The organism is Blastococcus sp. SYSU DS0617 (genome assembly GCF_054051075.1).
The window spans coordinates 1-57671 of sequence record NZ_JBJHAO010000015.1 but is presented as its reverse complement, the minus strand read 5'-3'; the positions used below and the strand labels follow the sequence as shown (position 1 = coordinate 57671).

At 73.4% G+C, this 57671-nt stretch carries 52 protein-coding genes (1 of these 52 running past the window's edge); 32 read left to right on the top strand and 20 right to left on the bottom strand.

Translation table 11 applies throughout. The features are described from left to right. Together ACI793_RS15760 and ACI793_RS15755 are read right to left on the bottom strand one after the other, a co-directional pair. A protein-coding gene (locus ACI793_RS15760) for an acyltransferase family protein (protein WP_456607324.1) crosses the window boundary here: on the bottom strand, window positions 1–1577 show its 5' portion. The gene continues 583 nt to the left of window position 1, outside the view; 1577 of the gene's 2160 nt are visible here — the first part of the coding sequence; it begins with the start codon at window positions 1575–1577; the stop codon falls past the left edge of the window. Between the two features lie 158 nt (window positions 1578–1735). Next, window positions 1736–2149, bottom strand: coding sequence for a GtrA family protein (locus ACI793_RS15755; protein WP_456607323.1), 414 nt, complete (start codon window positions 2147–2149; stop codon window positions 1736–1738). A gap of 125 nt (window positions 2150–2274) precedes the next feature. On the opposite strand from ACI793_RS15755, the gene ACI793_RS15750 reads away from it, so the two are divergent. From ACI793_RS15750 to tsaD, 4 genes are all read left to right on the top strand, one after another. Continuing rightward, window positions 2275–2799 (top strand): GNAT family N-acetyltransferase, encoded by a 525-nt coding sequence (locus tag ACI793_RS15750; RefSeq protein WP_456607322.1) that lies wholly within the window; start codon window positions 2275–2277, stop codon window positions 2797–2799. Window positions 2800–2851: 52 nt separating this feature from the next. Next, the gene (tsaB, locus tag ACI793_RS15745; protein WP_456607321.1) at window positions 2852–3502 is read left to right on the top strand and encodes a tRNA (adenosine(37)-N6)-threonylcarbamoyltransferase complex dimerization subunit type 1 TsaB; all 651 of its coding nucleotides are present in this window, start codon (window positions 2852–2854) and stop codon (window positions 3500–3502) included. Further along, the gene (gene rimI / locus ACI793_RS15740) at window positions 3499–3948 is read left to right on the top strand and encodes a ribosomal protein S18-alanine N-acetyltransferase (RefSeq protein ID WP_456607320.1); all 450 of its coding nucleotides are present in this window, start codon (window positions 3499–3501) and stop codon (window positions 3946–3948) included. The genes tsaB and rimI overlap by 4 nt, the downstream gene beginning before the upstream one ends. A 67-nt stretch (window positions 3949–4015) precedes the next feature. Next, the gene (tsaD, locus tag ACI793_RS15735) at window positions 4016–5050 is read left to right on the top strand and encodes a tRNA (adenosine(37)-N6)-threonylcarbamoyltransferase complex transferase subunit TsaD (protein WP_456607319.1); all 1035 of its coding nucleotides are present in this window, start codon (window positions 4016–4018) and stop codon (window positions 5048–5050) included. A 3-nt stretch (window positions 5051–5053) separates the two neighbouring features. Here tsaD and ACI793_RS15730 read toward each other — a convergent pair whose 3' ends face one another. Further along, on the bottom strand, window positions 5054–6289 hold the full coding sequence (locus ACI793_RS15730) for a THUMP-like domain-containing protein (protein ID WP_456607318.1): 1236 nt from the start codon (window positions 6287–6289) through the stop codon (window positions 5054–5056). 142 nt (window positions 6290–6431) lie between these two features. Here ACI793_RS15730 and groES point away from each other — a divergent pair, with 142 nt between their 5' ends. Continuing rightward, complete coding sequence (gene groES, locus ACI793_RS15725) at window positions 6432–6809, top strand: co-chaperone GroES (RefSeq protein ID WP_449495072.1); 378 nt, start codon at window positions 6432–6434, stop codon at window positions 6807–6809. A gap of 134 nt (window positions 6810–6943) precedes the next feature. Then, entirely contained in the window at window positions 6944–8587 is a 1644-nt protein-coding gene (groL, locus tag ACI793_RS15720) for a chaperonin GroEL (protein ID WP_456607317.1), read from the top strand. Window positions 8588–8763: 176 nt separating this feature from the next. Here the strand turns inward: groL and ACI793_RS15715 are convergent, their stop codons facing one another. Next, window positions 8764–9063, bottom strand: coding sequence for a WhiB family transcriptional regulator (locus ACI793_RS15715; protein WP_091770065.1), 300 nt, complete (start codon window positions 9061–9063; stop codon window positions 8764–8766). Between the two features lie 346 nt (window positions 9064–9409). Here ACI793_RS15715 and ACI793_RS15710 point away from each other — a divergent pair, with 346 nt between their 5' ends. Beyond that, the gene (locus ACI793_RS15710; RefSeq protein ID WP_456607316.1) at window positions 9410–10138 is read left to right on the top strand and encodes a response regulator transcription factor; all 729 of its coding nucleotides are present in this window, start codon (window positions 9410–9412) and stop codon (window positions 10136–10138) included. A gap of 72 nt (window positions 10139–10210) precedes the next feature. Here the strand turns inward: ACI793_RS15710 and ACI793_RS15705 are convergent, their stop codons facing one another. From ACI793_RS15705 to ACI793_RS15695, 3 genes are all read right to left on the bottom strand, one after another. Continuing rightward, window positions 10211–11968, bottom strand: coding sequence for an FAD-dependent oxidoreductase (locus ACI793_RS15705; protein ID WP_456607315.1), 1758 nt, complete (start codon window positions 11966–11968; stop codon window positions 10211–10213). Then, the gene (locus ACI793_RS15700; RefSeq protein WP_456607314.1) at window positions 11959–13305 is read right to left on the bottom strand and encodes an S-layer homology domain-containing protein; all 1347 of its coding nucleotides are present in this window, start codon (window positions 13303–13305) and stop codon (window positions 11959–11961) included. The genes ACI793_RS15705 and ACI793_RS15700 overlap by 10 nt, the downstream gene beginning before the upstream one ends. 210 nt (window positions 13306–13515) lie before the next feature. Next, complete coding sequence (locus tag ACI793_RS15695) at window positions 13516–13935, bottom strand: DUF5319 family protein (protein WP_456607313.1); 420 nt, start codon at window positions 13933–13935, stop codon at window positions 13516–13518. Between the two features lie 135 nt (window positions 13936–14070). On the opposite strand from ACI793_RS15695, the gene guaB reads away from it, so the two are divergent. The 4 genes from guaB to ACI793_RS15675 all read left to right on the top strand — a co-directional run bounded on the left by guaB (window position 14071) and on the right by ACI793_RS15675 (window position 19439). Continuing rightward, the gene (gene guaB, locus ACI793_RS15690; RefSeq protein ID WP_456607312.1) at window positions 14071–15585 is read left to right on the top strand and encodes an IMP dehydrogenase; all 1515 of its coding nucleotides are present in this window, start codon (window positions 14071–14073) and stop codon (window positions 15583–15585) included. 1 nt (window position 15586) lies between these two features. Next, window positions 15587–16714 carry a GuaB3 family IMP dehydrogenase-related protein gene (locus tag ACI793_RS15685; RefSeq protein ID WP_456607311.1) on the top strand — a complete coding sequence of 376 codons (1128 nt, stop codon included), beginning with the start codon at window positions 15587–15589 and terminating at the stop codon, window positions 16712–16714. 2 nt (window positions 16715–16716) lie between these two features. Further along, window positions 16717–18279 (top strand): glutamine-hydrolyzing GMP synthase, encoded by a 1563-nt coding sequence (guaA, locus tag ACI793_RS15680; RefSeq protein ID WP_456607310.1) that lies wholly within the window; start codon window positions 16717–16719, stop codon window positions 18277–18279. Between the two features lie 83 nt (window positions 18280–18362). After that, the gene (locus ACI793_RS15675) at window positions 18363–19439 is read left to right on the top strand and encodes a sodium:calcium antiporter (protein ID WP_456607309.1); all 1077 of its coding nucleotides are present in this window, start codon (window positions 18363–18365) and stop codon (window positions 19437–19439) included. Between the two features lie 19 nt (window positions 19440–19458). Here ACI793_RS15675 and ACI793_RS15670 read toward each other — a convergent pair whose 3' ends face one another. The 3 genes from ACI793_RS15670 to ACI793_RS15660 form a co-directional block, all read right to left on the bottom strand. Next, on the bottom strand, window positions 19459–20223 hold the full coding sequence (locus ACI793_RS15670; RefSeq protein ID WP_456607308.1) for an META domain-containing protein: 765 nt from the start codon (window positions 20221–20223) through the stop codon (window positions 19459–19461). Between the two features lie 95 nt (window positions 20224–20318). After that, on the bottom strand, window positions 20319–20612 hold the full coding sequence (locus tag ACI793_RS15665) for a hypothetical protein (protein WP_456607307.1): 294 nt from the start codon (window positions 20610–20612) through the stop codon (window positions 20319–20321). Then, a complete protein-coding gene (locus tag ACI793_RS15660; RefSeq protein ID WP_456607306.1) occupies window positions 20605–21555 on the bottom strand; it encodes a PspC domain-containing protein in 951 nt (316 codons plus the stop codon). The genes ACI793_RS15665 and ACI793_RS15660 overlap by 8 nt, the downstream gene beginning before the upstream one ends. 136 nt (window positions 21556–21691) lie before the next feature. Here ACI793_RS15660 and ACI793_RS15655 point away from each other — a divergent pair, with 136 nt between their 5' ends. Further along, window positions 21692–22900 carry an ATP-binding protein gene (locus ACI793_RS15655; RefSeq protein ID WP_456607305.1) on the top strand — a complete coding sequence of 403 codons (1209 nt, stop codon included), beginning with the start codon at window positions 21692–21694 and terminating at the stop codon, window positions 22898–22900. Then, a complete protein-coding gene (locus ACI793_RS15650; protein WP_456607304.1) occupies window positions 22897–23553 on the top strand; it encodes a response regulator in 657 nt (218 codons plus the stop codon). The genes ACI793_RS15655 and ACI793_RS15650 overlap by 4 nt, the downstream gene beginning before the upstream one ends. A gap of 111 nt (window positions 23554–23664) precedes the next feature. Here ACI793_RS15650 and ACI793_RS15645 read toward each other — a convergent pair whose 3' ends face one another. Together ACI793_RS15645 and ACI793_RS15640 are read right to left on the bottom strand one after the other, a co-directional pair. Beyond that, window positions 23665–23967 (bottom strand): hypothetical protein, encoded by a 303-nt coding sequence (locus ACI793_RS15645; protein WP_456607303.1) that lies wholly within the window; start codon window positions 23965–23967, stop codon window positions 23665–23667. A gap of 13 nt (window positions 23968–23980) precedes the next feature. After that, window positions 23981–24721 (bottom strand): PIG-L deacetylase family protein, encoded by a 741-nt coding sequence (locus ACI793_RS15640; protein ID WP_456607302.1) that lies wholly within the window; start codon window positions 24719–24721, stop codon window positions 23981–23983. Between the two features lie 50 nt (window positions 24722–24771). Between ACI793_RS15640 and gmd the strand changes: the two genes are divergently transcribed. The 14 genes from gmd to ACI793_RS15570 all read left to right on the top strand — a co-directional run bounded on the left by gmd (window position 24772) and on the right by ACI793_RS15570 (window position 42824). Next, window positions 24772–25758 carry a GDP-mannose 4,6-dehydratase gene (gene gmd / locus ACI793_RS15635; RefSeq protein WP_456607301.1) on the top strand — a complete coding sequence of 329 codons (987 nt, stop codon included), beginning with the start codon at window positions 24772–24774 and terminating at the stop codon, window positions 25756–25758. Continuing rightward, entirely contained in the window at window positions 25755–26735 is a 981-nt protein-coding gene (locus ACI793_RS15630; protein WP_456607300.1) for a GDP-mannose 4,6-dehydratase, read from the top strand. The genes gmd and ACI793_RS15630 overlap by 4 nt, the downstream gene beginning before the upstream one ends. A gap of 163 nt (window positions 26736–26898) precedes the next feature. Continuing rightward, on the top strand, window positions 26899–28002 hold the full coding sequence (locus ACI793_RS15625; RefSeq protein WP_456607299.1) for a glycosyltransferase family 2 protein: 1104 nt from the start codon (window positions 26899–26901) through the stop codon (window positions 28000–28002). 473 nt (window positions 28003–28475) lie between these two features. Further along, a complete protein-coding gene (locus ACI793_RS15620) occupies window positions 28476–30857 on the top strand; it encodes a hypothetical protein (protein ID WP_456607298.1) in 2382 nt (793 codons plus the stop codon). Then, window positions 30857–33235: a hypothetical protein gene (locus ACI793_RS15615; protein ID WP_456607297.1), complete on the top strand. Its 2379-nt coding sequence runs from the start codon at window positions 30857–30859 to the stop codon at window positions 33233–33235. The genes ACI793_RS15620 and ACI793_RS15615 overlap by 1 nt, the downstream gene beginning before the upstream one ends. Window positions 33236–33443: 208 nt before the next feature. Continuing rightward, on the top strand, window positions 33444–34793 hold the full coding sequence (locus ACI793_RS15610) for a hypothetical protein (protein WP_456607296.1): 1350 nt from the start codon (window positions 33444–33446) through the stop codon (window positions 34791–34793). Beyond that, window positions 34790–36109, top strand: coding sequence for an acyltransferase family protein (locus ACI793_RS15605; RefSeq protein WP_456607295.1), 1320 nt, complete (start codon window positions 34790–34792; stop codon window positions 36107–36109). Before ACI793_RS15610 ends, ACI793_RS15605 begins: the two co-directional genes overlap by 4 nt. Window positions 36110–36330: 221 nt before the next feature. Then, window positions 36331–37740 carry a hypothetical protein gene (locus ACI793_RS15600; protein WP_456607294.1) on the top strand — a complete coding sequence of 470 codons (1410 nt, stop codon included), beginning with the start codon at window positions 36331–36333 and terminating at the stop codon, window positions 37738–37740. Then, the gene (locus ACI793_RS15595) at window positions 37737–38831 is read left to right on the top strand and encodes an FAD-dependent oxidoreductase (protein WP_456607293.1); all 1095 of its coding nucleotides are present in this window, start codon (window positions 37737–37739) and stop codon (window positions 38829–38831) included. Before ACI793_RS15600 ends, ACI793_RS15595 begins: the two co-directional genes overlap by 4 nt. Before the next feature lie 73 nt (window positions 38832–38904). Continuing rightward, window positions 38905–40017 carry a hypothetical protein gene (locus tag ACI793_RS15590; RefSeq protein ID WP_456607292.1) on the top strand — a complete coding sequence of 371 codons (1113 nt, stop codon included), beginning with the start codon at window positions 38905–38907 and terminating at the stop codon, window positions 40015–40017. Continuing rightward, entirely contained in the window at window positions 40014–40802 is a 789-nt protein-coding gene (locus ACI793_RS15585; RefSeq protein WP_456607291.1) for a hypothetical protein, read from the top strand. Before ACI793_RS15590 ends, ACI793_RS15585 begins: the two co-directional genes overlap by 4 nt. Beyond that, window positions 40799–41611 carry a sugar phosphate isomerase/epimerase family protein gene (locus ACI793_RS15580; RefSeq protein ID WP_456607290.1) on the top strand — a complete coding sequence of 271 codons (813 nt, stop codon included), beginning with the start codon at window positions 40799–40801 and terminating at the stop codon, window positions 41609–41611. The genes ACI793_RS15585 and ACI793_RS15580 overlap by 4 nt, the downstream gene beginning before the upstream one ends. Continuing rightward, window positions 41608–42411, top strand: coding sequence for a glycosyltransferase family 2 protein (locus ACI793_RS15575; RefSeq protein WP_456607289.1), 804 nt, complete (start codon window positions 41608–41610; stop codon window positions 42409–42411). Before ACI793_RS15580 ends, ACI793_RS15575 begins: the two co-directional genes overlap by 4 nt. Then, window positions 42408–42824, top strand: a complete 417-nt coding sequence (locus ACI793_RS15570) for a GtrA family protein (RefSeq protein WP_456607288.1) — start codon at window positions 42408–42410, stop codon at window positions 42822–42824. The genes ACI793_RS15575 and ACI793_RS15570 overlap by 4 nt, the downstream gene beginning before the upstream one ends. 22 nt (window positions 42825–42846) lie before the next feature. On the opposite strand, the gene ACI793_RS15565 is transcribed toward ACI793_RS15570, so the two are convergent. The 3 genes from ACI793_RS15565 to ACI793_RS15555 are packed head-to-tail and all read right to left on the bottom strand — an operon-like array spanning window position 42847 to window position 46176. Then, window positions 42847–43614, bottom strand: coding sequence for a glycosyltransferase family 2 protein (locus tag ACI793_RS15565; RefSeq protein WP_456607287.1), 768 nt, complete (start codon window positions 43612–43614; stop codon window positions 42847–42849). After that, window positions 43607–44377, bottom strand: coding sequence for a hypothetical protein (locus ACI793_RS15560; protein ID WP_456607286.1), 771 nt, complete (start codon window positions 44375–44377; stop codon window positions 43607–43609). The genes ACI793_RS15565 and ACI793_RS15560 overlap by 8 nt, the downstream gene beginning before the upstream one ends. A 5-nt stretch (window positions 44378–44382) precedes the next feature. Beyond that, on the bottom strand, window positions 44383–46176 hold the full coding sequence (locus ACI793_RS15555; protein WP_456607285.1) for a hypothetical protein: 1794 nt from the start codon (window positions 46174–46176) through the stop codon (window positions 44383–44385). Between the two features lie 352 nt (window positions 46177–46528). On the opposite strand from ACI793_RS15555, the gene ACI793_RS15550 reads away from it, so the two are divergent. Further along, on the top strand, window positions 46529–49297 hold the full coding sequence (locus tag ACI793_RS15550; protein ID WP_456607284.1) for a glycosyltransferase: 2769 nt from the start codon (window positions 46529–46531) through the stop codon (window positions 49295–49297). Between the two features lie 6 nt (window positions 49298–49303). Here ACI793_RS15550 and sigJ read toward each other — a convergent pair whose 3' ends face one another. Both sigJ and ACI793_RS15540 read right to left on the bottom strand, forming a co-directional pair. After that, the gene (sigJ, locus tag ACI793_RS15545; protein ID WP_456607283.1) at window positions 49304–50212 is read right to left on the bottom strand and encodes an RNA polymerase sigma factor SigJ; all 909 of its coding nucleotides are present in this window, start codon (window positions 50210–50212) and stop codon (window positions 49304–49306) included. After that, a complete protein-coding gene (locus tag ACI793_RS15540; RefSeq protein ID WP_456607282.1) occupies window positions 50209–50760 on the bottom strand; it encodes a carboxymuconolactone decarboxylase family protein in 552 nt (183 codons plus the stop codon). Before ACI793_RS15540 ends, sigJ begins: the two co-directional genes overlap by 4 nt. 92 nt (window positions 50761–50852) lie before the next feature. Between ACI793_RS15540 and ACI793_RS15535 the strand changes: the two genes are divergently transcribed. Beyond that, the gene (locus tag ACI793_RS15535; protein WP_456607281.1) at window positions 50853–51146 is read left to right on the top strand and encodes a hypothetical protein; all 294 of its coding nucleotides are present in this window, start codon (window positions 50853–50855) and stop codon (window positions 51144–51146) included. Between the two features lie 9 nt (window positions 51147–51155). Here ACI793_RS15535 and ACI793_RS15530 read toward each other — a convergent pair whose 3' ends face one another. Further along, window positions 51156–51428 (bottom strand): chorismate mutase, encoded by a 273-nt coding sequence (locus tag ACI793_RS15530; protein WP_456607280.1) that lies wholly within the window; start codon window positions 51426–51428, stop codon window positions 51156–51158. A gap of 220 nt (window positions 51429–51648) precedes the next feature. Here ACI793_RS15530 and pcrA point away from each other — a divergent pair, with 220 nt between their 5' ends. Next, a complete protein-coding gene (gene pcrA, locus ACI793_RS15525; RefSeq protein WP_456607279.1) occupies window positions 51649–53946 on the top strand; it encodes a DNA helicase PcrA in 2298 nt (765 codons plus the stop codon). 158 nt (window positions 53947–54104) lie between these two features. Here pcrA and ACI793_RS15520 read toward each other — a convergent pair whose 3' ends face one another. Together ACI793_RS15520 and ACI793_RS15515 are read right to left on the bottom strand one after the other, a co-directional pair. After that, on the bottom strand, window positions 54105–55037 hold the full coding sequence (locus tag ACI793_RS15520) for a M23 family metallopeptidase (protein WP_456607278.1): 933 nt from the start codon (window positions 55035–55037) through the stop codon (window positions 54105–54107). Between the two features lie 187 nt (window positions 55038–55224). Further along, window positions 55225–56115, bottom strand: coding sequence for an esterase/lipase family protein (locus tag ACI793_RS15515; protein WP_456607277.1), 891 nt, complete (start codon window positions 56113–56115; stop codon window positions 55225–55227). Between the two features lie 289 nt (window positions 56116–56404). Between ACI793_RS15515 and ACI793_RS15510 the strand changes: the two genes are divergently transcribed. After that, complete coding sequence (locus ACI793_RS15510; protein ID WP_456607276.1) at window positions 56405–57325, top strand: hypothetical protein; 921 nt, start codon at window positions 56405–56407, stop codon at window positions 57323–57325. 10 nt (window positions 57326–57335) lie between these two features. After that, a partial coding sequence (locus ACI793_RS15505) for a cobalamin-dependent protein (protein ID WP_456607275.1) occupies window positions 57336–57671 on the top strand: 336 nt, incomplete at its 3' end.

Genomic DNA, 57671 nt, shown 5'->3' with positions numbered 1-57671 from the left:
TGCCGCAGTCCCGGCACCCAGCTCGCCGCGATCGAGTCACCGAGCAGCACGGCCCGCTGTGGCGCGAGCGGGTCGCCGTACACGCAGCGGCCCACGTTGTGCTGGTCGATGTCGAGGCACTCGTCGACCTGCCACTCCGGGGCCTTCGCCAGCGGCAGGTCGCCGAGTGCCGGGACCAGCGGCCCCCACTCGGCGGTGTCGAGCGAGGCCCGGATCTCCTCCCGCAGCGCTGCGTCGGTGGCTCCGGCGTCCGCGGCGTCCAGTGCGGCCGCGGCCGGGGCCGCGGTGACCGCGGGTACCGGCTGGGACCGGTGGTCGGGCAGCAGCGCGATGCACGCCCAGCCGGTCAGGCCGGCGAGCACGGTCAGCCCGGCGGCGCTCCGCACCCGGCGGAGGGCGACCGCGCGGCGTGGCACCCTGCGGGCCGGTCCGGTGCGCGGCGACCGGACGGGGGTGAGCAGCGGCTTCTCCACCACGACGTAGGAGACGGTGGCCAGCAGCACCGAGAGCGCGACGGCGGACCCGTAGAAGGTCCACGTGCCCGGGCCCACCACCACGCCCAGGAGCACGACGACGGGCCAGTGCCACAGGTACAGCGAGTAGGAGATGTCGCCGAGGAACCGCGCGACGGAGCCGGTCAGCAGCCACGTGCTGCCGGGGCCGCCGGAGGCGTTGCCGAACGCCACGAGCGCGGCCGCACCCAGGACGGGGAGCGCGGCGGCGGACCCGGGGAAGTCCGTCTCCGCGGAGTAGGTGAACGCCGCGACGAGGATCGCGGCCAGGCCGGCCCACGCCGCTCCGGCGCGCACGACCGCCGGCAGCCGCTGCAGGGACGCGGCCGACACCGCGACGAGGGCGCCGACGCCCAGTTCCCAGGTGCGGGTGAAGGTGGAGAAGTAGGCGGTCGCCGGGGAGTCGGCGGTGGCGTGCACCGACCAGGCGAACGACGCGGCGCACACGGCGACCGTCGCGCAGCCCAGCGCGACCCGCCGGTGCCGGCCGGCCACGAGCGCGGACACGGCCAGGACGAGCACCGGCCAGCCCAGGTAGAACTGCTCCTCGACCGCGAGCGACCAGAAGTGCTGCACGGGGGAGTGCGGGGTGCCGGCGGCGAAGTAGTCGGTGCCCCGCTGCGCGAAGTGGACGTTGGCGGCGAAGCCGAGCGACCACAGGCTGTCGACGACGATCTGCTGTGCCCGCTGGCCGAGGAAGAGCGTCTGCGCGACGACGCTGGTCACGGCGAGGACCACGACCGCGGCGGGCAGGATGCGGCGGGCCCGGCGGCGGTAGAAGTCGCGGAAGGAAATCCGGCCCGACCGTTCCCGCTCGCGGAGGAGCAGGCCGGTGATGAGGAACCCGGAGATGACGAAGAAGACGTCGACGCCGACGTAGCCGCCCGCGGGCCGGCCGGTGACGTGGTTCAGGACGACCAGGGCGACGGCCAGCGCCCGCAGGCCCTGGATGTCGGGGCGGAAGTGGCTCGTCGTGCCGGCTGCCCGGCGGACGGGGATCCGGGCGGTGGCCGGGGCGGTGACCGGGGCCGGTGGGCGCGGTCGCTCGGGGGCGAGGACGCTCACCGGCGGTCAGGAGAGACGTGGCGGTGTCGCGCGCCGCTGACGGCGTCCGGCATCGGTGGCTCTCATTCGCGCGGGGAGGACGGGTCCGTTCCACCCCGCACCCTATGCGACCCCGAGTGACCATAGGGGCACCGAGCGTGGTGCGTCGTCTCAGTGGCTCAGTGGCGGAAGACGACCAGCCGCAGCATCACGAAGTTCCACGCCGTGCCGAGGCCCTGGGAGATCGCCCAGGCCAGCGTGATGCGCCACGACGACTCCGGCAGCACCAGCAGCGCGAGCGCGTTCACCCCCAGGATCAGGAAGAACGTCGTCCCGTAGAGCAGCGCGAAGCTCCCCGCCCGCCGCGCGCCGCCGGTGACCTGGAAGGCCCAGCGCCGGTTGAGGGCGTACGCGGTGGTGGTGCCGGCGACGAAGCTCAGCGCACGCGCGGCGTGCGTGGGCAGCCCGAGGTGCAGGCCGAGGAAGTACACCGACAGGTCGACGATCGCCGAGAAGCCACCGACGATCGCGAAGCGGACCAGCTGGCCCACCAGCCCCGGGCGGACCGGTGCCGCCGCGTCGTCCTGGACCACGACCACGTCCTCCCGAGGAGCCGTACCGGAACTCCCGTCCCGGCTCCGGCTCGTCGCCGGGTTGCGGGCATTCTCCCCCGAGCGGCCAGGCGATCCGCGGCAGGTGCGTCGGTACCGTCCGCGTCGTGAGCGACCGACACGGTGTCCGGGTGGAGCTGGTCCGTCTGCCGCCGGACGTGCTCCAGGCGCTCGCCGACGGCGACCGGGCCGCGGCCGAGGCGAGGGCGCCCGTGCCGTTGAGCGGATACCTCGCCGGGCCCGAGTGCCACTGGGTGTGGACGATGCGGGCCGAGCAGGTCCGCACGGATCCGCCGAGCGCGGCATGGATCACCGCGGTCGTGTGGGATCCGGAGCGCCGGCTCGCCGTCGGACGGGCCGGCTTCCACGGCCCGCCGGACGACCGGGGCATGGTCGAGATCGGCTACTCGATCGACCCGGAGCACCGCCGGCGGGGATATGCGCGGGCCGCGGTGCGCTCGTTGCTGGACCGGGCCGCCCGCGAGCCCGGCGTCCGGGTCGTGCGGGCCTCGGTCGGCCCGGCCAACGAACCCTCGCTGCAGCTGGTCCGGTCGCTCGGCTTCGTGGTGGTGGGGGAGCAGGTCGACGAGCAGGACGGGCCGGAGATCGTGCACGAGCGCGCGGCCGGCTGACCCGGCGCCGCCCGGCAGGGCCGGCTGCCCGTGCGCACTACCCTGGGCTCTCGTGCTCGTCCTCGCGCTCGACACCGCCACCCCGACCCTGGTCGCCGGCGTGGCCCGGTGGTCGCCGGAGGCCACCGAGGTGCTCGCCGAGCGCGCGGTGCCCTCGGGCACGAAGCACGCCGAGCTGCTCACCCCCGCGATCCGGGTGGCGCTGGATGACGCCGGGGTGACGCTCGCCGATCTCGACGCGGTGGTCACCGGACTCGGGCCCGGGCCGTTCACCGGGCTGCGGGTCGGGATCGTGACCGCCGCGGCGCTGGCCGACGCCCGCGGGCTGCCCGTGGTGGGGGTCTGCTCGCTGGACGCCGTCGGCTCCGGAGCGCGCACGGTGGTCACCGACGCGCGGCGCAAGGAGGTCTACTGGGCCGCCTACGACGCGGCGGGTTCCCGCGTCGAGGGCCCCGGGGTGGTGCGTCCGGAGGAGCTGGGCCGGTCCGGCCCGTTCGCCGGGGACCCGGCGTTCGCCGAGCGGCTCGGCGCGCCCGTCGACCCCGCCGGGGTGACGACGACGGGGCTGCTGCGCGCGGCGGCGCCCCAGCTCGCCGATCCGGCTCTGCTCGACGGCTCGGCCCCGCCCGCGCCGCTGGTGCCGCTGTACCTGCGCCGGCCCGACGCCGTGCCGCCGACCGCGATCAAGGCGGTCACGCAGTGACCGCGCTGCGGTCGATGCGCCTGGCCGACCTGCCCGCGGTCATGGAGCTCGAGGAGGAGCTCTTCGCGCCCGACACGTGGACGGCGGCCATGTACCGCGAGGAGCTGGCCCGGACCGACACCCGCCACTACCTCGTGGCCGACGACGACGGGGCCGTCATCGGCTACGCCGGCCTGATCGCCTACGACGACGAGGCGCACGTGGCGACGATCGGCGTGACCGGAGCCCGGCAGGGCGAGGGCGTCGGCGCGCAGCTGCTGGACGCGCTGCTGGCCGAGGCCGACCGCCGCAGCCCGGTCGTGCTGCTGGAGGTGCGGGCGGACAACGAGCACGCCCAGGAGCTCTACCGGCGCCGCGGCTTCACCGAGATCGGCCGCCGGCGCGGCTACTACCAGCCCAGCGGCACCGACGCCGTCGTAATGAAGAGGGAGCGGGCAAGGGCGTGAGCATCGCAGCGAGGAACGAGCGAGGAGCGGAGCGCCCCGCGGGAGCGACGAGCGCAGGGACCACGCCATGAGCGAGCCCCTGGTGCTCGGGTTCGAGACCTCGTGCGACGAGACCGGCGTCGGCATCGTGCGCGGGCACACCCTGCTGGCCGACGCCCTGGCCACCTCCATGGCCGAGCACGAGCGCTTCGGGGGTGTGGTGCCGGAGATCGCCTCGCGCGCCCACCTGGAGGCGATGGTGCCCACGGTCCACCGCGCCCTGGCCGACGCCGGCATCCGCGCCTCCGACATCGACGCCGTGGCGGTCACCAGCGGGCCCGGGCTGACCGGCGCGCTGCTGGTCGGCGTCGCGGCGGCCAAGGCCTACGCGCTGGCGCTGGACAAGCCGCTGTACGGCGTCAACCACCTCGCCGCCCACGTCGCCGTCGACGAGCTGCAGCACGGCCCGCTGGCCGAGCCGTCGATCGCGATGCTGGTCTCCGGCGGGCACAGCTCCCTGCTGCTCGTCCCCGACCTCGCCCAGGACGTCCAGCCGCTCGGGCGGACCATCGACGACGCCGCGGGGGAGGCGTTCGACAAGGTCGCCCGCGTCCTCGGCCTGCCCTTCCCCGGCGGTCCGCCGATCGACAAGGCGGCCCGCGACGGCGACCCGTCGGCGATCGCGTTCCCGCGCGGGCTCACCGGCCAGCGGGACGCGCCCTACGACTTCTCGTTCTCCGGCCTGAAGACCGCCGTCGCCCGCTGGGTCGAGGCGCGGCAGCGGGCCGGGGAGCCGGTGCCACTGGCCGACGTCGCGGCGTCCTTCCAGGAGGCGGTCGCCGACGTGCTCACCGCCAAGGCGGTGCGCGCCTGCCGCGACCACGGCGTGGACCAGCTGGTGCTGGGCGGGGGAGTGGCGGCCAACTCGCGGCTGCGGGCTCTCGCGGAGGAGCGGTGCGCCGCGGCCGGCATCGTGCTGCGGGTGCCCAGCCCGAAGCTGTGCACCGACAACGGCGCGATGGTGGCCGCGCTCGGCTCCCGCCTGGTCGCGGCGGGCGTCGCGCCGTCGGCTCCGGACCTGGGCGCCGACAGCGCCCTGCCGATCGACGTCGTCAGCCGCTAGCGCTCAGGTGGTGACGTCGCAGACGAGCACGGTGGGTGCCCCGGCGACCCGGGTGACGACGACGGTCGCCGTCCCGCGGGCGTCGGTGCGCAGCTGCCGCGCGAGCGACTCCGGCTCGACGGGGGAGCCGCGCTTCTTGACCACCACCCGGCCGACCCCGCGCGTGCGCAGCAGCGCCCTGAGCTTCTTGAGGTTGAAGGGCAGCACCTCGTCGACCCGGTAGGAGCTGACCCACGGGGAGTCCGTGGGGCCGTCGGAGGACAGGTAGGCGATCGTCGGGTCGACGAGCGTGGCCCCGAGGTCGGCGGCCACCAGCGCGACCAGGCCTGAGCGGATGACCGCCGGGTCCGGCTCGTGCAGCCACCCGCGCACCGGGCCGGGCTCCGCGAGCCCGGGGTCGGCGTCCGCGGTCAGCTCGTGCACGACGCCGTCGCGCACCAGCGCCGCCCGCCGCCAGGTCGCCGAGACCGCCGGACCCCAGAGCAGGGCCTCGACGATCGAGCCGCCGACCGAGACCCACTCCGCCTCCACGCCGGCCGGCACCCGGTCGTGGTCCAGGCCGGGCGCGACCTTCACCACCGACGTCGGCACCTTCTCCAGGAGCAGCGCGACGGTCGACCACGGGGGCGACCAGCGGTCGGGGTCCAGCAGCCGCCGGCCGCCGGCCCGCCGGGCGGGGTCGAGTACGGCGGCTCCGCACCCGGCCACCTCGCCGCCGCGGGCCGCCGCGACCAGCTCCACGGCGTCGCCGGCGACCACCCAGACGTCGTCGGCCAGACCGAGCGCCTCGACGTTGGCGGCGGTCAGCTCGCGGGCGACCGGGTCGACGTCGACGGCCAGCACGCGGGCGCCGGCCCGGGCCAGGGCGATCGTGTCCGTGCCGGCCGCGCACCCGAGGTCGGCGACGGAGTCGGCACCCCCGGCCAGCAGCCGGCCCGCGCGACGGGCGGCGAGCTCCGGGCGACCGGCCTGCTCGAGGGTGTCGGCGGTGAAGAGCAGCCGCTCGGCGTCGGGGCCGAACGCCGGCCGGGCCTTCAGCCGCTGGCGGGCGATGCCCCACGCGGGTCCGGCCAGGTCCGTGCCGACCTCGGCGCGCAGCCGGGTCAGCCCGGCGACCGGATCGGCGCCGGCGTCGAGGAGCGCTCCTGCCCGCGTCAGGGCCGCGGCGCCCTCCGGCGTGGCCAGCGCGCGCAGCTGGCGCACCGTCTCGGCGGCCTGCGCGTCGGTGTCCGGGTCCACCGGGACAGCCTGGCCTACGGGGGTTCGCGTCCCGCCGTCACCCACTGCGGGGACCGGGTTGAGTGGCTGGCACTCTCGTAGGTAGAGTGCCAACCGACACGGGCTGGCGCCCGACCCCCGCGACGGCGGGTGCCCGGACCCCGTGCCACAGCATCAGCACCACCAGCAGTACCTCCATCTGCCGTCCTATCCCGAAGGGGGCGTCACCGACGTGACGACCGCTACCAAGGTCAGCATCAAGCCGCTGGAGGACCGTGTGGTGGTCCAGGCCAACGAGGCCGAGACCACCACCGCCTCCGGTCTGGTCATCCCGGACACCGCCAAGGAGAAGCCCCAGGAGGGCACCGTCGTCGCCGTGGGCCCCGGCCGCATCGACGACAACGGCAACCGCGTCCCGCTCGACGTGAACGTGGGCGACGTGGTCATCTACTCCAAGTACGGCGGCACCGAGGTCAAGTACGCCGGCGAGGAGTACCTCGTGCTCTCCGCCCGCGACCTGCTCGCCGTCGTGGAGAAGTGACCTCTCCTCAGCAGCACTGAGCTCTCGCGCTCACCCGACCGCCCCGGCGACCCGAACACCGGGTCCCGGGGCGGTCTCTGTTGGGCCTCACCCGCCCAGCCCACCCCCTGCTCCACTGATCGAGAGGTCCTTTCATGGCCAAGATCATCAAGTTCAACGAGGACGCCCGCCGCGCGCTCGAGAGCGGTGTCGACAAGCTCGCCGACGCCGTCCGGGTGACCATCGGCCCGCGCGGCCGCAACGTCGTGATCGACAAGAAGTTCGGCGCGCCCACCATCACCAACGACGGTGTGACGATCGCCCGCGAGATCGAGCTCGAGGACCCCTACGAGAACCTCGGCGCCCAGCTGGCGAAGAACGTCGCCACCAAGACCAACGACGTCGCCGGTGACGGCACCACCACCGCCACCGTGCTGGCGCAGGCCCTGGTCCACGAGGGCATGCGCAACGTCGCCGCCGGGGCCAACCCGATGGCGCTGGGCCGCGGCATGCGCGCCGCGCTCGACGCGGTGCACGCCGCGCTGGACGCCGCCGCCATCCCGGTCGAGGACCGCGCCGCCATCTCCGGCGTCGCCACCATCTCCGCCCAGGACGCCACCGTCGGCGAGCTCATCGGCGAGGCCATGGAGCGGGTCGGCAAGGACGGCGTCATCACCGTCGAGGAGAGCAACACCCTCGAGACCGACCTCGACGTCACCGAGGGCGTGCAGTTCGACAAGGGCTACCTCTCGCCGTACTTCGTCACCGACCAGGAGGCCATGGAGGCCGTCCTGGACGACGCCCTCGTGCTGCTGGTCAGCGGCAAGATCGGCGCCCTGGCCACCCTGCTCCCGCTGCTGGAGAAGGTCCTGGGTTCCGGCGCCCGGCCGCTGCTCATCGTGGCCGAGGACGTCGAGGGCGAGGCGCTGTCCACCCTCGTCGTGAACTCCATCCGCAAGACCATCAAGGTCGTCGCGGTGAAGTCGCCCTACTTCGGCGACCGCCGCACGGCGTTCATGACCGACCTCGCCATCGTCACCGGCGGTCAGGTCGTCAGCGAGGACGTCGGCCTCTCGCTGGAGTCGGTCGGCCTCGAGGTGCTCGGCACCGCGCGCCGGGTGACCGTCACCAAGGACACCACCACGATCGTCGACGGCGGCGGCACGTCCGACACCATCGCCGACCGGGTCGCGCAGATCCGCCGCGACATCGAGAACACCGATTCCGACTGGGACCGCGAGAAGCTCCAGGAGCGCCTCGCGAAGCTCGCCGGTGGCATCGGCGTCATCCGCGTCGGCGCGGCCACCGAGGTCGAGCTCAAGGAGCGCAAGCACCGCATCGAGGACGCCATCGCGGCCACCCGCGCGGCGGTCGAGGAGGGGGTCATCCCCGGCGGTGGCTCGGCCCTGGTGCACGCGGCCGAGGCGGTCGACGCCCTCGACCTGCAGGGTGACGAGCTGACCGGCGCCCGCGCCGTCCGCACCGCCCTGGACGCCCCCGCGGTGCAGATCGCCGAGAACGCGGGCTTCGAGGGTCGCGTCGTGGTCAGCAAGACCCGCGAGGCCGGCAAGGGTCAGGGCTTCAACGCCGCGACTGGGGAGTACGGCGACCTCGCCGCCCAGGGCGTCATCGACCCGGTCAAGGTCACCAAGGCCGCGCTGGAGAACGCCGTCTCCATCGCGGCGATGATCCTGACCACCGACTCCGCGGTCGTCGAGGCCCCGGAGGAGGAGGACGAGCACGCCGGCGGGCACCACACCCACGGCCACTCGCACGGCGGCCACGGCCACAGCCACTGAGCGTCGCCGCCGGGATCAGGTGACCTGATCCCGGCGCGTCCTCCCTCACCGCACACCGTGAGGGAGGACGCGCTCCGGTGAGGGTGACGCCCGACGGCGCACCTCGCGCCGGGCACACGAGAGGGCCCGGTCCAGGAATTCTGGACCGGGCCCTCTCGACGTCTCGCGGGGTCCGGTCAGACCCCGGCAGCGACGGCGGCCGGCTCGGCGGCGATCAGCCGGGCCCGCTCCTCCTCGCTCATCCCACCCCAGACGCCGTAGGGCTCGCGCACCGAGAGCGCGTGCTTCAGGCAGGCGTCGACGACCGGGCACCGCCCGCAGACCGCCTTGGCCGCGGCCTGACGCCGCGCCCGTGCGGGCCCGCGCTCGCCGTCGGGGTGGAAGAAGAGTGACGTGTTCTCGCCACGGCAGGAACCGTGGAGCTGCCAGTCCCAGACCTCGGCCACGGGCGTCGGGAGTCTGCGGATGTCGGCCATGTCGCCTCCAGGCTTCGAACGAGCCGGAGGACGTCCGGCCTTCAAAGGCGGCGGTGCCCGAGGCCCTGCATGGTCAAACACGTCGTGATCGCAACTTTTCGCCGCTGCCACCCGTCCGTGGCGCTCACCCCCGAGGGTGAGGGCCGCTGTTGCCCGCCTTCGGACTCGATCAAGGTGAGTTCGCGCCGTACCGGATCCGGGAGGGGGAGAGACCCGGATCCGCGTGCGACGAGCGCGAGGGTGCGGGGCTGCCAGGTGGGGCCCCCGCCCGAGCGGCAACCCGGCCGGGGTCAGCCCCGGCCGGTACGGACCCGGCACCGACCGCCGGGCTGAGCGAGGAGCAGGCGTGATCGAGGACAGGATGCGCGCGACCGGTGGTCCCGGTGCGACCGTGTGGGTGTACGACGAGCGCCGGCGGGTCCGGGACGACGTCGCCTCGCGCCTGGTCGCGCTGTCCTTCGTCGGCCGGGTCGAGGTCGTGGGTGACCCCGGATCCCTGATGTCGCGGCTGGAGACGCGCGTGCCCGACGTCCTCATCGTCGGCACCCAGCGCGCGGTCGACACCGGTCTCACCGCCGCCACCCAGGCGCTGCGCGCCCACCCCGGCCTGCCGGTGCTGGTGCTCGGTGCGCCCGACGACGCCGAGAGCGTCCGGGCGGCCGTGGCCTTCGGTGCCCGCGGCTACCTGCGCTGGGACGCCAGCCCGATCGAGATGGGCCTGGGCCTGTCGCGGGTCGGCCTGCGCCCCGAGGGCGCCCGCATCCCGCAGCAGCTCTCCGGCCCGCAGATGGCCGGCGCCTCGTCCTGGAGCGGGGCCACCCCGCTGGCCGGCTCGGCCCCGACCACGGTGCGCTCGACGGTCCGGGAGGCCACACCCGTCGCCGCCCTGTCGATGCGCGAGATGCAGGTGCTCACCGGCATGAGCCAGGGGAAGAGCAACGCCCAGATCGGCCGCGAGCTCTACCTGTCCGAGGACACCATCAAGACCCACGCCCGGCGGCTGTTCCGCAAGCTCGGTGCCAAGGACCGCGCGGAGGCCGTCGCCATCGGCTTCCGCCGGGGCGTCATGAGCTGACCGCCCGACCGCCCTCGCACGACCTCGCCCGGGTGCCCGCTGCTGCGGGCCCCGGGCGAGCTGCGTTCCTGCTCAGGCCAGCACCCGTGGCGCGACCGGCAGGACCTGGCGGCAATCGGGGGTGTAGCCGCCCCCCGCGCGGTGGACGCTCGCGGTTGCCCTGCAGACGTCGGCTGCCTTGTGCAGCACCCGCTTCGCCCGGAGCTCCTTCTGCACCCAGGCCACCGGCAGCGTCGCGGTCGTCCGGTTCGTGCGGGCGCCCAGCGCCGCGGCGATCCCGGCCGCCTGCCCGATCGCCATGTACTGGGGCTCCATGCGCAGCGAGCCGTACGCCGTCGGGGACGACGACACGGCGACCGGGGCGAGCACGTTGAGCACGCTCCCGACCCTCGGCACCATGGCGTTGTAGGGGATCTCGTACACCGGGGCGGTGGAGTGCACCGAGCGGTCCCGGTACAGCGTCCCGTCCACGCTCACCCAGTGGCTCATCTTGATGTCGACGTTGTAGGACGCCAGTGCGATGGCGCTGGACTTGGTCCGGGCCGTGAAGAGGTCCCGCTCGGTCATCGTGTATCGGCCGTGGATCCGGAGCGCCTCGCGCACGTACGGCTCGCGCGGCCAGTTCCCGTTGTCGACGAACTCGTCCGCGCACAGTCCGAAACGGGCGAACTCGGTGCGCAACCCCTCCGGCACGGAGGGGTCGGTGCCGACGAAGTGGAAGAAGGACTCGACGTAGCCCCGGAGCACCTTGTTGTAGTACGTCCGGCTGGCCCGGCTGGTGAAGTACCCGGCCGGCGCGGGGATGTTGGTGAAGGCCTTCCAGCCGGCGTTCAGGTCGTACTTCCCGTTGGGCAGGCGGGCGAGCTGGAAGATGTCGCTGTTCAGCGTCCCGTTGCTCTCGGTCCGGACGGTCGGGTTCAGGCTCCCCGCCATAAGCCGGAAGGAGGGCAGCAGCTGGGCGTAGTTCGCGGCCGGCCGGAACGGCACCGCCCGCGCGGCGTCCGGCGTGACGCACAGCCGGTACGCCAGCGACGTCCCACCCTGCGCGTAGACGTCCCGGTAGGGCGGCAGCGTCGACGGCTCGATCCGGATGAAGGGGTTCTGCAGGTACGCCGCGGTGGCGTCCGCCCGGTCGGCCGGCGCGGGGATCACCCGTTCCCAGTCGCGCGCGAGCGGGAGCGTCTCCCCGTGGTCCAGGAGGTCGGCGAGACCGAGGCGGGCCGGGACGCCGGCCTTGGCCAGCAGGTCCCCGGTGTAGCTGGCGTCGACGAAGTTCTCGGCGCAGTAGGAGCGGTTGCCCGCCAGCACCAGGCAGGCGATCTTCCGGTTCTTGACCACGGCCCGGTACACGGGCGCTCTCACGCGCACCGCCACTCCCCGGCGGGCCAGCATGTCGCGGAAGATCCGCTCGGCGACGTGCGGCTCGAACCGCCAGGTCTTCGGGTCGCCGTAGTGCTTCCGGACCTGCGCGAAGAACTCCTTCGCGATGCCCTGCACGGCGCCCGGCGAGCCGATGTCCGAGGCGCTGATGCCGTTCGACATCATCCCGCCGACCGTGGGGCCTTCGGCCAGCAGCGTCACCTTCGCCCCGGCGTCGGCGGCGGCCGCCGCGGCCGCCACCCCGGCGGGCGTGCCGCCGTAGACGACCACGTCGCGGTCGATGCGCACGCCCTTGGCGGCGACGGCGACACCGGGGATCAGCACCAGGAGGACGGTGACGACGGCGGCCGCCCCGCGCAGCAGGGCCCTGGCCCCCGTGCGCTGCGACGCAGGGGCGGGGAGTGGCGGACGGGACCTCGTCGGCCCGGGGGTGGCGGGGTTCAGCTGCATGCGTGGTTCCAATCGAAGCCGTCGGTCCACTGGGTGAGGACCACCCGACCGCCGGGTGTCAGCGGTGCCGAGGAGCACAGCCGCTGGGCCTGCGTCACCGACGAGGGGCCGGCCAGCCAGTTGGGCAGACCCCGCAGCGGGCTGCCGGCCGGCACCGTCGTGCCGGTGATGACCTTCCACTGCCGGGGGGTCGAGTAGATGCCGACCCGGGTGATGCCCACGGAGTCGAAGTAGTCGGTCATGCCCTCCAGCACGGCGGTGTTGCGTACCGTGCCACCCGCCGTGCGGTCCCAGGTGTTGCCCGTCCTGCCCGACTCGTCGATCTCCGCGTCCAGCCACCAGACCAGTGCCTCCGGCGGGGTCACCGCCCGGACCCAGGCCACGTCCTCGGCGGCCCGGTTCCAGCCGTACTGGTAGGCGCAGGCCGTCGAGTTCGTGCCGTCGCACCCGTGGCCGCGCTGGGTGGTCCCGGACGTCGGCCAGTACGTGGTGAGGTGCCTGACCGCCCCGGGGTTGGCCGTGTTCACGTAGACCTGCTGCCGCGGCTGGCTCGTGCCACCGGAGGACCCGGCGGCCCAGGCGAGCTGGGTGGCCAGGCACGGGTTCTCGGTCGTCGGCTTGCCCCCGTTGACTCCGACGATGCCGAAGTCCTGACCGGTGGGCAGCGCCGTGCCGCACTGCGGGAAGGAGACGTCGGCGCCGCGGTGCTGCACGTCGTACCAGCGGTGCAGGAAGGTCGCCGTCGCCCCCCGGGTGGCGGGCTTGGCGGGCCGGAAGGTGCCGTCGGTGTAGACCGGGGCGATCCCGTCGCGCGCCAGCGCGGCGATCGACCCGCAGTAGGGAGAGGCGGCGACGACGTCCGGTGCAGGCTTCCCGGTGCACGCGGGTGCCGCCGTCCGGCCGGCGCCGAGCTTGTGCACGAAGACGGCCATGGACTGGCGGGTCACCGGCGACCGCGGGGAGAACGTGGTCCCGCCGGCGGTGATGCCCGCGCTCTTCAGCCAGGCGATCGAGCCGCAGTACGGCGAGCTCTTCGGCACGTCGCGGTACGGCGCGGCGGTGCACGCGGGGGGCCTGGCCCCGCCGTGGGCAGCCTTGTAGAGGAACACCGCCATCTGCTGCCGCGTCACCGGGGCGGTGGGGGAGAACCTCCCGGGTGCGGTGCCCTGGGTGATGCCCCGGTCGACCAGCCACTGGACGTCCGCGGCGTAGGAGGCGCCGGCCGGCACGTCGGTGAACCGGGGAGCCGCCGCCGCGCCGGGTGCGGTCGCCAGCACGGCGGCCGCCACGGCGACCACCAGCACGACGGTCGTGGCGGCTCTGCGGCGCAGTCCCACGCGGGGCCCCGTTCTCCGGTGGAGCGACCCGCGGGATCCGGACGCGCTGCGCCCGGCGCCCGGCAGGACGCGGCCCGCCGGTGCGGGCCGGCCCCGTTCCTAGCATCCGGAACGCCGTCGTCCCGGCTCCTCGGCCGGGGCGCGAACGCCTCCGTCACACCGCTCCCACGTGCCCCGGAGGGCGCACGGCGAGGAGGGGTGACCGGCCGGTCAGTCCTCGCGCGCGTGCCGGCCGGTGCCGTGGCGGCCGGTGGGCTCGTCGCGATCGGCGGCCGCGGCCACCCCGTCGGCGTAGCCGCTGGCGTAGTCCCAGCTGACGTAGTCGTCCGGGTCGGGGTCGAAGGGCGGCTCGTGCCGGCCCGTCTGCCCCTCGTCCAGGAGCTGGCGCAGATTGGCGGACATCAGCGCCCAGTCGACGTGGTGCTCCTCGTCGCAGTCGGGGCAGTCGACCACGATGCCCTTCACGCCCGTCGGCTCCAGCAGCGTGCGGAACACCTCGAGCTCGGCGAGGTCGTCGAGGATGCCGGCGCGCTCCTCGAGGGTCAGCGGCGGCGGGCCCTGGTCGCCCGGACCGAAGTCCGGGTCCGGGGCCCCGAAGTCGGGGCCGGAGCCGTCGTCGAACGCAGACACGGGGTCCACGGTAACGGCCCGGCGGGCGGCGCACCCCCCACCCGGTGGTGCCGCCTACGATCGACGTGGACTTCCTGCGCCCGGTCGGGGTGCCGGCCGGAGTCCGAACCCGAAAGTGGAGGGGTGGCGGCCCACATGCAGCCCGAATTCGTGCCCGAGCTGCCGGCGAAGTTCGCCCCGCTCGGTCTGACCTACGACGACGTGCTGCTGGTGCCCGGCGCCTCGGACGTCGTCCCGGCGGAGGTGGACACCAGCAGCCGGGTGACCCGTCGCATCCGGCTCGCCGTCCCGCTGCTGTCCAGTGCCATGGACACCGTCACCGAGTCCCGGATGGCGATCGCCATGGCCCGGGTCGGCGGCATGGGCGTGCTGCACCGCAACCTCTCCGCGGAGGACCAGGCCGGCCAGGCCGACCTCGTGAAGCGGTCCGAGGCCGGCATGGTGACCAACCCCGTCACCTGCTCGCCCGACAACACCCTCGCCGAGGTCGACGCGCTGTCGGCGCGCTACCGGATCAGCGGCGCACCGGTCGTCGACGCCGACGGCGTGCTGGTCGGCATCGTCACCAACCGCGACATGCGGTTCGAGACCGACTACAACCGCCTGGTCCGCGACGTCATGACGCCGATGCCGCTGATCACCGCGCCGGTCGGGGTGGACGCCGACACCTCCCTGCGCCTGCTGTCCAAGCACAAGGTCGAGAAGCTGCCGCTGGTCGACGACGCCGGCCGGCTGCGCGGGCTGATCACGGTCAAGGACTTCGTCAAGCGCGACCAGTTCCCCCTGTCGACCAAGGACGCCAACGGCCGACTGGTCGTCGGTGCGGCCCTCGGCGTGGGCGAGGACGCCTACAAGCGCGCCGGCCTGCTGGTCGACGCGGGCGTGGACGTGCTCGTCGTCGACACCGCCCACGGTCACCAGCGCGCCGTGCTGGAGATGGTCGCCCGGGTCAAGAAGGACTTCGGCGGCGACGACGGCGTCGAGGTCGTCGGCGGCAACATCGCCACCCGCGCCGGCGCCCAGGCGCTGATCGACGCCGGTGCCGACGCGGTCAAGGTGGGGGTCGGACCCGGCTCGATCTGCACCACCCGCGTGGTCGCCGGCGTCGGCGTCCCGCAGGTCAGCGCCGTCTACGAGGCCTGGCTCGCGGCCGGGCCGGCGGGCGTGCCGGTCATCGCCGACGGCGGCCTGCAGTACTCCGGCGACATCGCCAAGGCCCTGGTCGCCGGCGCGGACACCGTGATGATCGGTGGGCTGTTCGCCGGCGTCGAGGAGGCGCCGGGCGAGCTCGTCTTCATGAACGGCAAGCAGTACAAGACCTACCGCGGCATGGGCTCCCTGGGGGCGATGCAGAAGCGCGGCAACCAGTCCTTCAGCCGCGACCGGTACTTCGCCGACGACGTCCTCTCCGACGACAAGCTCGTCCCCGAGGGCATCGAGGGCCAGGTGCCCTACCGCGGCGCCCTGGCCGGCGTCGCCCACCAGCTCGTCGGAGGCCTGCAGGCCTCCATGGGCTACGCGGGTGCCGCCACCATCGACGACCTCAAGGAGCGCGGGCAGCTGACCCGCATCACGTCGGCGGGTCTGGTGGAGAGCCACCCCCATGACATCCAGATGACCGTCGAAGCACCGAACTACCGGGGCCGCTGACATGAGCGCACGCGACACCGTCGAGATCGGGCTCAACCGCTTCGCCCGCCGCGGCTACGACCTCGACGAGGTCTCGATCGTCCCGTCCCGGCGCACCCGTGACGTCGACGACGTCTCCACCGCCTGGCAGATCGACGCCTTCCGGTTCGGGATGCCGCTGGTGACCAGCCCGTCCGACGCCGTGGTCAGCCCGGCGACCGCGATCGCCGTCGGGCAGGCCGGCGGCCTGGGCGTGCTCAACGCCGAGGGGCTGTGGGCCCGGTACGAGGACCCGCTGCCGGTCTACCGGAAGCTGCGCGAGGCCGCCGGCAGCCAGGCGCCCCCGGTGTCCCTGCTGCAGGAGGTCTACGGAGAGTCGGTCAAGCCCGAGCTGATCGGGGAGCGCATCCGGGAGATGCGCGACGCCGGGGTCACCACGGCGGTCCGCGTCTCGCCGCAGCACACCGAGTGGCTCGCGCCCGCTGCCCTCGGCGCCGGCGTCGACCTGCTGGTCATCCAGGGCACGATCGTCTCCGCCGAGCACGTGACCACCCAGGGCGACGCGCTGAACCTCAAGGAGTTCATCGCCGACCTCGACGTCCCGGTGATCGTCGGTGGCGCGGCGAACTACACGACCGCCCTGCACCTGATGCGCACCGGCGCGGCCGGGGTCATCGTCGGCGTCGGTGCCGACAGCTACTCCACGACCGACGACATCATGGGCATCCGCGTGCCGCTGGCCAGCGCGATCGCCGACGCCGCCGCTGCCCGCCGGGACTACCTGGACGAGACCGGCGGGCGGTACGTGCACGTCATCGCCAACGGCCGGATCGAGACCAGCGGCGCCATCGCCCGGGCCCTGGCCTGCGGTGCCGACGCCGTCCAGCTCGGCGAGCCGCTGCGCGGGGCGGCAGAGGCACCGGGCGGTGGCGTCTGGTGGGACTCGGTGGCGGCGCATCCGCGGCTGCCGCGCGGCGTGACCTCGGCGCCGATCGAGCCGGCCGGCTCGCTGGAGCAGGTGCTGCTCGGACCGGCGGAGTCCGCCGACGGCCGGACCAACCTGTTCGGCGCCCTGGCCCGCACGATGGCCAAGACCGGCTACTCGGACCTCAAGGAGTTCCAGCGCGTCGATCTCGTGATCGGCGGCTGAGCGTGGACTTCCCGACCGTCCTGGTCGTCGACTTCGGTGCCCAGTACGCCCAGCTGATCGCCCGGCGGATCCGGGAGGCCGGCGTCTACTCCGAGCTCGTCTCCTCCGAGGTGCCGGCCGAGGAGATCATCGCCCGCAAGCCGGCGGCGATCGTCCTCTCCGGTGGGCCGTCGAGCGTCTACGCGCCCGAGGCCCCGCAGGTCGACCCGGCGCTGTTCGAGTCCGGGGTCCCCGCCTTCGGCATCTGCTACGGCTTCCAGGCCATGGCCGCCTCGCTCGGCGGCACCGTCGCGCGGACCGGCGACCGCGAGTACGGCGGCACCCCGCTGACCGTGACGACCGAGGGCCGGCTGTTCGGTGACCTGCCGCTGGAGCAGAACGTCTGGATGAGCCACGGGGACGCGGTCAGCGCCGCACCTCCCGGCTTCACCGTGACCGCCACCTCCACCGGGGCGCCCGTGGCCGCCTTCGAGGACGTCGACCGCAGGCTCGCCGGTGTCCAGTTCCACCCCGAGGTGCGGCACACCGCGCACGGGCAGACCGTGCTCGAGCACTTCCTCTTCGACATCGCCGGGCTGGAGCCCACCTGGACGATGGCCAACGTCGTCGACGAGCAGGTGGAGCGCATCCGGGCCCAGGTCGGCCAGGGGCGCGCGCTGTGCGCGCTGTCCGGTGGCGTGGACTCCGCCGTCGCCGCCGCGCTGGTGCAGCGGGCCATCGGTGACCGGCTCACCTGCGTCTACGTCGACCACGGGCTGATGCGCGAGGGCGAGACGGAGCAGATCGAGCGCGACTTCGTCGCCGTCACCGGGGTGGACCTGCGGGTCGTCGACGCCCGCGACCAGTTCCTCGGTGCGCTCGCCGGGGTCTCCGACCCCGAGCAGAAGCGGAAGATCATCGGCCGCGAGTTCATCCGGGTCTTCGAGCAGGCCGCCCTCGACGTCGTCGGCGACGCCAAGGAGCACGGCGAGCAGGTCGACTTCCTCGTGCAGGGCACGCTCTACCCCGACGTCGTCGAGTCCGGCGGCGGCAGCGGGACGGCGAACATCAAGAGCCACCACAACGTCGGCGGGCTGCCCGAGGACCTGCAGTTCAGCCTCGTCGAGCCGCTTCGGACGCTGTTCAAGGACGAGGTCCGCGAGGTCGGGCTGCAGCTGGGCCTGCCCGAGGCCATGGTGTGGCGCCAGCCCTTCCCGGGCCCGGGTCTGGGCATCCGGATCGTCGGCGAGGTGACCCGGGAGCGGCTGGAGATCCTGCGCCAGGCCGACGCGATCGTCCGCGCCGAGCTGACGGCCGCGAAGCTCGACCGCGAGATCTGGCAGTGCCCGGTCGTGCTGCTGGCCGACGTCCGGTCGGTCGGGGTGCAGGGCGACGGGCGGACCTACGGGCACCCCATCGTGCTGCGCCCGGTGTCCAGCGAGGACGCGATGACGGCGGACTGGACGCGGCTGCCCTACGACGTGCTGGCGAGGATCTCGACGCGGATCACCAACGAGGTGGCCGAGGTCAACCGGGTCACCCTCGACGTCACGAGCAAGCCCCCGGGGACCATCGAGTGGGAGTAGCCATCTGACGGTCCCGGTGGCCGACACCCGGGACCTCTGCTGGGGTGGACGACGGCAGGGGCGTCGGGTGAGTGGAGGAACGGGTGACCGCGACGCCGTGGCCGCTCGTCCCCAGCGTGCTCGCACTGGTGGGCATGGCGGTCGTCATCGTCGTGGTCGGCGTCAAGCTCACCCGGATCGCGGACACCCTCTCGGAGCGGACCGGGCTCGGTGACGCGGTGGGCGGGGCGCTGCTCCTGGGTGCGCTGACCTCGCTGCCGGGCAACGTCACCGTGCTCACCGGGGCGCTGGAGGGCGATCCCGGCTTCGCGCTGAGCAACCCGGTCGGCGGTATCGCCCTGCAGACGGTGTGGCTCGCGATCGCCGACCTGGCCTACCGCCGGGCCAACCTGGAGCACGCCGCCGCGTCGCTGGAGAACGTGCTGCAGTCGGTGCTGCTCTCGGCGATGCTGGCGATCCCGGTGATCGGGTACGCCACCCCGGCGCTGCAGCTCGGCTGGTTCCACCCGCTGTCCCTGCTGATCCCCGTGCTGTACGCCTACGGGCTGCGGCTGCTGCGCAAGATGCGCGAGGAGCCGATGTGGCAGCCGACGTGGACCGACCAGACCGCCGACGACGACACCGGCGAGGCCAACGGCAACGGCAACGGCAATGGCGACGGCGGGGACGGCCAGGACGAGGACCCCTACGGCGGGACGTCGACCCGTGGGCTGTGGACGCGGCTGGGATCGCTCGGGCTCGTCGTGGGCGTGGCCGGCTGGATCGTCGGGCAGGCCGGGCTCGGGATCGTGGCGGCGACCGGCCTGGACAGCGGCCTGATCGGCTTCACCCTGACGACCGGCGTCAGCTCGCTGCCCGAACTGGTCGTCCTGGTCACCGCCGTCCGGCTGGGCCAGCTCACCCTCGGCATCGGCAACATCGTCGGCGGCAACGTCTACGACGTCCTCATGATCACCATCGCCGACCTCGCCTACCTCGAGGGTCCCCTGTACCGGGACGCCGGCCCCACGAGCCTGGTGCTGCTGGGCGGAACCCTGCTGATGACCTCCGTCCTGGCCGGTGGGCTGATCCTCCGCGACCGGAAGGGGATCGGCTTCGAGGGCATCTGCATCCCGTTCATCTACCTGGGCACGGTGGCCCTGGTCTTCGCCAGCGGCTGACGGCGCCGCAGCCGCGCGGTCAGGGCCGTGCGCGGTAGACCAGCCCCCGGCCGTCGTCGGCGGTGAGGATCAGCCGGTCGCCGTCGACAGCGACGCCCGGCCCGGCCTCCAGCACCGCGGTCACGTGCCCGTCCTGCGCGGCCAGGGGCGCGTCGGCGTCGCAGCCGATGCCGGGCAGCGGGTCCAGGGCGAGGACGTCACCGCTCCGCCGCCACGTGGAGGCCCAGGCGGTGCAGCCGGTCGTGCCGGTCGCCGTCCCGTCGGGTGCCAGCTCCAGCAGCGGCTCGCCCAGCACCGACGACGCCGTCTCTCCGTCGACCAGCGACTCGAGCACCCAGCTGGTGCCCACGAGCGGGCTGTCGGGCACGGCGGGTACCGGGCGGAACCGGAGCTCGACGTCGTCGCCGGTCAGCACCAGCTCGTCGCCGTCCACGGTCCGGGTGTCGACGGCGGCGAGCGCGGCCACATAGGCGCTCTCGGCGGCCATCACCTCCGGCTCGCAGCCCATCTCGGTCCGCCCGATCCCCTCGAGGGAGAGCGCGTCCCCCTCCAGCCGGACCGTGGCGAACCACCGGTTGCAGAAGGCGGTCCCGCGCGCCTCGTCCCCGGCGAGCTCGAGCGTGGCGCGCGGCCCGGGCGGTGCCGGCAGCTCGGTGCCGCCCGCCGTGCCGCCGGTGAGCTGCCACTCGCCCTCGACGTCGGCAGCCGCGCCGCCCGCCACGGCGTCCGGGCCGCAGGCGGCCAGCGCCAGCACGCCGGGCAGGAGCAGCACGAGGCGGCGCATGCCCTTCACGACGCCCGGCCGCCGCACCTGGTTCCCCGCACGAGGGCCCGGGGAGCGGTGTGCTCCCCGGGCCCTCGCCGCCCCTCCTGCCGCGGTCAGCGCCGGCGGCGTGCCCGGCGCAGTTCGCGCACCAGCAGCGCGATGCCGCCGACCACCAGGACCACCCAGACCGGGCCGCCGTTGTCGACCCACGGATCGGGCAGGTCCAGCTCGGCCATCCCGGCGACGGCGAGGAGGACGAACACCAGGCCCGCCACCAGCGAGGTGGCGTCCACCCCGGTCCGCCCGGCGGGGCGGTCGGCCCCGTGCGGTGTCCCGGTCTCCGGGTCCGCCGTCGGCACCTCCTGCCAGCCCGTGGACGTCGTGGGGAACTCGTCGTGGTCAGCCACGGGACACCTCCAGGTCTCCGACGCCCAGGTCGATCTCGATGACGAACTCCGGGCGCTCGTCGTCGGTCCACTCGGCCGTTCCGCTGCCGGGCATCAGCTGCCCGTCCAGGGTCTCGTCGGCGCCGGAGCCGCGGATGTCACCGATCGCCACGTCGGCCGTCACGCGCACGTCGGCCGAGCGCGGGACGAGCACCTGGATCTCGCCCACGCCACCCTCGATCCGCGTCCGGACGGGGCCGTCCAGGTCGGACAGGTCGACCGCGGTGAGGTCGAGGGTCAGCTCGCCCATGCCCAGGTCGTAGAGCGGCCGGACGTCGGCGGCGGTGGCCGGCCGGTAGGTGCGCTCGCCCACGGAGCCGCCGTCGGGCAGCGCCGAGACGCTGAACAGCGCGGCGGACAGGACGGCGCCCAGGGCGATGAGCCCGCCCCGCGCGGACCGGCCGGGGACGAAGGCGGCGGCCACCAGGCCGAGCCCGACGACCAGCAGCGCGGAGCCGAGGAAGGCCCGGGGTCCGACGTCCCAGCCGCTGGTGCTCGTCGCGAGCGCGAGCAGGCCGAGGACGATGAGCAGCCCGGCGATGGTGACTCCGGGGACCGGTGAGCGCGGCCCGGGCGGGGGCTTCGGTGCCCGCACCGCGGCCGGTCCGGCCGCGGCTCCGGCGCCGGCGACCGGGTCGGCGGGCATCAGCAGCCAGAGCAGCGCGTACGCGAGGACGCCGAAGCCGCCGGCGAAGGCCAGCGCCACGAACCCGACCCGCCAGAGCAGGGGGTCGATGCCGCTGTACTGCGCGAGGCCGCCGCTGACGCCGCCGAGCATCTTGTCGGTGCGGCTGCGGCGCAGCTGCGTCCGGCCCGCCGCGCCGTCCTGAGGCGGCGGGGGTGGGGGCGGGGGCGGCCAGGCGGGCGGCTCCAGGGGAGGGGCGGGAGGCGGTGCGGAGGTCATGGCGTCGATCGTGCGCGCCGGGCCGGCGCCCAGACCATCAGGGAACGCCCGGATCCGACCCTGGTTCGCACCCCGGCTCCCTTCGCAGGGTGATCACCGGTGTTCCGCCGGGGGTGGGCGGTGCGACGATCGGTGCGTGACGATCCCCGCGACCGGTGCCCCGGCGCCGATGGCCGCGGCGCGACCGCCACTGGTCCGCCCCCGGTCGGGTCGCGTGCTGGCCGGCGTCGCCGCGGGGACCGCGGCGCACCTGCGGCAGGACGCACTCGTGGTCCGCGTCGGATTCTTCGTGCTGGCCACCACCGGCATCGGTGTCATCGCCTACGTCCTGCTGTGGCTGACCATGCCGGTCGCGGAGCCGGGCACCGCGGAGGCGACGGCGCGCACGGGCGTCGGCTGGCGCCCGTCGCGACCGCGCGAGTGGGCGGGCCTGGTCGTCGTCACCGCGCTGGGGGTGGCGCTGGTCGGCCAGCTCGTCCAGTGGGGGAGCAGCGACCTGGTCCTGCCGCTGGTGCTGGTGGCCATCGGCCTGGGCGTGATCTGGCGCCAGCTGGACACCGACCGCCCGCTCGAGGTGCCCGGCGGGCGCTGGGCCCTGGCCGGCGGCGTGCTGCTGGCAGGAGCGGGGCTGGTCGTCCTGCTCGCGACCACCGGCCAGCTGGCCGCCGCACGCAACGGGTTCGCGGCGACCCTCGTGATCCTGACCGGCGTCGCGCTGGCGACCGCCCCGATCTGGCGCCGGCTGCTGGACTCGCGGGACGAGGAGCGCGCCGCGCGCATCCGGTCGGAGGAGCGCGCCACGGTCGCGGCGCACCTGCACGACTCGGTGCTGCAGACGCTGGCGCTCATCCAGCGGCATGCCGACGACCACCAGTCGGTGAGCCGGCTGGCCCGCAGCCAGGAGCGCGAGCTGCGCGCCTGGCTGTACGACCCGAAGGTCGTCCGGGAGGGCGGCACGTGGGCGGGTCTGGTGGCCGGCATGGTCGCCGAGGTCGAGAGCGACCACGCCCTGCTGGTCGACCACGTCGTCGTCGGCGACGCCCCGGTCGACGAGGCCCTGGCCGCCCTCGGCGCGGCCACCCGCGAGGCGCTGGTGAACGTGGCCAAGCACTCCGGCGTCCCCGCCGCGGACCTGTACACCGAGGTCACGCCCGAACGGGTGTCGGTCTACGTCCGCGACCGGGGCAAGGGGTTCGACCCGGCGGAGGTCCCCGACGACCGCCGGGGACTGCGCGACTCCGTGAGCGGCCGGCTGGCCCGGCTGGGCGGTACGGCGGTCGTCCGGTCCGCGCACGGCGAGGGAACCGAGGTGGAGCTCGTGCTCCCCAGAGGAGGAACCGCATGACCGCCCCCCGCGTCTTCGTGGTCGACGACCACGCGATGGTCCGGTCCGGTGTGCGCGCCGAACTGGGCGACGACGTCACGTTCGTCGGCGAGGGCGCCGACGTCGCTTCCGCCGTCGAGGGCATCCGTGCCACCCGTCCCGACGTCGTGCTGCTGGACGTGCACATGCCCGGCGGGGGCGGTCGGACGGTGCTGGAGACGTTGCGCGCCGAGCTGCCCGACGTGAAGTGGCTGGCGCTGTCGGTGTCCGACGCGGCCGAGGACGTCATCGCCGTCATCCGGGCCGGGGCGCGGGGGTACGTCACCAAGACGATCTCCGGTGCCGACCTGCTCGACGCCGTCCGCCGGGTCGCCGACGGGGACGTCGTCTTCAGCCCCCGGCTGGCCGGCTTCGTGCTGGACGCCTTCTCGGCAGGCGGGGTTCCCGCGGCCCCCGCCGAGGAGGCCACGGACCCGGGGCTGGACCTGCTGAGCGCCCGCGAGCGGGAGGTCATGCAGCTGCTGGCCCGCGGCTACACCTACCGGGAGATCGGCTCCCGGCTGTTCATCTCGGTGAAGACGGTCGAGTCGCACGCCTCGAACGTGCTGCGCAAGCTCCAGCTGTCCAACCGCAACGAGCTCACGAGGTGGGCGGCCACCAACCGGCTGCTGTGACACGGTCGTCCTCCGGACGACACCGCGGCCACGAACCGTCCCCGGCTGCGACGAGCGCATCCGTCGCGCCTGCACGGAACCCTCCGGGCCCCACTCGGCGCGACACGGGCGTCAGGTGAGCCCGGCGACGTACGCGCGTGCCTCCTCGACCGGGCCCGCCCGGTCGTGCGTGCCGCCCAGGACGATCCAGCCGTTCATGGGTCGCCCTTCCATCGGCTCGAACGGCCGCCCGTCCCCGTCCTCGACCAACCGGCCGAGGCGGGCGGGCGGCAGCTTGACCACCAGGTGCCCGTCCCACCTGATCGCGAAGAACCGCCTGCCCGTCCGCAGGCCGGTGCAGCCGAACATGTGCCCGGGCGTGACGTCCCCGTCGACGAACCGGTCCACCAGGTCCGCCCAGCTCTCGTCGGTCACGGGGGCCGGCAGATCACGCCGTGCGGACCACGTGGAAGGCCTCCGCGAGCCGGCCGCCGGGCAGGCCGAACCGCTGGGCGGTCTGCCGCATCCAGGCGGTGACGAACTCCTCGAGCTGGCCCTCCGGCTGGTGGCTCACCTGCGTGACGTGCGACCGCAGGGCGGCGAACTTGCGGTCGACGACGTCGGTCACGTCCACCGCGTGGTCGGCGCGGGGGCTGGCGCCCAGCCACACCTCCGGCACGGTCCAGGCCTCCAGGCCCTCGTCGGCGAGCAGCTCCGGGAAGGCGAACGGGTTGCGGGCGTCGGGGTAGACCGCCCGCAGCGTCGACTCGCCGACGGTCATGTGGTCGGGGTGGCTGGCGCCGATGCGCTCCCAGAAGCGTTCCGGCGAACTGGTGAGCACCCGCTGCGGCCGCACCTGCCGGATCACCCGGCTGATGTCGCGGCGCAGGTCCAGGGTGAGCTCCAGCCGGCCGTCGGGGTAGCCGAGGAAGCGCACGTCGGTGACGCCGACCTCCGCGGCGGCGGCGCGCTGCTCGGCCCGGCGGAGCGGGCCCATCTGATCGCGCGGCGTCTCGTCGAAGCCTCCGGCGTCGCCGTCGGTGACGATGCAGTAGGTGACCTCGGTGCCGGCGGCCGTCCACGTCGCGACCGTCCCGGCGGAGCCGAAGTCGACGTCGTCGGGGTGGGCCAGGACGCAGAGGACGCGGTCGACGTGGTCGGCCGGGCCCGGGGGGAGCGGTGCGGTCACCTGCGGCAGCCTAGGGTGACCGGGGATCCGACTCAGCGATTGAAGGACACATGAAGCGCGCACTCGTCACCGGGATCACCGGTCAGGACGGGCTCTACCTGTCCGAGCTGCTGCTGTCGAAGGGCTACGAGGTCTACGGCCTCATCCGCGGCCAGAACAACCCCAAGGCCGACCTGGTCCGCGACGTGGTCCCCGACGTGCGCCTGCTCAACGGGGACATCACCGACCTGGCCAGCCTGATCCGCGCGCTGTCGGAGGCCCAGCCCGACGAGGTCTACAACCTCGGCGCGGTCTCCTTCGTGGCGTACTCCTGGGAGAACGCGCGGCTGACCTCGGACGTGACCGGCCTGGGTGTGCTCAACGTCCTCGAGGCCACCCGGCTGCACGCGGGCCCGGACCTGTCGAAGATCCGCTTCTACCAGGCCTCGAGCTCGGAGATGTTCGGCAAGGTGCAGGACGTGCCCCAGCGCGAGACCACGCTGCTGTGGCCGCGCTCGCCCTACGGCGTGGCCAAGGTCTACGGCCACTACATGACCATCAACTACCGCGAGTCCTACGGGATGCACGCCTCGTCGGGGATCCTCTTCAACCACGAGTCCCCGCGCCGCGGCCCGGAGTTCGTGACCAGGAAGATCACCCGCGCCGTGGCCCGCATGACGCTCGGTCTGCAGGACACCCTCGCGCTGGGGAACCTCGACGCCAAGCGGGACTGGGGCTTCGCCGGCGACTACGTCGAGGCGATGTGGCTGATGCTCCAGCAGGAGCAGGCCGACGACTACGTCGTCGCCACGGGCGAGACGCACTCCATCCGGGAGTTCCTCGAGATCGCCTTCGCGCACGTGGGCATCGACGACTGGCGGGACCGGGTGACGCAGGACCCGCGTTTCCTGCGGCCGGCGGAGGTCGACCTCCTGATCGGTGATCCCTCCAAGGCGCGGGAGCGGCTCGGGTGGCAGCCCAAGGTCGGCTTCGAGGACCTGGTCCGCATGATGGTCGACTCCGATCTGGCCGAACAGCGCACCCTCTCGGGCCGGTGAGCGCCGTGCGCGTCCTCGTGACCGGGGCCACCGGGCAGGACGGCAGCTACCTCGTCGAGCAGCTGCTGGCCGAGGGGGCCGAGATCCACGCCCTCGTCCGGCCGGACGAGGAGCCCGGGCCCGGTGCCCACCCGCTGCCCGGCGCGGTGCACCAGCACGCGGGGGATCTCCGCGACGGGCCGGCCCTGGAGGCGCTGGTCGCCGCCGTCGAGCCCACCGAGATCTACAACCTCGGGGGCTTGAGCTCGGTGGCGCTGTCGTGGCAGGAGCCGGCCCTGACCGCGCAGATCAGCGGCCTGGCGGTGGGGCACCTGCTCGCGGCCGCGCACGACCTGCAGGAGCGCAGCGGTCGGCCGGTGACGTTCGTGCAGGCCTCCAGCGCCGAGATCTTCGCCCGCACCTCGCGCATCCCGCAGGACGAGACGACGCCGCTGCGCCCGCTGTCCCCGTACGGCGCGGCCAAGGCCTACGCGCACCACCTCGTCGGCGTCTACCGCGCCCAGGGGCTGCGGGCGTGCAGCTGCGTGCTCTACAACCACGAGTCTCCGCGCCGTCCCGAGACGTTCGTGACGCGGAAGATCACCGCAGGGGTGGCGCGGATCGCCCGCGGCCTGCAGGACGAGCTGGCGATGGGCAACCTGGATGCGCGGCGCGACTGGGGCTGGGCCCCGGACTACGTGCAGGCGATGGTCCTGGCGGCCCGCGCCGACCGGGGCCGCGACTACGTCATCGCGACCGGCGTCTCGCACAGCGTGCGGGACTTCGTCGAGGCGGCGTTCCGGGCCGCGGGCATCGACGACTGGGAGCGGCACGTCACCCTCGACCCGCGCTTCGTCCGCCCCTCGGACGCCCCGGAGCTGGTGGGTGACGCGACGCGCGCCCGGCAGCTGCTCGGCTGGCAGTCGTCGGTCGGGTTCGAGGAGGTCGTGGCGCGGATGGTGGAGCACGATCTGACAGCGGTGGACGGTGCGGCCTGAGCACAACTTGTGCTTGACCGGACCGGTCCGTCGTAGCCGGCATGCGACGTCCGGGGCGGGTGGGGACGGGTGTGACTGGTGATCCGTTGCGGCGCGAAACCGTTTTCGTGTGTCGTCTTCAGTCGCGGACCGGAGGGGGTCGCGGACATACAGTCACCTCGCCATGACTGAAGCCCAGGCACTGCCTCTCCCCGGGACTGCCGACTCGCGCCGGATCGGCTCGGTGCCCCGGCGCCTGCCGGTGCCGCGCCCGGAGCTGGACGTCGTCCCACCGCCCGCGGGTCGCGAGTGGCCCGCTGTCTCGGTCGTCATGCCGGTCCTCAACGAGGAGAAGCACCTGGCCGCCAGCGTGGGCCAGATCCTCGGGCAGGAGTACGGCGGCGAGCTCGAGCTGATCATCGCCCTCGGCCCCTCCAAGGACGCCACCGACCGCATCGCCCGCAAGCTCGCCTTCAGCGACGCGCGGATCAAGCTGGTGAGGAACCCGACCGGGCGGACGCCGGCCGGTCTGAACGCCGCGGTGCTGGCGGCGAGCCACGACATCATCGCCCGGGTCGACGGGCACGGCGTCCTGCTGCCCGGCTACATGGAGAAGGCCGTCCGGCTGCTCGAGGAGACCGGGGCCGCGAACGTCGGCGGCCTGATGCTGGCCGTGGGGGAGACCCCCTTCGAGCAGGCCGTCGCCCGCGCCTACGGGTCCAAGGTCGGTCTGGGCGGCGGCAGCTTCCACGTCGGCGGCAGCGAGGGGCCGGCGGAGTCGGTGTACCTCGGCGTCTTCCGCCGCGACGTGCTGGAACGGCTCGGCGGCTTCAACGACCACTACCACCGGGCCCAGGACTGGGAGCTCAACTTCCGCATCCGCCAGGCCGGCGAGCTCGTCTGGTTCTCGCCGGACCTCGCGGTGACCTACCGGCCTCGGTCGTCCTGGCCGGAGCTGGTCCGCCAGTTCTTCCACACCGGCCGCTGGCGGCGGGAGGTCATCCGTCAGTACCCCGACACCGCCTCGGCCCGGTACCTGGCCCCGCCGGTCGTCACCGGCGCCATCCTGGCCGGCGCGGCGATCGGTGCGGCGGGCGCCGTCGCCGGGGTGCCCGCGCTCCGCCGCGGCTGGCTGGCCCCGCTGATGTACGTGCTGGGCGTCCTGCTCGCCTCCTTCCGCGAGGGCCGCGGGCTCCCGTGGCGGGCGCAGGCGCTGCTGCCCGCTGTCCTGGCGAGCATGCACCTGAGCTGGGGAGCGGGCTTCCTCTTCGGTCGACGACCGCGTTAGTCCTCGCACGGATGCGACCGGCCGGCGTTCCGCCCCGAGGGCGGGTGCGCCGGCCATCGGCATGCGCGGGCCGACCGCCCGAGGCCCCTGCCGGACCCTGATCACGGCGGGTGCGGCGGCGGCTGCTCCGTGGACCGAGCCCCCCGAGGCCGGCTGCTCCGGCGTGTCTCGACCGCTGTTGCGTCACCGGACGGGGACGGTCCGTCACATTGATGTCGTGACGGGAAGGTTCTGCTGTGACCTGCAGAGTCTCGCGTGACAGGTGGGCGACCCGAGACCGAACGGTTTCGGCACGTCCCCCGTCGATATCAAGCCAAAACGTATAGTCACCGCGCCAACACAGCGTGCTCGCACAGCACTGTCTTCAGGCCTCGGATCGCTCGTCGCTCCGGTCGTCCGACTCAGATCTGCGCTGGCAAGGCGGTCCCCATGCGCGGTGCTCATCGCGCGAGCAACGAGGAGTTCCCGGAGACATGCTGACCACCTACCAGGTCACCGAGCAGCTGGAGCAGCCGGAGCCGCTCGTGGATGCCGAGCCGTCCGCCCCGGCCCGGCGCCGACCGTCGCGGCGGTCGATCCTCCTCGCGCTCCTCGCGCTCCTGAACGTCGTCGTGCCGGCGGTCATCGCCTGGCAGGCGTCGCTCACCGTGCCGACGTACCACCTCGACGGCGCCTTCCAGACCGCCAGTGGTCTCTTCCGCCTCTCCGAGGGGGACGTGCCCGGTCGCGACTTCTACCCCTACCTGGGCATCGGCCCGCTGTACGTCCTGTATCCGTTCTTCCTGCTGTTCGGTGCGGACCTGACCGCCTCGGTCTTCGCTGCCCACTTCGTCGCCCTGCTGTCGGCGCAGATCGTGGTGGCCGTCCTCGTCAGCCTGATCGTGCGCCGCCGCTCGGTCTGGGTCTTCGGGCTCGCAGCGACGGTGCCCCTGGCGGTGATCGCGGTCACCAACCTGTGGCCGGGGGTCTACGGGATGGAATCAGCCTGCGGGAACTGCCTCGGCATGATCCGGTACGCGGCCGATCCCGGGCACAGCCTGCGGCCGCTCCGCGCCATGGCGCCCTACCTGCTGGTGCTGGTCGCGGCCGCGGCGTTCTTCGGGACGTGGAAGCAGTCGACCAGGATGGTCACCCTGGGTGTGGCCACCGGCGTCGTCGCCGCTCTGTGGTCCAACGACTACGGGCTCGTGTCCGCAGCGCTGATGGTCCTGCTCGTCACCGCGCTCCAGGCGCGACGCCGCGACCAGGCGTGGATGCGCTCGGTCCTGCTGCTGTGGGGCAGCTCCCTCGCCGCCTTCCTCGGCGCCGGCTTCCTGGCCACCTGGGGGCGCTTCGTCCCCTATGTCGAGTACAACCTCGTCGACGTGCGCGGGGACCAGTTCTGGTACTTCGGGCCGTGGGACGAGCCGTACCGGGTCTTCTCCGCAGGGGACCTGCGCGGGGTCATCTCGATCGAGGGGGCCTCCATCGGTCTGGTCGCCCTGGTCGTGGCCCTCGTCGTGGCGGTCCGTCTCCGGAGCCTGCCCTGGGTCCTCGTGGCGTACCTCGGCGTGTCCACGCTGGCCGGCGGGGTCACGGCGACCGTCGGTGGCCATGCGGCCTACTACTTCTGGGCCTTCCGCGTGTGGGGCCTGGTCGTCATCGCCACCTCCCTGGTCATGCTCGTGCGCTACCAGGCCGTCCTGCACCGTCCCGCCCTGGCGCACGTCTGGGACCGGTCGACCCGCCTGCGCCGAGTGGTCGTGGCGCTGACCGTCGTCGCGCTGCTCGGGATCAGCGGCGCCGCCGTCTCCAACGCTGCCGAGCAGCGGAGCTCCCTGGCATCGAGCGACGACTTCGTCTGGGATGCCGACTTCGGCGGCTACCTCGACGCCGAGTACGCCGACCACGTCGCCCTTGCCCGCGAGCTCGGCGAGCCGGCCGTGGAGGAGTACTTCGGCCTGCTCGGGGTGGCCGACGGCCCCGACCCCGACCTGGCGGTCGACGCGGTCATCCACGCGCTCGGCGACCAGCGGCAGGCCTTCGCCGACCGACTGGCGGAGCGACCGGAGCACGTCGTCACCACGACGCCGGAGCGGAGCGAGAACTGGGCCAACTGGAACATGACCGCGAACTGGTGGTTCTACCGCGACCTGCTGCGGTCCTACGTGCCGGAGCAGACCTCGCCGATGACCATCGTCTGGACCAGGGGCGACAGCGTCACGTGGGAGTCCGTCCCCTGCGCCGTCAAGGGCTACCACATCGAACTGGCAGCGCCGGTGAGTGGCCTGTACGAGGTGCAGTTGGACTACCGGGGGCCCGGTGCTAACTCCCGTTCGTTCTCCATGGTCCGCACCAACCTCGACATCCCGCTCGCCGACGGTTATCTCGCACTCGACCCCGGGGCGTCACGTCAGAGCTTCCCCGTGTACGTCCACGACCCTCGGGTGGGGGTGACCAACCTGGCCATGAAGGACGTGCCGGCGGAGGAGGGAGAGCAGCTGAGCAAGCTGATCGGCTGCTCCGCGTCGGCCGTCACGTACCCCGACGCCGATGCGACGGACGACGCGATCGGCGGGATGCTGCGCGCCAACAACGTGCTCCCCTACTGGGGGACCCCGGTGGACGCCACGTTCGGCAAGTGGCGGGACGGCGTGAACACCGAGCACGCGGCCATCCTCGTCCCGCGCACGGAGAAGAACCTGCGGAGGTTCCTGGCCGCTGACAGCGTGCGGTTCGCCACCGGGGAGACCCGCACCATCGAGGAGATCACGGCAACGTCGCGCTGGCTCAACGTCACCCTGAGCGGGGACAAGCTCGACCGGGACGAGACCGCGTATCCGAACCCGTTCTGGCTCGAGAAGGACGCGGGCTGATGACCATCAGTGACGTGCGGCAGGCTCAGCCGCCCGTGGACGCCCTGGACGACGTGACGGCTCCACCGGCGGGATCGCCGAAGCGGCGGTACAAGGCGAACCTCGCCTTCGGTCTGCTGCTCCTCTTCCTCGTGGCGGTGCCCGCCACGCTGGCCTGGCAGGCCGCGCTCCTGGTTCCGACCTTCCACCTCGACGGCGCCTTCCAGACCGCCAGCGGGCTGTTCCGGCTGTCCGAGGGGGAGTGGCCGGGGCGGGACTTCTTCCCCTACCTGGGGATCGGCCCCGTCCTGGTGCTGTACCCGTTCTTCCTCCTGCTGGGCGGCGACATCCAGGCCTCCGTCTTCGCCGCCCACTTCGTCGCACTGTTGTCGGCGCAGATCATCTTCGCCGTGCTGGTCGCCCTCCTCACCGGGCGGCGGTCGCGGTGGGTCATGGCGCTGACGGCCGCTGTGCCGCTCGTCCTGCTCACGGCCACGACGCTCTGGCCGGGCCTCGCCAGCGCCGACAGCGCATGCGGTGGCTGCGTCGGCCTGATGCGGTATGCCGTCGATCCGGGCCTGAGCCTGCGGCCCCTGCGCGGTCTCGCGCCCTACCTGCTCGCCTTCCTCGCCATGGTCGTGCTGTCCGGCAGGTGGCGGACGCGCACCGCGATGGTCGTGCTCGGAGCCGCATCGGGCGCCGTCGGCGCACTCTGGTCGAACGACTACGGCCTCGTCTCGGCGGGCCTGCTGGTCCTCGTGGTGACAGTGCTGCAGGTGCGCCGCCGGGGCAGCGACAGGGCGTCCGCCGTGGCAGTGCTGTGGGGCGCCACCGTCGGGAGCTATCTGGTCACCGGCCTGGTGGCCACGGGCGGCCACCTGCTCCCGTACCTGCGCTACAACCTCGTCGATGTGCGGGGGGACCAGTTCTGGTACTTCCCCGGCTGGGCCGAGGAGTTCAAGGTCTACTCCCTCGGTGACCTGGCCCGCGTGCTGCTGGACGAGCAGGCCGGCGTGGCCGTCGCACTGCTCATCGTGGTGTCGATCGCCGCGTACCGCGCCCGCAGCCTTGCCCTGCTGCTCGTGGCATACGTCGGCGCAGCAACGCTGCTGGGCGGCCTCGCCGCGACCATCGGTGGGCACGCGGGCTACTACTTCTGGACCTTCCGCTTCTGGGCACTCGTCGTCGCGGCTATCGGTGCGGTCGTGCTGGTGCGGAAGCTGGTGGTCAGCCGTCGGTCGGCGCCGGTCGACCGGCGGGTCACGCTGGCGATCCGTGGCGTCGCGGGTGTCGTGACCGTCGGCGCACTGCTCGCCGTCGGCGTGGTGGTCGCCACCGACGCGGCGGACTACCGGAGCGCGCTCGCCGCCGACGACCGCTACGTCTACGACGGGGATCTGGACGGGTACCTCGACGCCCGCTACGCCGATCACGTCGCCCGGGCCCGTGAGCTCGGCGCCCCGGTGATCGAGGAGTACGCCGGCCTGATGAGCGGGGTCAACGGGATGAACTCCGAGCTCGCCGTCGACTCGGTTATCCATGCGCTGGGCGACCAGCGTGACGCCTTCGAGCAGCGTCTGCTCGAGGGGCCCGAGCCCGTGGTCAGCACGGCACCCGGCGCGACCGAGATCATGTGGCCGGACGACTGGTCGTCGTGGGCGATCAGCGCCAACTGGTGGTTCTACCGCGAGCTCTTCCGGGCCTACACCCCGGAGCAGACCTCGCCGATGACGTTGCTCTGGTCGCGGGCCGCCGAGCCCGCCACGTGGGACCCCGTGGCGTGCCGCGTGACCGGCTACGGCGTCGAGATCGACGCACCGCAGGGCGGGCTCTTCGAGGTGCGGCTGGACTACCGCGGACCGGGCCAGAACGCGCGCGCGTTCTCCATGGTCCGCAACTACATCAACTCCCCGGTCGAGGCGAACGGATGGCTGGCACTGGACCCGGGAGCCACCAGCCAGACCTTCCCGGTCTACGTCCACGACTCGTCGACGTTCCGGCTGAAGGACATCGGAGCGGGGACGGGAGATCCGCTGACGACGGTGACCGGCTGCTCGGCCGAGGCCATCAGCTTCCCGCAGGGAGCCGCGACCATGGACCTGTACGGGGAGATGCTCCTCACGAACGGAGCGCTCGACTACCGGGCGACCCCGGCGGACCTGAACTTCGGCTCCTGGGACCACGGGGTGCACACGGAGAGGGCCGCGTTCGCCCTGCCTGCGACGGCGGAGAACCGCAAGGCGCTGCGGTCCGCGGAGACGGTGCGGTTCGGGGACGCCGATGTCCGGACCATCGACGACGTGATGCCGGCGAAGAACTGGCTGGTGGTCTTCGTCTCGGGGCCGTTGCTCGAGCCGGAGGTGGCGGGCTTTCCCCAGCCGTTCCACCTGGGTGACTGACCACAATCCCACTAGTGCGGACATTGCATGCGTTGCCCGAGTGACGTGTGTGGTTCACGGGTGGGACGGGGCGCGGTGGAACGTTTCCGACACCGTATCGGATAGTCCGCTGCTAGGCTCGGCGAAAGCCATTCCTCCGTCTCGCCGCGCACGGCGACGCCGTGGATTTCGAGACCATTCCGAGGAGCAGGACAAGAGGATGTTCGGATTGACTGAGACCCGCACCTCTGGACCGCTGGAGGCGACGGACCACTTGCCTGCCGACCGCGGGGCAGAGGTGCACGACCGCGGGGCAGAGGTGCACGCGGGCGATGCGCGGAGGGGTCGCTCGCGGCTCGTACGCAGCTGGCCGGCGCTGGCGCTGCTGGTGCTGTTCGCCGTGTCGGTCCTGCTGCGCCTGCCGTCCTTCTCCATCGATCCGGTCGAGGACGCCGGCTGGACGCCGTACGAGCGGTACAGCAACACGGAGGTCTGGACGCACAACTGGCACGTGCTCGACGTCTACGCGACCGAGCCCGCCGGCGAGCACCTCTTCGCCTCGTACATCGAGGGCAGCTGGCCCTGCACGGCGTCCGCGTCCTGCGCGGAGGAGTTCGTCGCGAACTCGAAGAATCCTGATCTGACGGTGTACACGTCTTTTCCGCCGACGGCTTTCATCGCTCTCTACGCGGTGATGAAGGTGTTCGGCGGCGGGAACTACACCTACGAGGCGTCGCAGATATTCGGTCTCGCGCTGCACGCCCTGTGTGTCGGATTGATCGCCTATCTCGCATATCTGTTGACGCGGAACAAGCTCATCTCCGTGCTGGCGGGCGCGATCTACACATTTTCCACCGCCACGATGTGGTACCACATGAACGTCTACTGGGCCCATGAACTCCTGATGCCCGTGTTCATCGCGGCGCTCGTCGTCTTCGTGCGGCGCAAGGGCGCCATGCGCTGGTGGCAGAGCCTGTTCTTCGGGTTCGCGATGACCCTGATCACCTGGACCGGCGCGGTCGCGGCAGTCGGGTTCGCCGCCTACGGGTTGTGGCGGTACCTCCGGACCAGGGAGCGGGCGCACCTCGCCCACCTCTTCATGGTGGCCGGCATGGCCGCGGCCATCGCGGTCGTCCTCCTCCAGGTGCTCGTGGTGACCGGCTCCAGCCCGGTGGAGTACGTGGAGCGCGTGGTCCATCGCGCCGGCTTCCGCTCCAGCGGATCGGACAGCATGCCGTTCGGCGTCATGGCGTGGCGCTTCGTCAACAGCCTGATGCTGGACTACGGCGGTTTCCTCGTGATCGCCTTCGCGCTGGCCGTGCGGAAGAAGCTGACGAGCTTCCAGTGGGCCGTGGTGTTCGTGTCGACCTTCCCGTTGCTCGAGACGTTCGTCGTCCTCGAGCACGACACCACCTACGGCTTCGGCCGCCTCAAGTGGCTGGTGCCGGTGATCGTGCTGATCTGCATGGGTGCCGCCAACCTCAGCCCGAGGCGTCGAGGGCAGCTCGCCCTGGCCGTGGCGGCTGCATCGGTGCTCCACGTGGCCTTGTACTTCCTGGTCTTCACGCCGGTCGCATGACGGAGGCAGCCGGGACGGCTGCTGCGCCGGTCGTCGAGAACCCGCACAACCGGCGACTGCCGGTGCTGGACGCGTTGCGCATGGTCGCTGCGCTCTGGGTCTTCACCGCGCACGCGGTCTTCGCGGAGAACTACTTCGTGACCGGCGACACCTCGCCCATCGAGAACGAACCCTCGACGGGCTTCGTCGAGATCGTGCGCCTGGGCTGGTTCGGCGTCGATGCCTTCTTCGTCATCAGCGGGATCGTCATCGCCCGCACCGCTTTGGGGAGGACCGCGCCCGAGTTCCTGGTGGCGCGGTTCTCCCGGATCGCCCCGAGCTTCGTCGTCGGCGTCGTCATCGCGGTGCTCGTCGCCTTCTGCCTGGGAGGGGAGGGCACGGCGCCGAACAACGGCCACGCCTCCCTCGCGGACCTCTTCCCGTCGTTGACGCTCCTGAACTTCCCCCTCGGCGATCCGGTGTCGGCCGAGGCCTCGTACTGGACGCTCTGGATCGAGGCGAAGTTCTACGTCCTGGTCGCGATCTGCCTGCTGGTGTGCCGAACAGGATCGCGTCGGTCGATGGTGATCTTCCTGGCTCTGTGGACGTTCGCCGTGACAGTCACGCGCGAGGCAGGCGAACCGGGACTCGATGCGCTGCTGCTCGTCCCGTTCGCCCCGTACTTCATCCTCGGCGCGACGCTGGGGCTGATCCGGAACAGGCGTGAGCTGGTGGCGCTGGCCCCGCTGGTGGCCGTGTCGCTGACGCTGGCGGTGAGCACGGCGGAGGCGCGCGGCGCCTTCGCGACCTGGACGTGGACCGTGTGCGTGCTGGTCGTGGCGGCGCTCATCGCGATCGGGTTGCTGGTTCCCGGCTCGGACTCACGCCTCTCGCGGTGTCTGACCACCCTCGGCCTGGCCTCCTTCCCGCTCTACCTGCTCAATCTCCGCTTCGGCGGGCTGGTCGTGGGGGCCCTGGAGTCCCGAGGCGTGATCGTCCCCGTCGCCGTCGGAGTGGGTGCCGCCGTCCTGGTGGTCCTCGCGTGCCTGTGGGCCACCCGCGTCGAGCCACGCATGCAACGCGCGCTGAAGGCGGCGATGACCCGCGGCCTCCGCGAACTCGGCGACCCGGGCCCGCGTCCACGGGACGGCGCATCGGCACCGGCCTCGTCGTCGGACGACGGTGCTGCGGGCTCCGGCGTGCGTGACGTGGTGGAACGGCTGGTCCCTCGTGTCCGCGCTCCCGAGGACGGCGGGACGGGCGAGCCGGCCCGGGCGCAGGCCGGCCCTCCGGGTGTCGGGACGCCGCGGGGCTCCGGCGCCGGGGAACACGTCTGACCCCCTCGTCGGGTGCTCGACTGGCAGAGCCTGCCCACACCCGCCGGGCCACCCTGTGCCCTGTTGCCGTGGTGGACGGACCGATCCGTCCACGCGGAAGTACACGCGTGTGACTCGTGGTGCTGGCGGGGGAGTCGTGCTCAGCGGGCCGGGCGGTCTCGGAATCTCGGCTTGAGTCCATCGCCCTGCGTATTCGCGGCCGTACTCTCAGCTTCGTCGTCGTGACGAGCCCATATGCGGCCGACCGTCCCGCCCCGCACCCACCGAAGGACCTCCCCGTGCTCCTGACCCGCCGCGAGTCCGCCACCTGGCTCGCCGTGCTCGTCGGCGGCGGGCTGGAGCTGCGGTACGACTTCCTGCGGGTGCTGACGACGAACTACAAGGAGCACTTCCAGCTCGACTCGGACTCGCTCGTGTACGCGACGCTCGCCGACGGCAGCCGAGGGGCCCTGGACCCCATGGTCCGGGCGACCGGCGAGGACTACACGAGCCAGGTCGGCCTGCACGGCATGGTGATGGCGCTGGTCACGCCGGGAGCGTCGCTCTACGAGGCCCTCCGGCTGACCACCGCGCTCCTGCTGGCCGCGGTCCTGGCCACCGCCGTCATCGCCTGCTGGCGGGCCTGGGGCGGCCGGGCGGCCACCGTGCTCGGCGCGCTGCTGTTCACCGCGCCGTGGCTCAACGCGTTCGGCGCGAGCGCCTACTGGCAGCTGTGGACGTTCCTGCTGCCCATGCTGGTGCCGCTGCTCGTGTGGCCCCGGCTCGGCACCGGCCGGCGCAAGTGGGTCCGCGGCGGCCTGCTCATCGGCGGCCTGGTCTTCCTCAAGTGCCTCTGCGGCTACGAGTTCATCACCACCCTCGTCCTCGGGGTCGCGGCCGTCGTGGCCTTCCACGAGTTCCGGGAGCGCTTCGACCGGCAGCTCCTGGTGCGCCTGGCCGCCGCGATGGGCGCCGCCATCGCCGGCTTCGCCGCGGCCATGGGCGTCCACGCCGTGCAGCTCCAGCTCCGCTTCGGCAACCTCTCGGCGCTCGGCGGAGCTGCCGGGGACCGCACGTTCTGGCCCACGAAGCTCGAGGTCATCGCCCCGCGCGTCTACAAGCAGTCCGGCCCCCTCGGCCGCTGGCTGCTGGAGCAGAACGAGGTCCTGGGCGTCTGGCTGTTCCGCATGCGGTACTTCTTCACCGACCCGGCGGTCGCGCTGCCCGCCCCGCAGCAGTTCGGCCTGGGCCCGCTGCCCTTCGAGATCCCCATCTACCTGTTCGTGGTGGTCTACGCGGTGCTCGCCTGGCGCGCGTTCCGGGGCAGGGGCGAGGACGCGGCCCTCCAGCGCCGGCTGGCCGTGGCCGCAGGCATCTCGCTCGCGGGCGCCCTGTCCTGGCTGGTGCTGGCCTACGGGCACATGATCGTGCACTTCCACGTCGACGCGATCGTCTTCTACCTGCCGTTCCTCCCGCTGGTCTTCGCGATGATCGCCCTCCACGTGGCGACCGCGACGCGTGCGGGGACACCGGCCCGCACCGCCGTCCCCGCTCACCTTCCTGCTCCCTCCGCTCCCGTCGACCCCGAGGACGCGTACGCCATGAACGAGCCGCAGACGGCCCGCCGCATCCCCGTCGGCGCATCGGCATGACCGCCGGCAGCGCACAGTCCGTCGTCGTCGTCGGCGGGGGGTTCTACGGCTCGTCGCTGGCGGCGCACCTCGCCCGGGAGGGCTCCCGGGTGACCCTGCTGGAGGCGCGCGGCGACCTCCTCGGCGGCGCCAGCTACTTCAACCAGGCCCGCGTGCACGGCGGGTACCACTACCCGCGGTCGCTGCGCACGGCCGGCCGCAGCCAGGCCTACTACTCGTCCTTCATGGCCCGGTACTCCGACTGCGTCGTCGAGGACTTCCTCTGCATCTACGCGATCGCCCGCGGCTCGCTCACCAACGCGCGGAAGTTCCGGCGCGTGATGGAGCAGGTGGGCGCGCCGCTCATGGACGCCCCGGCGTCGGTGCGCGGCCTGTTCAACCCGGCCACCATCGAGCAGTCCTGGGTCACCCGGGAGTCGGTCTTCGACTCGCTCAAGCTGCGCGAGCACGTCCGCCAGGAACTGGTCGACGCCCGCGTCGACGTGCGGCTGAACACGCGCGTCGTCCGCGTCGAGGAGGGCCCGGAGGCCGCGATGGTCGTCCTGGCCGACGGTGACACCCTGGCGGCCGACCGCGTCCTGGTGTGCACCTACGGGGAGTCCATCGGTGAGGTGCCCACGGGCGTCGGCTACGCCGGGCTGCACTGCGAGCCCTGCGAGATGGCCCTCGTGGACGTGCCCGCGGCCCTGGAGGGCAAGGGCATCACCGTCATGGACGGCCCCTACTTCTCCCTCATGCCCTTCCCGTCAACCCCGTGGCACACGCTCAGCCACGTCCGGTACACCCCGCACGGCGCCCAGCCGTCGTTCGAGGCGGCCGCCGAGGTCCTGCGCAGCGGCCGGCTGGCCAGCCGGGCCGACTGGATGGCCCGCGACGCGGCGCGCTTCGTGCCCGCCCTGCGCGACGCGGTCCACGTGGAGTCCCTCTGGGGCGTCAAGACCGTGCCCGCCCGCCGCGACGGGGACGACGCCCGGCCCATCGTCATGCGCCGTTCCGGAGGAGGGCGAGTGATGTCCCTCCTCGGAAGCAAGATCGACAACGTCGGAGACGCTCTCCGAGTAGCAGAGGAGCACCTCCGTGACGCGGTCTGAGACCTACGCCGACACCCTGCCCACGCCCGGAGGCGGACCCGCCTCGCCGTCCCTGCAAGGAGACACGTCCGCCATGACCGTGCCCCCGCCCGCCGCGCCCCCGGCCATCGAGAACGCGCCGCTCGTCGCCGTCCCCGTCGCCGCAGCGACCGAGACGCCGTCGACGCCGCCGTCCCAGATCGTCGTCCGCACGCCCGCACCCACCGGGCGTGGCGGCACCTTCCTCAGCGTCGTCGTCATCGCGGACGCCGCCTCGTCCGAGGTCGAGTCCGACCTCGCCGCCCTCGACGCGGCGCTCGCCGAGACCTTCCCGGTGCACGAGATCGTGCTGGTGCTGACCGCTTCCCGCGGGCGGGTGCTCTGGGCGCGCAACCTCGCCGAGAAGCAGGCGAACCTGCAGGTCCTGGGCCTGCTGCACGAGGCCGGCGACGAGGTCGCCTTCACGGCCGGGCTCGACGGCGCGCTCGGCGACGTCGTCGTGACCGCCCGCCTGGGCGCCGACGCCCCGGCGGACATCGTGCGGTGCGCCGGGATGGTCACCGACGACCACGCCGTCGTGGTGGGCGTCGACACGTCCGCGCCGTCCCGCCGGCGCCTCGCGGTGCAGGCCACCAGCGCGCTGGCCAGCCGCAGCATGGGCCAGGAGATCGCCTCGGTCAGCCTGGGCCTGCGCGCCTACAGCCGCGCCGCCCTCGACGCCTGGCTGCCCCGCCGCGACCGCGACCGGGTCCTGCGGATGCTGCCGGTCATCTCCGGCTACTCCGCCACGGTCATGGAGTACACGCCCACGTCGCGGGGCCACCAGCGCGGCGCCACCAGCGCCCGCCAGGTCATCCGCTCGATCTTCTACAGCAGCTCGCGGCCGCTGCGGCTGGCCGTCGGGCTCGCCCTGGTCGGCAGCGCCCTGAACCTGCTGTACGCGCTCTACGTGGTGGGCGTGGGCCTGTTCAGCGGCGCCGTCGAGGGGTGGACCTCGATGAGCCTGCAGAACAGCATCATGTTCTTCCTGCTCAGCGTGGTCATCGCGATCATGGCCGAGTTCATGTTCCAGTCCAACGAGACGGCCAACGAACGGCCGATCTACCGGGTGGCCTTCGAGGCGACCAGCGCGGTGCTCGAGGCCCGGGACATGCTCAACGTCGAGTCCGCGACCGGCGACCGCCCGACCACCTCGGCCGCGGCATGACCGCGCCGCAGCGACGCGCGCTCGTCGGCTGGACCGGCTTCGTCGGTGGCGAGCTCGACCGGCGGATCGCCCCGGTCGCCCGCTTCCGCAGCACCGACATCGACCAGCTCCCCGGGGCGTCCGTCGACGAGGTCGTCTGCGCCGGTGCGCCGGCGGAGAAGTGGAAGGCCAACGCCGAGCCCGAGGCCGACTGGGCCAACATCCAGCGGCTGATCGACGCCCTGGACGGCAGCAGCGCCCGCTCGTGCGTGCTGGTGAGCACGGTCGACGCCTACAGCGACTCGCGCCAGGCGGACGAGGGCACCGCCGCGGACACCGCCCAGGAGCAGGCCTACGGCCGGCACCGCGCCCTCCTCGAGCAGTTCGTCACCGAGCGTTTCGAGGACTCCCTCGTCGTCCGGCTGCCCGGCATGTTCGGGCCGGGGCTGAAGAAGAACCTCGTGTTCGACCTCATCCACCAGCCCGAGGCGCGGTTCGCCCACGAGGACTCCGCGTTCCAGTTCTACGACGTCCGCGATCTGTGGGGACACGTGCTGCTCGCCCGGGACGCCGGCCTGCGGGTGGTCAACCTCGCCACCGAGCCGGTGACCGCGGCGCAGGTGGCGCGGGAGTGCTTCGGGGTCGACTACTCCTGCACCGACCGCCCCATCGCGGCCTACGACCTGCGCACCCGCCACGCGGCGGAGCTGGGCGGCCGGGACGGCGCCTACCTGCGCACCAGCGACGAGGTACTGGCCGCCATCCGGGCCTGGGGCGCCCGGGAGCTGGCCGGTGCTGCGGCATGAGGGTCGCCTTCTCCAACCTCGCCTGGGCCGCCGACGAGGACGCGGCCGTGCTGCCGATGCTCGTCGACTCCGGCCTGACCTCGCTCGAGGTCGCCCCCACCCGGCTCTGGGACGACCCGCTCGCCCAGGACGCCGACGAGGTGGCCGCCGCCCGCGCCACCGTGGAGGCCACCGGCATGCGCGTCGTCGCGCTGCAGTCCCTGCTGTTCCAGCGTCCGGAGCTGCAGCTGTTCGGTACTCCCGAGTCCCGGGAGGGCCTCCACGACCACCTCGTGGGCATGGCCGACCTCGCCGTCGGGCTCGGTGCCACCCGGCTGGTCTTCGGCTCCCCGGGCAACCGGCGCCGCGACGACCTGCCGGTCGAGCAGGCCGACGAGATCGGCATCGAGTTCTTCGGCCGGCTGGGCAAGGAGGCCGCCGACCGCGGCGTCTGCTTCGTCATGGAGGCGAACCCGACGGTGTACCGCTGCGACTGGCTGACCGACGCGGTGGCCTCGACCGCCTTCGTGCGGGCGGTCGACTCGCCGGGTGTCCGGCTGCACCTGGACACGGCGTGCATGGCTCTCGCCGGGGACGACGCACCCACCCGGGTGCGCGAGGGGGCCGACCTGCTGGCCCACGTGCACGCCAGCGCCCCCCAGCTGGGCGCGGTCGGACCGGACGGGCCGGTCGACCACGACGCGATCGCCGCGGCGCTGCGGGAGATCGGCTACGACGGCCACGTCTCGGTCGAGATGCTGCGCCAGACCGACGACCCCACCGGCACCGTCCGCCGGTGCGTCGACTACGTCAAGGAGACCTACCGGTGAGCTACGACATCGACGACCGCGGCTGGGCGGTGCCGCGGGGGGACCAGCACGTCCTCGCCGAGCGCAGCAGCCGCTACTGCGTGCTGATCCCCGTCATCAACGAGGGCCAGCGCATCCTCGACCAGCTCAAGCGGCTGCAGGAGCTCGACCTCGGCATCGACGTCCTCGTCGCCGACGGGGGGAGCACCGACGGCTCCAACGACCCCGACGTGCTGCGCGGCCTGGGCGTGCGCGCCCTGCTGGTCAAGCGGGACGCCGGGAAGCTCAGCGCCCAGCTGCGCATGGGCTTCGCCTTCGCCATGCGCGAGGGCTACGACGGCGTGGTCACCGTCGACGGCAACGGCAAGGACGACGTCTCGGCGATCCCGCAGCTCGTCGCGGCCCTCGAGGGTGGGGCCGGCTTCGTGCAGGGCTCGCGGTTCATCCCGGGCGGGCTCGGCATCAACACCCCCCGCAGCCGCCGGCTGGCCATCACGCTCGCGCACGCGCCGGTGACCTCGCTGGCCGCGGGCAAGCGCTACACGGACACGACCAACGGTTTCCGGGGCCACTCGCGGGCGCTGCTGCTCGACCCGCGCGTCGCCCCGATGCGCGGGGTGTTCGACACCTACGAGCTGCTGGCCTACCTGCCCATCCAGGCGGCCAGGCTCGGCTACGGCTGCACCGAGGTCCCGGTCACCCGCGCCTACCCGGACGACGGGCACGTGCCCACCAAGATCAAGGGACGGCGGGGCGAGGTGGACCTCGTCCGCATCCTGACCCGTGCGGCCCTCGGCCGCTACGCACCGCCGTCGGCGTGAGCGCGGGCCCGCGCGGCGAGTTCGTCCGGTTCGCCGTGGTGAACGCCGCCAACACGGCGCTGTACTGGGGCCTCTACCTGGCCCTGCTGCTCGTGGCGCCGTACATGGTGGCCAACGTGGCGAGTCTGGTCGTCGCCGTCGTGGTCGCCTACTGGCTCAACGCGCGGTACGCCTTCCGGGTCCGGATGAGTGTGAAGGCCCTGGCCGGTTTCCTGGCGGGCCAGGGGGTGACGATCCTCCTCCGGATCGCGCTGGTCTGGGCGATGGTCGAGGCGTTCGGCGTCGACGAGCGGCTCGCGCCGCCGATCGCCGTCGCCCTGGCCCTGCCGGTCGCCTTCGTGCTCGCGAGGACGGTCATGGCCGAGCGGCCGGCGCCCGCGGCGCCGCTCGGCGAGCCGGCACTGGTCCGCTAGCCGACCGGCCCGGGGCGCCCGCTCAGGGACCGATCCGGCCCCGGACGAACCGGGCCGCCAGCCCCAGCGAGCCGAAGCGCCGCGGCGAGCGCGCCACGAAGGCCAGCCGGGCGACCGGTGCGGTCCGGCCGAAGACGCGGTCGAAGACGGCCGCCCGGGCCGCGGCGTCGCGGGCGGTGCCGAACCCGGAGCCCGAGGACCGCGCCGGGTGCACGGCGAGGACGTGGGGGAAGAACCGGCAGCGCAGTCCCGCCCGGAGGGCGTCGGCGATCAGGATGTACTCGTCGCCGAGGTACTGCGGCACCCCGGCGCCGAACTCCTCGTCGAAGCGGACGCCGGCGCGCTGGAAGGCGCTGCGGCGCACCATCATCTCGTAGGTGGCCGCCTTGCCCGAGTTCCAGCGGTGCAGGCGGACGCTGCGGCGGGGGTACCGCTTGCGCACCTCGCCGGTCGGGTCCACCGCGGTCCCGAGGCCGAGCGCGAGGGAGTCGTCGCGCTGCAGGTCGTCGAGCATGGCGCGGACCCCCTCCTCGCGGATGACGATGTCGTCGTCGGCGAAGAGCACGAAGGTGCCGCGGGCCCGCCGGAGCACCTCGTTGCGGCTCTTCGCCACACCTGCGGAGTCCAGGTGCACCACCCGCACGTCGTCCCGGTCCGGGGTCGCGCCGGGCGGGGGAGCGCCCTGCACGACGACGAGGATCTCGACGTCGGGGCGGGCGTCCGGCAGCTGGATGGCGGCGGCCCGCTCCCCGAGGACCGAGTAGCCGATCGTCAGCAGCGGGTCATTCACTGAAGGCCCGTGCCCGAACGTAGCGCATGAGGCCCTTGGCGATGTCGGTGAGCATCTGGCCCATCATGCGCAGCGCCACGAAGAGGACGAAGGCCGTGCCGGGTGCCACGAGATCGGCGAAGGTCAGCGCGACGAGCAGCCCGATGAGCAGCACGATGCCGAGGTAGGCGAACAGCGAGCCGATCTCGCCGGCGCGGATCCGGCTGCGGACCCTCGTCGCGTTGGACGCCGGCTTGCGGGCCAGCTGCATCTGGCGGAACTCCCGCTGGGCGGCCAGCTGCCGACGGAAGATGACCGACAGGGCCACGCCGGTCAGCGCGACGGCGACCAGCACGCCCAGCCCGAACAGCGGGGCCAGGACCGCGCTCGCAGCGGTGACCACGACGATGCGGCCGACCGTCGACAGCAGCTGCGTCACCTCGATGGCCATGGCCCAGCGCCACGAGTCCTTCACCGGGGTCAGCCCGACCGAGTCGGTGAGCGCCCGCTCGAAGACGTTGATCCGGTACATCTCGCGGGCGAAGTTGACCACCCGGAGCCCGCCGTAGACGCCGAAGAACAGCACGACGAGCAGCACGATCTCCGTGGTGCTGCGGTCCGACCCGGGCAGGATCAGCACGCTGAACAGCTGGGTCGCGACGAGCTCGGTCAAGGACACCAGCGCGGCCAGGGCGACCAGCCCGAGGACGACGAGCCGGTCGCGCCGGCTGGTGAACAGCGTGCAGAAGGTGCTCCGGATGTCGGCCGAGATCGGCCAGGACACGCCGGTTACCCGGTGACCGCGGCCACGGCGCGGCGGAGTGCGTCCTCGACCTCGTCCATCTTGGCCTCGCTGATCTTCGCGTCCACCACGAGCGACTGGAGGTCCGCCGCCCGCAGGTCGAGGGGCACGGGCGCCGGCGTGAGCGGTCCGAGGTCGACACCGAGTGAGTAGTCGGTGTACTTCATGCCGTTGCCCGACACCGCGTCCAGGTAGCCCTCGAAGACGATCAGCGCGCACGGGATCCCGTAGGACTGGCAGGCGATGAGGATGTGCATCGCGCTCGTGACGACCTGGTCGTACTCCGCCAGGCGGGACACCAGGGTGCGGATCTCGTCGGGGTGCGACACGAGCACCTCGAGCTCGTCGTAGCCCGCGGGCAGCTGCACCGGCAGGTTGCGGTGCTTGAAGTGCCGGACGAAGGCGGTGCGGCCGTTCGTCGTGCCGCGGGTGACCGGGAGCACGCGGGACAGTACGGCCGCCGGGTCGCCGAAGGAGTCCACGACGGGGCCTCCGCACGCGCGCAGGTGCTCGGCCGACATCGGCCCGCGCAGCGAGACGTACTCGGCGGCCGGGTCCAGCTGGTACTCGTCGCTGGAGATGCCGGTGCCGACGACGACGGAGTTCGGCTTCACGAAGCGCCCGATCGAGCCCACGCCCACGAGGTGCTGGCCCGACGTCAGCCACGGAGCGGTCGGGGACTGGAAGATGAGCCGCCGGTCGGTGTAGTGGCTGACGAGCAGCGGGCTCAGCCAGTCGCCGAAGTTGCCGGGGAAGGGCCGCGCCCACCAGACCAGGTGGATGGCCTCGGAGGACCGGCCGGTGGAGTAGGTGGCGAAGCTGCGGGCCGCGCCGACGGTGCCCTCCTCCTCGCGGGTCAGCACGCCCAGCCCCTGCAGCGACTCGCGGGCGCTCTCCAGGGCCTCCAGGTCTCCGTCGAGACCGCCGCGGAGGACCTTGTTGACCAGGGCCTTGCGCTGCTTGGGGGAGGGACCGCCCGGTACCGCCTTGGGCAGACCGGGCCCGCCGGACACGAGGACGGCGGTCGCGCCGCTCTTGTCGGCGATCGCGATCAGCCGGCGCCGCCAGCCGGCGGGCAGCTGGGCGAGGGTCTTCTTCCCGACGCGCACCACGGTGCGGCGCGCGTTGATGGCGCGGCGGGTGGTGATGACGGGTGCGTCCGCGGCGTGCTGGACGACCTTGTCCTTGAACTCCGCGACGTTGCCGCTGGAGCCGAAGGTGAAGAAGGCCGGGCGGGTCGACTGCGGGTCGCCCTTGCCGACGACGCCCGACGACGGGATGACCTGGAAGGTCAGCTCGTCGCAGTTGGCGCGCCAGCCCTCCTCGAAGAAGTAGTCGTCGGTGGCCTTCTCCGTGGAGCGGCTCTCGAGCTGAGCGGCGTCGGCCATCATCTTGCGGGCCTGCGGGGTGGTGTTGACGCCCCAGAAGCAGGGCTCCCAGAAGCGGGTGCGCTTGTGGTAGCCGATCGTCCGCGGGCTGGAGAAGCCGCGCTGGAACCCGATGATGTCTGCGCTGGAGTCGCGCACGAAGTCGGGCAGCGACAGCAGCCGGCAGTCGACGTCGATCCAGAAGACCTTGCTGCCGGGGTTCTCGGCGCAGACGCGCGCGAGGAAGGGGACCTTCTTGCGGCAGAGGTCCGCCCAGTCCTCGCCCTCCTGCTTCTCGATCTCCTCGACGACGTACGTGACGCCCAGGGCGCTGAGGCTCTCCTTCAGCTCCTTGCCGTGCTGGCGGTAGTACTCGTCGTCCGTGTGGAATGAGCACACAATGAAATCGCTCATCAACGCTTCCTGGTGGCGGTGCCGGAGGACGCGGGCGCGCTAGGTCGCCGCAGGCCGCGAGCATCCTGATCGGGGTCGCCCGGAGTCTACGAGCCGCGGGAGTCGGGTGTCGGTCCGCGAGGGCGAATCCGGCCCGGGGCACCCCGTACGAACCTCCCTCCCCACCGACCACACCGCGAGCGGCCCTCCGAGGCCCGCGGAGGTGGCGGGAGGGAGTCGCGGGAAGGGTGCGCCGGAAGGGGTGCCGGAACTCCGGACCGGGCCCGGAGCGGGGATACCGTCGGCGGCGACCAGGGCTCCGCTGCACCGCTCCCGAGCGCGCGCGGACGACCGACGGCGAGAGGTGGGACCGATGCCCGCACAGGGCGGCGAGCGCATGGGGCGCGTCGGTGAGGTGCTCGGGCGGGCCACTGGCCGGGCGCAGGCCGAGGCGCTGCGGGCCGCGGAGCAACGCCTGTCGGCCCTGGAGGAGCAGCGCGACGTCCTCCGCCGGCAGCGGGACAGCGCCCGCGAGGCGGAACGGCGCCTGGCCCAGGCGGAGGCGCGGCTGGCCGAGCTCGAGTCGCAGGCCGCCGTCCTGCGCCAGCAGCGCGACCAGGGCCGGGCCGAGACGGCGGCGCTGCTCGGGCAGCTCACCGGCGGCGAGGCCGAGGCCTCGGCCTCGACCGGCCAGGTGCGCCGGGCGATCGGCCAGCTACGGGCCGAGGGCGCACTCGCCGGCGGCCTGGTGGAGGGCGCCGGGCTCGACGAGGCGGCGGTGCGCGCCGTCCGCGCCCTGCTGGGCAACCCGCAGTCCACCCCGCGCGCCCGTGCACTGGTCACGGCGCTGCAGTCCGACGAGCGCACCCGGTCTGCCGGCGACGTCGCCGCCGGTCACTACCTCGCGGCCTGGGGCTCCCGGCGGACGGCGCACGAGCAGTTCTCCGGCGCGCCGCTGGACCTGCTGGTCCGCACCGGAGCGGCCACCGCGGTCGCGGTCGCGCTGCACGTGGACCCGCCCGAGGGGGAGCGGCTGGCCGCGCAGGCCGTCGGGCACCCGGAGCTCGCGGCCGACGACGCCGTCGCCCTCGCCGGGACGCTGGTCGGCCACCACCGGCTGGCCCTCGCCCGGCAGGCCCTCGACCGGGCACGGGAGGCCGGGTCCGCCGGCTCGCCCCGACCGGCCGACGAGGCGGCGGCCCGATCGGCCGAACGGCTCCAGCACTGGCTGGACACCCACCCGGCCGAGCTGGACTCGATCGCACCCGCCCGGCCCCGACCGGTCATCGGGGTGCTGCGGTACGACTCGCCCGACCCGTCCCTTCCGGCGGCGACCCCGGCCGATCACGGCCGGACGGTGGCGGTCCTCGGCCACGTCCTGCGCCGGCGTGGTCTGCGGCTGCACGCCGAGGACCCCGACCTGCAGGACGCACTGGACGAGCTGCGGGCCGGCATCGCCGCCGAGCGCCTGCTCGACGTGCCTGAGGCGGGCGTCGACGTCGTCGGCGTGTCACGCGACGTCTCCCGCTGGGCGGCCCTCCCCGAGCCGACGTGGCTGCTGGCCGCCGGGTGGTTCATGCACCAGGTCTTCGGCGTGCGGAGCGACCTGCCCTTCCACGCCGCCGTCCGGCCGGTCTTCCTCGGCTTCCACCTCGACCGGGTGGAGCTCCTGACGCCCGACGCAGTCGCCTACCTGCGCCGGTACGGCCCCGTCGGCTGCCGCGACCGGGCGACGGTCGACCTGCTGCTCACCCACGGGGTCGATGCCTTCTTCTCCGGATGCGTCGCGACGACCGCCGACCTCACCGCCGGCAGCGGCACCGACGGGGCGCAGGCTCCCGGGGAGCCCCTCGTCGACCGTGCCGTCCCGGCCACCGGTGCCGAGGTGGCGTCCCCCGACGCGGCGCTCGCGGCGGGCCTGCTCGCGGCGCGGGACCACCACCGCGCGCTGCGGTCCGCCGCGGCGTCGCCCGCCGCCTCGCTGCACGACCACCTGGTCGGCGCCGCCCTGGGGCTCGACCTCGAGCTCCGGCCGGCCTCGGCCGGGGATCCGCAGCTGGACGGTCTCCTGGGACTGACGGCGGGCTCCTCCGAGCTGGCCGCCGTGCAGGGCCTGGTCACCGAGCTGCTCGACCTGGTCGTCGGCCTGATCGCGGCCGGCGCCGACGAGGAGACGGTGTACGCGGCCTGGCGGGAGCGCTGCCGCCCGCTGGTCGAGCAGAGCCGGGCGCGGCGGGAGCACTGGCGCACGACCCGTCCCGAGGTCGAGTCGCTGGCCGGTGCGGCGACCCCGGTGCGCGCGCAGGCCGTGCACCTGGGCACGGGTGGCGACGTGCACGTCGCGATCGCGCTCGACCAGAACCTCGTCGACCAGGCGCCCGTGGTGCTGCAGGGCATCGACGAGGGGACCGGCCGCGACGTCCGGGTGCACGTGCTCACCCGCGGCGTGCCGGCGTCGACGGTGGAGTCGTGGGCGCGGACCTTCCCCCGGCTGCGGTTCTCCCACTACCGCTTCGACGAGGTCCGGTACGGGTCCATCGCCCGCCTGCTGGCCCACACGACCGTGTCCACCATGGACCGCCTCCTGCTGCCCGACGTGCTCGGGGACATCGACCGTGTCGTCTACATCGACATCGACGTCGCCGTGCTCGGCGACGTCGGCGAGCTGTGGGACCTCGAGCTCGGGGGTGCTCCCCTCGCGGCGCGGCCCAGCGTCTCGGAGTGGGCGGCGTCCGGGCTGGTGCTCGTCGACCGTGCCGCGGCCCGGCTGCCGTTCGACCGGGCGGTCGAGCTGCGCGGCTGGATGCACGCGCAGGTCGACGGCGACTTCCCGGTCTTCAACGCCGGTGTCCTGGTGCTCGACCTCGCCCGCATGCGCGCCGACGCGTTCACCGAGAAGGTCGCCGGCATGGCCGGTCGCTACGGGCTGAACGACCAGGACGTGCTGTGCTGCTACGCGGCCGACCGGGCGCGCGCTCTCGACCCGCGCTGGAACGTCTTCCCCACCCGGGAGACCGTGCCCGCCGACGCCCGGCTCGTGCACTACGCCGGTGGCGCCAAGCCCTGGCAGCCGCTGCAGCTGCCGGTCAAGGACTTGTGGCTGTCCGCGCAGGAGCGCTACCTCCGGCGCCTGCCTGCCTGACGCCGGTCAGCCGGGCGGGCCGGCCGACAGGCCGGCGAGCTTGTCGGGATTGCGCACGACCAGGACCTGCGTGATCAGCCCGTCGGCCACGGCCAGCGACATCGTCATCAGCGGCTCGCCGTCGGCCCACGCCACCACGGCCGGGGCGCCGTTCAGGTCCGCGATCTCGATGCGCAGACCCGGCAGGGCCAGGCCCTGGCCGGCGACGCCGACGGCGAAGCGGGCCACCTTGTCCGCGCCGGTGATCGGGCGCAGCGCCGCCTTCGCCCTGCCTCCGCCGTCGCTGATCAGCACCGCGTCGGGAGCGAGCGCGGCCAGGAGTGCGTCGACGTCGCCACCGGCGCAGGCCGCGAGGAACCGCTCGGTCACCGCACGCTGGGTCCCCCGGTCGGCATCGAACCGCGGACGGCGGGCCTGCACGTGCTCGCGCGCGCGGTGGGCCATCTGCCGGACGGCCGACTCGGACCGCCCCAGCGCGGCTGCGGCCTCGGCCACCGGCAGGCCGAACACCTCCCGCAGGACGAAGACCGCGCGCTCGGCGGGGGACAGGGTCTCCAGCACCACCAGCAGGGCCATCGAGGCCTGCTCGCCGAGCTCCGCAGCCGCGGTCGGGTCCGCGGGTGCCGGTGCGGCCGCGACGGCGTCCCGGCCGGTCAGCAGCGGCTCGGGCAGCCACGGGCCGACGTAGCTCTCCCGGCGTGCCCGGGCCGAGTCCAGCCGGTCGAGCGCGAGCCGGGTGACCACGCGCACGAGGTAGGCGCGCGGATCGACCACGTCGCCGCCGTCGGCCGCCGACCAGCGCAGCCACGCGTCCTGTACGGCGTCTTCGGCGTCGGCGACGCTGCCGAGCATCTGGTAGGCCACCGAGAACAGCAGCCTCCGGTGGCGGTCGAAGACGCCGAGGACGTCGGTCACGGCGCCGGGATCTCGCAGCGGTCGCGGAAGCCCTGGCTGGTCAGGCCGAGGGCGCTGTTGAACCGCGAGCGGGAGTTCTCCACGGAGATCATCATCGTCAGCTCGACCAGCTGGGCGTCGTCGAGGGAGCGGCGCAGGCCGGCGACCATCTCGTCGGTCACCTCCAGCGGCGTCGTCGTCATGGCCTCCGCGTAGGCCATGACCTGGCGTTCGAGGGCGGTGAAGCGGTCGCTGTCCCGCCAGCGCGGGACGTCGCGCAGCTTGGCCGGGTCGATGCCGCGGGTGGTGTTCTCCCAGAACCCGAAGTCCAGGCACCAGGAGCAGCCGACGGTCGTCGCGGACGCCATCACGGCCAGGGCGCCCAGGGTCGGGTCCAGGCGGTCCCACCGGGCCAGTGACTGCTCGTACCGGATGTAGGTGCGCAGGACCCGGGGGTTGTGCGCGATGGCCGCACCCGGGTCGAGCACGGCGCCGAACCTGCGGCGCGAGTACCACTCGGTGAGCCGCACGAGCGGCGAGCGGGGCGGGTCGAGCGGGATGCGGGACATGGCGGGCCTCTTCCGTCGTCGGTGTGCCGACCATGGGGACGACGCGGCCCCCGCCGGTGTGACATCGCCGTGCCGCCCGGCAGACTCGGGGCGTGCCGACCGTCACCGTCTACGCCGTGCTACGGGCCGCCACCCCGGTGGACGACGCCACCGTCGAGGCGGTCGCCGCCACGCTGCGGCCCGGCGACGCCGAGCTGCGGGTCTGGCGCGAGCCCGACCGGGCCGCGCTGCGCGCCTCCACCGACTGCGACGCCGAGGACCTGGACGCCGCGCTGGAGCAGGCCCACGCGCTGGGGGAGGAGCTGCGCGAGCGGTGCGCGGGCGACGTGGTCGAGGTCGCCGCGCTCACCGACGACGACTCGCTGGTCTGGCGCGCCTGGCTCTGACGCCGCCGCTCAGAGCCGCCCGCGCCCCTGCCGCAGCAGCAGCATCCCGAGCGCGGCGCCGTCGGGGCCGAGCGCGTCCTGGAACCGGGCGAGCACCTGCTGCTCGCGCGCGAGGTTCAGCCGGGTGCCGCCCGAAGCCTTGCGGACGGCGCCGATCTCCCGCGAGACGGCCAGCCGGCGCTGCACGAGCGCGATGATCGCCTCGTCGCAGGCGTCGATCTCGCGCCGCAGCGCGCCGATCCGCTCGACCTCGGAGCCGGTGACGGTGGAGGGGGTGCTCATGGGGTGTCCTTCGGGGCGGAGGGAGCCCGTCGTGCCCCAGGAACGAAGAACGCCCCGGGGCCTTCGGGCCCGGGGCGTCTGGTGCGGCTGTGCTCAGCCGGCGGTGACGGCGACCGGATCCCGGTGGCCGTAGTAAAAGCTGGTCGTCGTGGCGAGCACGTCGCGGAGTCTGCCACAGCAGGCAGGAACCGTCACCCGTCCGGCTTACAGTGATGTGGCTATGAGCAGCGTCCAGCAGGCCCTTCCCGGTACATCCGCACTCCAGCGTTCCGCCCCCGGGTCCCTGGGCCGGGAGCTGGACCGCATGCTCGCCGGGCTCAACGGTCCGCAGCGCCAGGCCGTCGTGCACGAGGGCGGCCCGCTGCTCATCGTCGCCGGCGCCGGCTCGGGCAAGACCCGGGTGCTGGCGCACCGGATCGCCTACCTGCTCGGTGCCCGGCACACCCAGCCCGGCGAGGTCCTGGCCATCACGTTCACGAACAAGGCCGCGGGCGAGATGAAGGAGCGGGTGGCGCAGCTCGTCGGCCCGCGCGCCCGGGCGATGTGGGTGTCGACGTTCCACTCGATGTGCGTGCGCATCCTGCGGGCCGAGGCCGCCAAGCTGGGCCTGAAGTCCTCGTTCACCATCTACGACCAGGGCGACTCGGTCCGGCTCATGACGATGGTGGCCCGCGACCTCGACCTCGATGCCAAGCGATACCCGGGGCGCAGCCTCGCCGCGCAGGTGTCGAACCTGAAGAACGAGCTGATCGACGAGGAGAGCTACGTCCCGGGGACGGCGCCCGAGAAGGTGCTCGCCGAGGCCTACACGCTCTACCAGCAGCGGCTGCGCCAGGCGCACGCCATGGACTTCGACGACCTGATCATGAACACGGTGCACCTGCTGCAGGCGTTCCCCGACGTCGCCGAGCACTACCGCCGCCGGTTCCGCCACGTCCTGGTCGACGAGTACCAGGACACCAACCACGCCCAGTACATGCTGGTCCGCGAGCTGGTCGGCACGGGCGAGGGGCCGGTGCCCATGGCCGAGCTGTGCGTCGTGGGTGACGCCGACCAGTCGATCTACGCGTTCCGCGGCGCGACGATCCGCAACATCGACGAGTTCGAGCGCGACTACCCGCAGGCCACCACGATCCTGCTGGAGCAGAACTACCGCTCCACCCAGCGCATCCTCAAGGCCGCGAACACGGTCATCGCGAAGAACACCGGCCGCCGTCCGAAGAACCTGTGGACCGACTCCGGCGACGGCGAGCTGATCGAGGGCTACGTCGCCGACAACGAGCACGACGAGGCCGCCTGGGTCGCCGAGCAGATCGACGCGCTGGTCGACGAGGGCACCGCCCAGCCCAAGGACATCGCGGTCTTCTACCGGACCAACAACGCCTCGCGCGTGTTCGAAGAGGTCTTCATCCGGGTCGGCATGCCGTACAAGGTCGTCGGCGGCGTCCGGTTCTACGAGCGCAAGGAGGTCCGCGACGCGCTGGCCTACCTGAAGGTGGTCGCCAACCCGACCGACATCGTGAGCCTGCGCCGGGTCATCAACACCCCGAAGCGGGGGATCGGCGAGCGGGCCGAGGCGTGCATCGAGAACTTCGCCGACCGGGAGCGGATCCCGTTCGCCGGTGCCCTGCGCCGCTGCGCCGAGGTGGGCGAGCTGGCCACCCGCTCGCTGAAGGCGATCCAGGAGTTCGTCGCCCTGCTCGAGGAGTTCGAGCAGCTGGTGGAGACCGGCTCCGGCCCGGCCGCGCTGCTGGAGAGCATCCTCGACCGCACCGGCTACCTCGCCGAGCTGCAGGCCAGCACCGACCCGCAGGACGAGGGCCGGGTCGACAACCTCAACGAGCTCATCTCGGTGGCCGCGGAGTTCGAGGCGGCCAACCCCGACGGCACGGTCACCGACTTCCTCGAGCAGGTGTCGCTGGTGGCCGACGCCGACCAGATCCCCGTCACCGGCGACGACGCCGGCGTGGTCACGATGATGACGCTGCACACCGCCAAGGGCCTGGAGTTCCCGGTCGTGTTCCTGACCGGCCTGGAGGACGGCGTCTTCCCGCACCTGCGGGCGCTGGGTGACCCGCGCGAGCTGGAGGAGGAGCGCCGGCTGGCCTACGTCGGCATCACCCGCGCGCAGCAGCGGCTGTTCATCTCCCGGGCCACGGTCCGCACGAGCTGGGGGCAGCCCGCCTACAACCCGCCCTCACGGTTCCTGGACGAGATCCCGGGCGACACCATCCACTGGGAGCGCCTCGACCCCACGCCGGCGCCCTCGACGGGTTACCGCTCGGCGCAGACGCGGGTCGCGGCGACGGGCCTGTCCACCGGCGGCCTGCGCGGCGGTGCCGGCAACCGCCAGGTGATCGCTGTGGACGTCGGCGACCGGGTCAGCCACGACGCGTTCGGGCTGGGCACGGTGGTCGAGGTGACCGGCGCGGGTGAGAAGGCGCAGGCCACGGTCGACTTCGGTTCCGGCGGTACCAAGCGCCTGGTGCTCCGCTACGCCCCTCTCGTAAAACTCTGACCAGAGGAGCGGGGCCCGGAGGGTTCCCGACGAGGGTCAGGTGGTCGCCCTGCGAGGTGCCGCGAGGAGCGGGGGCCCGGAGGGTTCCCCGACGAGCGAGCAGGATGCGCTCAGCTCGACGGGGGGCGGCACCTGGCCGCGGTGATCGGCGGAGCCGATCAGAGTGATACGCCGCGCTCGGCCAGCCAGGCCTTCGGGTCGATGGGCCGGCCGTGCATGCCACCGCGGTGGATCTCGTAGTGCAGGTGCGGTCCGGTGGACTGGCCCTCGTTGCCGACCTTCGCGATCTGGTCGCCGGCGTGCACGATGTCGCCCGCGGACACGCTGTAGTAGCGCATGTGGCCGTAGATGTGCACGTTGCCGTCGGCGTCCTGGACGTAGACGGCGTTGCCGTAGCCGGACGCCCTCCCGGCCCGGATCACGACACCGTCGGAGGCGGCGAGGATCGGGGTGCCGAGCGGCGCGGCGAGGTCGAGGCCGTAGTGCATGGTGCCCCAGCGCTGGCAGAAGCAGGTGGTGAGCACCCCCCGGAGCGGCAGCACGGTCTTGGGCTGCCGGGCGGCGCGGGAGGCGGCCAGCTCACCCAGGCGGGCCTGGGCCTCGGCCTCGGTGATGCCGCGGCGGACGTCGGCGTCGTCGAGCCCACCGCTGAAGCCGTGGTCGAGGCCGGTGCCGAGGCCGAGGTCGGACGCGGTGACGTCGACCTGCTCGGGCCCGCCGCCGAGGATCGCGGGGGCGCCGGCGACCAGGGCGCCGGCGACGAGGGCGGCGAGCCAGATGGGCGCGCGGCGGCCGGGCGGGTGCGGGAGGCGGCGGAGCGCGGCGAACCGGGGGAGCCGGCGGCGGGCGGCGGGCGGCGCGTCCGGAGCGGTCTGCTCGGCGGCGACGGTCCCGGCGGTCTCCGCGGGGACGGCCTGCTCGACGGCGGCCTCGGCGTCCGCGGCTGCGGCGGCCCGCATGAGCGCGGTGGTCGCCGGCCGGGGGACGGGGATGGCGGGTGTGCCACGGCCGGCGGTCAGCTCGATGCGGCCGGTGGCGCCGTCCTCGGGGCCCGGCCGCTCGAGGAGCGTGGGCGCACTGGTGGGGGACACGGCGCACCTTCCCGGGACAGTGCTCCGCGAGGGCTCGGTACGGCCCGTCGGGGGAGCGGGGGCGCCGCCGGTGGATACCGGCGCCGTGATCGAACCGTAACGACGTGTGAGGACGCCACCAAGCACCGAACGGTCCGTGTCGTGCGGTGTGTCCCGGATGACGAGCCGAACTCGACCGCCCGCCGGATCAGGCGACCGCGCGCACCGTGCGGTCCGGGACCGCCGTGCCGGCGCCGGCGAGGGTCAGTGCCACCTCGTCCAGCACGCCGCGATGGATCGGCAGCGACATGTGCCCCACACCCCGGAACAGCACGTTGCGAGCAGTCAGGTCGGGGTGGTCGCAGCGGCCGGCCGACGTCGGCAGCACCAGCTGGTCGAGGTCGCTGTAGACGGCGGTGATGCGGGTGCCGCACCGGTCCACCGGCTCGGCGAGCTCCTGCAGGACCGGAGAGCCCGGCCGCAGCTGGCGCACCAGCGGCGTCGGCAGGGCGTGTGCGAGCAGCGATCCGCCGTGCGGCGTCCCCAGCGTGACCAGGGAGTCGACCCGACGGTCGCCGCCCTGGCGCTGGACGTGGTAGCGGGCGATGAGCCCACCGAGGCTGTGGCCCACCACGTGCACGCGCTCGTGCCCCGTCTGGGCGCAGATGCGCTCGATGTGCGCGCCGAGGTCCTGCGCGGCCTGGGCGACGTCCCGCAGCAGGGGGCTGTAGTTCCACGAGCACACCGAGGCGAATCCGCGGCGGCGCAGGCTGCGGCGCATCACGGCGAAGATCGAGCGGTTGTCGACCAGGCCGTGGACCAGCAGGACGGGCGTGCGCGCGGCCAGCGGATCGGCGGAGAACAGCGCTCGGACGGCGGGGGACTGGTCCGGCCGGTGCAGGCGGTCGGGCTGCACCTGCTCGGTCCGCGCACCCAGCGGGTACAGGAGGACGTGGGCCCCGACCCAGGCCAGTTCGGTGAGGCTGCCGGTCAGCGCGGCCGGGCTGCACAGCGATCGCAGGGCACTCCGTGGCGCGGCCTCGGGAGCGGCCGTCGTGTGCGACGCTGGTTCGGAGCCCGGAGTGCTCGTCGGTCGCATGGCCAGGATCTCCCCGTGTGGTCCGTCGTCGGTGCCGAGGGGGCGCCGGTGGTGGTGCACTGGTTGTGCTCCGTTCACCCGACGGTAATGCCCGTGTGTGGCGGCCGTCACACCGACGGCGCCGGTGGCTGGGCCGATCGAGGCCGGTTCGTGACCGAATGCGAAGGGGGACGGCGTGCCTGGCCGCGATGCCCGAACCGGGGGCGCCCGCACCCGGACGCCCGGTGGGGCCCGTGCGGGGACCGCGCGCGCCCCTGGCGGACCCGGCCCCGACGGCGGCGAGGGGCTCGTGGTCGGCACTGTGCCGTCCGCTGCCCGGTTCGTCGGCGTCCTGCTCGTGCTCGCCGCCCTGGCCGGTCTCGTCTCCACCATCCCCACCTACCTCGAGGTGGGCGGGCAGGACCTCGTCCTGGGCGGCAGCGTCCTCGGCGTGCTCGCCACGCTGCTCGCCCCGCTGGTCACGGGTGCGGTGGGCGTGCAGCTCGCCCGCGCCGTCGTCCCCAAGTTCGGCCTGGCCTACGCCGCGGTGGCCGGTGCCCTGGCGCTGGGCAACCTGCTCATCGAGCTCTACCGGAGCCGCAGCTCCACCGACCGACCCGGCGTCGAGGTGCTCGCCGGGGAGCAGGTGCTGACCAGCGACATCCACATCGGTCCCGGGTGGGTCGCGGGTGTGCTGGCGCTCGCCCTCACCGTGGTGGCCGGCGGCGTGGCGGTAGTGGTGTGGGGCCGCACGGTCATGGAGGACGGCGGCGCGCTCGATGCCGTCCGGGGCCCGCTGGCCGGCGCGTCGGTGCTGCTGGGCGTGACGACGGTGCTGTGCATGACGTTGCCGGCGGCCGACGTGCGGGACGACCTCCGCACCGACCCGGTCACCGGGCTGCAGGTCGTCGTGCCCCGTCAGGGGCCCCAGGCGCTGCTGGAGCGCCCGGGGCTGGCGCTGCTGGGCGGGCTGCTGCTCGCCGGCGCCCTGGTCCTGTGCTCGGTGATCGCGCCCTCGCTGCGGCCGCGGCTGGGCGCGGTCGGCGGCCTGCTCGCCATAGCCGTCACGGTGCTCTCCGCCGGGCTCGGCGGGGTGCGGGACGCGGTCGTCTCCGACGAGCTGTACTGGACGGTGCCCGGGGCAGGGCTCCTCGTCGCCGGCCTGGGTTTCTGCGTCGTCACTGCGCTCGCCTGGCGCCTCCGCCGCCGGCCGGTGCACACCGCCTCCTAGGCTCCGCGGCGTGGACGAGCGCATCCGGGTGGTCATCGCCGGGCCCGGGCCCGACGGCGGGGACCGGACGGCCGAGGTGGTGGCGCGGGCACTGCGCGACGCCGGTATGGAGGTCGTCTACACCGACCGGCCGCAGGCTCCCGGGCAGCTCGCCGCGACGGTCGTGCAGGAGGACGCCGACGCGGTGGGTGTGCTGGTCGCCGGGGGCGACGCAGCGCCGGTCGCGCGCCTGGCGGGCCTCCTGGCCGACGGGGGGGTCGACGACGTGCTCGTCTTCGCCGGTGGGGACATCACCGACGGTGACGCGCTGACCGGATGCGGCGTCGCGCGGGCCTTCCCGCGCGAC

What these genes read in the sequence shown, in the direction of transcription:
- ACI793_RS15605 (WP_456607295.1), top strand. Translation starts at nt 34,790, where the DNA reads ATGACGGAGGCAGCCGGGACGGCTGCTGCGCCGGTCGTCGAGAACCCG.
- guaB (WP_456607312.1), top strand. Translation starts at nt 14,071, where the DNA reads ATGCAGCCCGAATTCGTGCCCGAGCTGCCGGCGAAGTTCGCCCCGCTC.
- ACI793_RS15540 (WP_456607282.1), bottom strand. Translation starts at nt 50,760, where the DNA reads ATGTCCCGCATCCCGCTCGACCCGCCCCGCTCGCCGCTCGTGCGGCTC.
- ACI793_RS15660 (WP_456607306.1), bottom strand. Translation starts at nt 21,555, where the DNA reads ATGACCTCCGCACCGCCTCCCGCCCCTCCCCTGGAGCCGCCCGCCTGG.
- gmd (WP_456607301.1), top strand. Translation starts at nt 24,772, where the DNA reads ATGAAGCGCGCACTCGTCACCGGGATCACCGGTCAGGACGGGCTCTAC.
- ACI793_RS15555 (WP_456607285.1), bottom strand. Translation starts at nt 46,176, where the DNA reads ATGAGCGATTTCATTGTGTGCTCATTCCACACGGACGACGAGTACTAC.
- tsaD (WP_456607319.1), top strand. Translation starts at nt 4,016, where the DNA reads ATGAGCGAGCCCCTGGTGCTCGGGTTCGAGACCTCGTGCGACGAGACC.
- groL (WP_456607317.1), top strand. Translation starts at nt 6,944, where the DNA reads ATGGCCAAGATCATCAAGTTCAACGAGGACGCCCGCCGCGCGCTCGAG.
- ACI793_RS15585 (WP_456607291.1), top strand. Translation starts at nt 40,014, where the DNA reads ATGACCGCGCCGCAGCGACGCGCGCTCGTCGGCTGGACCGGCTTCGTC.
- ACI793_RS15670 (WP_456607308.1), bottom strand. Translation starts at nt 20,223, where the DNA reads ATGCGCCGCCTCGTGCTGCTCCTGCCCGGCGTGCTGGCGCTGGCCGCC.
- ACI793_RS15530 (WP_456607280.1), bottom strand. Translation starts at nt 51,428, where the DNA reads ATGAGCACCCCCTCCACCGTCACCGGCTCCGAGGTCGAGCGGATCGGC.
- ACI793_RS15715 (WP_091770065.1), bottom strand. Translation starts at nt 9,063, where the DNA reads ATGGCCGACATCCGCAGACTCCCGACGCCCGTGGCCGAGGTCTGGGAC.
- ACI793_RS15620 (WP_456607298.1), top strand. Translation starts at nt 28,476, where the DNA reads ATGCTGACCACCTACCAGGTCACCGAGCAGCTGGAGCAGCCGGAGCCG.
- ACI793_RS15550 (WP_456607284.1), top strand. Translation starts at nt 46,529, where the DNA reads ATGCCCGCACAGGGCGGCGAGCGCATGGGGCGCGTCGGTGAGGTGCTC.
- ACI793_RS15625 (WP_456607299.1), top strand. Translation starts at nt 26,899, where the DNA reads ATGACTGAAGCCCAGGCACTGCCTCTCCCCGGGACTGCCGACTCGCGC.
- ACI793_RS15615 (WP_456607297.1), top strand. Translation starts at nt 30,857, where the DNA reads ATGACCATCAGTGACGTGCGGCAGGCTCAGCCGCCCGTGGACGCCCTG.
- ACI793_RS15515 (WP_456607277.1), bottom strand. Translation starts at nt 56,115, where the DNA reads ATGCGACCGACGAGCACTCCGGGCTCCGAACCAGCGTCGCACACGACG.
- ACI793_RS15685 (WP_456607311.1), top strand. Translation starts at nt 15,587, where the DNA reads ATGAGCGCACGCGACACCGTCGAGATCGGGCTCAACCGCTTCGCCCGC.
- ACI793_RS15595 (WP_456607293.1), top strand. Translation starts at nt 37,737, where the DNA reads ATGACCGCCGGCAGCGCACAGTCCGTCGTCGTCGTCGGCGGGGGGTTC.
- ACI793_RS15650 (WP_456607304.1), top strand. Translation starts at nt 22,897, where the DNA reads ATGACCGCCCCCCGCGTCTTCGTGGTCGACGACCACGCGATGGTCCGG.
- ACI793_RS15705 (WP_456607315.1), bottom strand. Translation starts at nt 11,968, where the DNA reads ATGCAGCTGAACCCCGCCACCCCCGGGCCGACGAGGTCCCGTCCGCCA.
- ACI793_RS15590 (WP_456607292.1), top strand. Translation starts at nt 38,905, where the DNA reads ATGACCGTGCCCCCGCCCGCCGCGCCCCCGGCCATCGAGAACGCGCCG.
- pcrA (WP_456607279.1), top strand. Translation starts at nt 51,649, where the DNA reads ATGAGCAGCGTCCAGCAGGCCCTTCCCGGTACATCCGCACTCCAGCGT.
- ACI793_RS15580 (WP_456607290.1), top strand. Translation starts at nt 40,799, where the DNA reads ATGAGGGTCGCCTTCTCCAACCTCGCCTGGGCCGCCGACGAGGACGCG.